We start from the raw sequence: 56,124 nt of genomic DNA, 5'->3' as shown, positions 1-56,124 counted from the left end.
CCGTACACGCGCCGGCCCGCCCCGCCGTTTACGACGTCGACCCTCCAGCAGGAAGCCGGCCGCAAGCTGCGCTTCTCCTCGAAGTCGACCATGTCGACCGCCCAGCGGCTGTACGAAAACGGTTACATCACCTATATGCGTACCGACTCCTCCTCGCTGAGCGACGAGGCCGTCAACGCGGCCCGCCGGCAGGCCTCCGAGCTGTACGGCCCCGAGTTCATCCCCGCCGCCAAGCGCGTCTACGCGAACAAGAGCTCCAACGCGCAGGAGGCCCACGAGGCCATCCGCCCCGCCGGTGACTCCTTCCGCACCCCGGCCCAGGTGGCCAGCGCCCTCCGCGGCGACGAATTCAAGCTCTACGAGCTGATCTGGAAGCGCACCGTCGCCTCCCAGATGGCCGACGCCAAGGGCTCGACGGCGACCATCAAGTTGGGTGCCGTCGCCGCCGACGGCCAGGATGCCGAGTTCTCGGCCTCCGGTACCGTCATCACCTTCCGCGGCTTCCTGGCCGCCTACGAGGAAGGCCGCGACGAATCCCGCAACGATTCCGACGATTCGGACCGCCGCCTGCCCAACGTCAAGGAAGCCGACGTCCTGACGGCGGCCGATGTCACGGCCAGCGGCCACGAGACGTCTCCGCCGCCGCGCTTCACGGAAGCGTCGCTGACGAAGGAAATGGAAGAGCGCGACATTGGCCGCCCGTCCACCTACGCGTCCACGCTGTCCACCATCATGGACCGCGGCTACGTGCGCAAGCAGGGTTCGGCCCTGGTGCCCAGCTGGGTTGCGTTCTCCGTGATCCGCCTGCTGGAGCAGCACTTCACCGACTACGTGGACTACAAGTTCACGGCCGGCATGGAAACCGGGCTGGACAGGATCGCCAACGGCCAGGAGCAGGGCTCCGACTGGCTCAAGCGCTTCTACTTTGGTGACGACGAGGATGCCGGCCTGTTGAGCATCGTCAACAACCTTGGCGAAATCGACGCCCGCGACATCAACTCCATGCCCATCACCGACACCCTGGTGCTGCGCGTGGGCAAGTTTGGCCCGTACCTGGAAAGCACCGTTCCCACCCTCGACCCCAAGACCGGTGAAATCATCGAGGCCGCCCGTGCCAACGTCCCCGAGGACCTGGCCCCCGACGAGCTCACGCCCGCCAAGGCCCAGGAACTCATGGAGACCGCGGCGCCGGAGGAGCGCGTGCTCGGCGTCGATCCCGCCAGCGGGCACACCGTGGTGGCCAAGAACGGCCGCTACGGCGCGTACGTGACCGAGGTGATCCCGGAGATGACCGAAGAGGAAATCGCCAACCAGCCGGTCGAGTACTACAAGAATGGCAAGCCGAAGCCGCCGAAGAAGCCCGTCAAGGCCAAACCGCGCACCGGCTCGCTGTTCAAGACCATGACCGTCGACTCCGTCACGTTGGATGAGGCCCTGGCCATCATGAGCCTGCCGCGCGTGTTGGGCACCGATGCCGAGGGCACCGAGATCACCGTGCAAAACGGCCGGTTTGGTCCGTACCTGAAGAAGGGCTCCGATTCGCGCTCCATCGGCAGCGAGGAGGAGATCTTCACGATCACCCTCGAGGCCGCCCTGGAGATCTACTCCCAGCCCAAGCAGCGTGGCGCCCGCACCGCCGTGCCGCCGCTGGCCGAATTTGGCGACGACCCCGTCTCCGGCAAGAAGATCGTGGTGAAGGAGGGCCGCTTCGGCCCGTACATCACCGACGGCGTCACCAACATCACGGTGCCCCGCGGCACCGATGTCGAGGAATTGACCCGTGAGATCGCGATTGGCCTGCTGGCCGACAAGCGCGAACGCGGACCGGTCAAGCGCACGGCCAAGGCGCCGGCCAAGAAGCCCCCCGCCAAGAAGAAGGTCGCCGCAAAGAAGTAGCGCCGTTTGGAAACAGGCGTGAGAAGGCCCCGCAACCGCTATGGTTGCGGGGCCCTTTTGCATTCCGCGGGGTGTTTGTTCTTGTGCCCTTATGTCATTTGCTATCCGTAACATTGGCTCCTTCGGACCTTCCCGAACATAGGATGAACCCAGCACGCCCATGGTGTGGTTCACGTCACTCTTCCTGGTGGCACCCTTGGGCGGTTTTCACCACCATTCGCATCGTTCGAGCCTCATGGGGAGATATGAACAATCGCCATCGATTCGGGCACAAGGCGGTGGTTGCGGCGTTGACCGCCGCGGCCATGGCCCTAGCCTCCACCGCAGCCGCCCTTCCGGGAGCCTCCGCGGCCCCGGCCCCCGCGGTCCTTGCGCCCGCCGTCGTGGCGGTTGCCGCGCCGTCGGGCACCGTCCCGCTGACGCCCGCCGGGGCGCCGCAAACCATTCCCGGCCTCTCCAACTGGACCCCGGCCACCGGCGCCTTCACGCTCGGTGCCGGTGCCAGGGTGGTTGGCGCCGACGCCACGCTCACGGGGGACCTTGCCACGCAACTTGGCTCCGTGCTGGGCCGCACCGTGGCTACCGGAACCTCGGCCGCCGTCGTCGGCGACATCGAGATCGCCGTGGACCCCTCCCGCAGCGCAGAGCTGGGCAAGGAAGGCTATGAGCTGAAGTCCGGGACCACGCTGAAGGTCACCGGTGCCACCGACGCCGGCGCCTTCTACGGCGCCCAGACCATTGTGCAGCTGCTGACGCAGGGCAATGTGGTCAACGCCGGCACCTCGACCGACGTGCCCCGCTACCAGGAGCGCGGCGTGGGCCTGTGTGCTTGCCAGGTCACCATTTCGCTGGAGTCGCTGGAACGGACCATGAAGGACATGGCGTACAACAAGCTCAACCAGCTCTGGCTGGAAACGAAGCTGAAGTCCGACGCCTACCCGAAGGCCAATTTTTGGGCCTACTACACGAAGGCCGAGGCCGCGCAGATCACCGCGTGGGCCAAGAAATACCACATCCAACTGGTCCTGGAAGTGAACTCACCCGGGCACATGCGGCCGTGGCTGTACGACTACCCTGAGCTGCAACTCGTCAACAAGGACGGGGTGAAGAAGGAGGAACAGCTGGACATCACCGCGCCCGAGGCCTTCACCATGGTCACCAAGCTCGCCGACGAATACGCCGCCGCCTTCCCCGGACAGCCCTACTGGCACATGGGCGGGGACGAGTACATGATGGGCGACAGCTACGCCAACTACCCCCAGTTCCAGGCCTTCGTGACCGCCCATCCGGAGATCTTCCCGGCCAATTCCGGCCCGGGCGACGTCTTTGTCTGGTTCATGAACAAGGTCAACGCCTACGTGAAGTCCAAGGGCAAGACCCTGCGCATCTGGAACGACGGCGTCCCCTCCTCCAGCAAGCTCGCCCTGGACAAGGACATCGTGGTGGAACACTGGCTCAACTCCGGCCCACGCCCCAGGCCCTGCTCGACGCCGGCCATGACGTGGAAAACTCCTCGCAGTCGCTGTACTTCAACCGCCCCGGCAACTACACGGTGCAGTTGCAGAGCCTGTGGACCTCCGGCTGGACCCCCAGCAAGTTCGACGGCGGCAGCACCGTCACGGAGACGCCCGGCAAGGGCAAGGTCCTTGGCGCGAAACTCTCCGCCTGGCCCGACAACACCCCCGCCGCCACGGAATCCCAGGTGGAGGAGCAGCTCTTTGGCACCGAACGGTTCCTGGCGCAGGCCACCTGGGGTGGACCCAAGCCGACGGCCGACTACGCCGGATTTACCGCCTTGACCACCAAGCTGGGCCGCGCGCCCGGTTACGACAGCTACAACCGCACCCCGGTGGGCGACGGCGGCTACTCGCTCAAGACGGCCGGCAAAGCGGTGAACCCCAACGGTGCCGCAGTCTCCGTGTCTACCGATCCCGCCACCACGTGGCAGCTGACGGCCACGGACGACCACTACTACCAGCTCAAGGCGTCCACGGGGCAGTGCCTGGGCATGTCCGGCGGCGTGCTGTGGCTGCAGGCACCCATGCAGCAGGACCTTGCGCCGTCGCTGGCGGCCTGCGCAACAGCGAACGGCAACGCCAGGAACCTGCAGAAGTGGGAGATCCTCAAGGACTCCACCGGTTTGCGGATCCGCAACGCGATCACCCAGCTGCCGCTGAGCGTCAACGCCTCCGGTGCCCTGACCCAGCAGGCCGGCGATGTTCGCACCGCGGCCGTCTTCGCCCTGTCCGGTGAGGTGTCAACCTCCGTCAAGGCCCCCGCCCGCGTCGTGGCCGGAGCTCCGGCGACCGTCACGGTCACGGTGGACAACCGCACCGAAAACGCCATGACCGGCACCGTGGTCACCGCCAAGGTCCCGGCCGGTTGGGTGCTGGCCCCGGCGTCCGCCACGGTGGGAACCCTTGCCGCGGGTGTATCGAAGGACGTCACGTTTACCGTGACGCCGGGAAGGGATGCCGCCTACGGGAACTTCACGGTGTCCGCGACGACGGCGTACACGGCCAGCGGCGCGTCGCTGACCAGCACCAGTGCCGACGCCACGGGCCTGCTCAGCTGCTCGCTGGCACCGGTTCGCCCCGTGTCCGCCGTGGTGGACAGCTTCAACAACGGCCAGGGCGAGATCACCCCGGGCAGCAACGCGATCGACGGGGACCCGAACTCGTTCTGGGGTACCGCCTGGACGCCCGCGGACGTGCCCCTGCCGCACACCATCACGGTGGACCTGGGCGCGGAACTGAACGTGTGCGCAGTGAACGCGCTGCCCCGCCAAGGCAGCAGCTCCGGTGCCGTCAACGGCCGGATCAAGGGCTACGAGATCTACCTCAGCTCCAGCCCGGCATCCCTGGGCGCCAAGGTGGCCGAGGGCTCGTTCCCGAACGTCAACACGATGCAAAACGTGGTCCTGGCGACCCCCGCCACGGGTCGCTACCTGACCCTGAAGGCCCTCTCCGAGCAGGCGAACAAGCCGTGGACCACGTTGGCCGAACTCACGGTCGACGGCACCGTGCCGCAGGGACCAACGACGACGCCGACCGCCACGGCTACCGCTTCCGCGACGGCCACGGCTTCCGCGACGGCCACGGCGACGACGGACCCCACGGTTGCGCCGACCGTCGACCCGACCGTCGACCCGACCATTGAGCCCACGGTCGACTCGACCATTGAGCCCACCGTTGATCCGACGTCGTCGAACTCGGCGATGCCCACGGCCGAACCCACGGTGGACCCGACAGTCGAGCCGACGTCGTCGAACTCGGCAGAGCCCACGACGGCGGCCACCACCCCGGCTACGACTGCTCCGGCAACCACGGCCCCGGCCACCGCCGCGGCGCCGCACGGCACGGTTTCGGTGCACCCGGCCTCGGGCAACGCCGTCGTCCAGGGCCAGACGGTCACGTTCACGGGCACCGGATTCGCGCCCGGCGAGTCCGTGACCGGCACCGTCCACAGCCAGGCCGTCAGCCTGGGAACTGCTGTAGCCGACGCGCAGGGCAACGTTTCCTTCACCTGGACCGTCCCGGCCGGATTCGCCCCGGGCGAGCACACCGTGACGCTTCGCGGCGAAACCTCCAAGCGCGCCGTCCAGGCCACGTTCACCGTGGTGGCGGCACCGGCGCAGGACGGACTGGCCAGCACGGGCGCCTCGACTGCGGGACTGTGGGGCGGCTCGCTGCTCCTGGTGCTGCTGGGCGCCGGCGTCGTCCTGGGCAACCGTCGACGTGCGGGACTGCACAAGTAGCAGCACCCGCGCGGTAAACCAGGCCGCCCCGTGGCGAGGCAACGTAATTGTTGCCCGGCACGGGGCGGCTTTGGTGTTCGGAGGCCGGCGACGCGCAATAATGGGCACATGAGATTAGGCGTGCTCGACATCGGCTCCAACACGGTCCACCTGCTGCTGGTGGATGCCCGGCCCGGCGCGAAACCGGTGCCCTACGCATCGCACAAACGGCCGCTGAGCCTGGTGCAGTACCTGGACGGCGACGGCAACATCACCGACGAGGGCCAAACCGAACTCATCGAATTCATCCTCGAGGCGTGGGAGTTCGCGGCCAAGCACCGGGCCAAGGACCTGCTGGCGTTTTGTACCTCCGCGATCCGCGAATCCACCAACGGCGCCGCCGTGCTGGACCGGGTGCAGCATGAGACCACCGTCCGGCTGACCGAGCTGACGGGTGCCGAGGAATCGGCCATGACATTCTTTGCCGTCCGCCGCTGGCATGGTTGGGGTGCGGGCACCATCTTGAACCTCGACATTGGCGGTGGTTCCTTCGAAATGGCGCAGGGCGGCAACGAGCTGCCCGATCTGGCCCACTCGGTGCCGTTGGGCGCCGGCCGGCTCACCCGCGACTGGCTCACGGAGGACCCGCCCACGGCCAAGAGCGTCAAGGAGGTGCGCAAGCACATCAAGGCGACGCTGAAGGAGCCGGTGGCCGAGCTCGCCAAGCTGGGCGTGCCCAACATCGTCACGGGCTCCTCCAAGTCATTCCGGGCGCTGGCGCGCATCACGGGGGCGGCGCCGTCGTCCATGGGGCCGTACGTCAAGCGCGAACTTCACCTCTCCGACCTCGGCCTCTGGTCCCAGCGGCTCTCCGCCATGTCCTCGGCTGACCGCCTGCACCTGCCCGGCGTGTCCGTGGCGCGCGCCAAGCAGATGCTGGCCGGGGCGCTGGTGGCCCAGACGGCGCTGGAGATGTTCAAGGTCCAGTCCATGCAAATCAGCCCGTGGGCGCTGCGCGAGGGCCTGATCCTGCGCCGCCTGGACCAGCTGGTCTTTGACGGCCCGCTGGATCCGCCCGCCCACGTGGGCAAATTGAAGAACGCCGCGAGGAACTAGGCCGCCATGACACGCTCAGCAGGGGATTCCGCCGACGCCGGTACGACGACGCCCGAGGACCAGGTGCGCGGGCGGCACATTCCCGTGGCCCTGTCCACGGCCTCGGTGTACCCGTTGAGCGTGCACGACGGCTTCGCGATCGCCGCGGACCTCGGGTACGACGGCGTCGAGGTGCTGGTGACCCACAACGGTGACAGCCAGGATGCCCGGGCGCTGAACGCGCTGGCCGAACGGTACGAGCAGCCGATCCTGGCCATCCACGCCCCCACGCTGCTGCTCACCCAGCAGGTGTGGGGCAAGGCCTGGACCAAGATCCAGCGTTCGGCGCAGATGGCCGTGGACGTGGGCGCCGACGTCGTGGTGGTGCACCCGCCGTTCCGCTGGCAAAACGACTACGCGGAAACCTTCGCCCACGGCGTGCGCGACATTTCCGACGCCTTCGGCATCCGGATTGCGGTGGAGAACATGTACCCGTGGCGGGTCCGCGGGCGTGAGGCGCTGGCGTACCTGCCGCATTGGGATCCCGTGCCGCAGGACTACCGGGACGTCACCTGGGACTTCTCGCACGCGGCCACGGCCGACGCGTCAAGCCTCGACGCCGTGATTGCGCTCGGTGACCGGCTGCGGCACATCCACCTGACCGATGGCACCTCGCCGTCCACGAAGGACCAGCACCTGATTCCCGGGCACGGGACCCAGCAGTGCGTGGAGGTGCTCCGGCACGTGGCGAACAACGGCTTCGACGGGGCCGTGGTGGCCGAGATCTCCACCCGTAAGGCGAAGGGTGCCGGGCAGCGCGAGGAATGGTTGGCCGAAACCCTCGAATTCGCCCGCGTGCACCTGGGGCAAACGCTTCCGTAGGGCCGGGCCGTTGGCCCTTTTATGGTGTGGATACATGACCGGCCAACAGGGCGGCGCGGTGAAGTGTCGTTAAAGTGAAATCGCCGGAGAACATTGTGCCAGTGGATGGGGGGAAACACTGGCGAGTTCTCCGGCGATTTGACTGGTCTTCAGGACAGGACCAGTCCGATCATCACTCGCACCCTTATGAGGTAGTTAAAACATTAGGTCCCGTGTTTGAGAATAACCGGGGCGAAAGCTGTGTGTTTGCCATTAAACGATTTATTACGTGAAGTGGGCTGTTTCCGCCGGTTTTCAGCGTTTCTTGGAATCCTTTTAACGTGAGAAACGCCGGAAGCAATGCTAGGTCTTGGGGGACACCTAGCCGCTTCCGGCGCTTTGGGCCATTCGTTGAAAACAACGTATGGCCCGTCATCACTCGCACCTTTATGAGGTAGTTATGACTCTAAAAGGCTTGTCTGTGCAAACACCCGTATGGTGCTGGGAAAAGACTGGCAGTTGGGTTTTCCCGATCCCTGGCCCGCGTGCAGGTGGGCGTTTGTTGCGCCCGTTGCCTTAGCCAAGAATGATGGGGGCATGAGTAAAAAGATTGTGTTTCTAGGCTGCGGTTCCATGGGCGAGGCAATTTTGACGGGTCTGTTGGCCGCGGGGACCAGCCCGCAGTCCGTCACGGTGACGGTGCGTCGCCCGGACCGGGCGGAGGAACTGGCGCAACGGCACGGTGTCACGGCCTTGGCCTCCAACGAGGAGTCCGACGCCAACGTGCAGGCCGTGGCCGGGGCCGGCGTCGTTATTCTCGGCGTGAAGCCGGTGGGTATTGCGGAACTGTGCCGGGAAATCGCGGGGCACCTGCAATCGGACGCGGTGGTGATCAGCGTCGCGGCGGCCGTGTCCTTGGAACAGTTGGAGGGCGCCCTGACCGCCGGACAGCCCGTGGTGCGGTCCATGCCCAACACGCCGTTGAAGGTTGGCCGCGGCGTGGTGGCCCTGTCCGCGGGGACAAACGTTGACGAACACCACCTGGCCGCCGCGCACGAGATCTTTGACGGCTCGGGCGTGGTCCTGGACATTCCCGAGGACCAGCAGGACGCGGTGTCGGCCATCAGCGGCTCCGGCCCGGCCTATGCGTTCTACCTGGCCGAGGCCATGGCGGCCGCGGCGGAGGACTTTGGCTTGAACGCCGATGTCGCCCGGGTGCTGGCCCGGGAGACGGTGGCCGGGGCGGGCCTGATGCTCGCGGAGCCCGGCGCCGACGCGGCCACGCTGCGTCGCGGAGTGACGAGCCCCAACGGCACCACGGAACAGGCCATCGCGACCTTCGACCGCCTGGGCCTGCCCGGCATCGTTGCCGACGGCGCGAAGGCGGCCGCAGCCCGCGCCGCCCAAATCACGGAAGAGCTCGCCGCCAAATAACGCGGTATCACCTTTGGCGCCCTTTTCCCGGATCCGGTATCACTTTTGGCACGTTTTTTGGGAACGAGGTATCACCTTTGGAACGTCATTTCGGAACGCGGTATCACTAGACCCTCGAGCATCCGAGCTGGTATGTGGGAAGTGATACCGCGTTCCTGGAAACCCGACCAAAGGTGATACCGCGTCGGCTGAAACGCAACCAAAGGTGATACCGCGTCGGCTGAAACGCAACCAAAAGTGATACGGCGTCTGGGGGGGTGGGGCTATTCCGATTCGAGGGCCAGCAGGAGCGCCTTTGCGTCCGCGCCGCCCAGGTAGGCGCCTTGGCTGCCGTCCGACCGGATGACGCGGTGGCACGGCACCACCAGCGGCAGCGGATTGCGTGCGCACGCCGTCCCCACCGCCCGCACGGCCCGCGGGCTCGACGTCAACGCGGCCACGGCGGCATAGCTGGCAGTGTGCCCGTAGCCAATCTCCGGCAGATGCGCCATGACCTCGCGCCGGAAGCCCTTGGCCAGCCGAAAATCCAGCGCCAAGTTAAAGCTGTGGCGCCGCCGGGCAAAGTATTCATCCAGTTCGCGCGCCGCCGAATCCAGCCGTGCCGGCGCCCGGAGCAGGCGCGGGCTGATGGCGGTGGCGAGCTGTTCCAGCACGGCATCGTGGCCCTCCCGGGCAAACGCCACCCGCACCAGGCCGGCATCGGTTCCGGCCAACAGCAGCGGACCCACGGGGGAGTCCATGACGCGGTACGCCACATCGAGCAACCCGTCCGCGGCGGCCGCGGATGCCAGTTTGCCGTGCAGTCGGGCCAGCGCGTCGGACTCGTCCGCGGCCACTGCGGCAAATTCCGCCGGCAATTCAGAATCCTGTTGGCCAAAGCCATGCTGTTCGAAGCCCTGAAGTTCAACGTCTGTGTTCATTGCCCGCTCCTCGTCGGTTCCAGCAAAAGTGCCCGCAGTGCCTTCATCCCGTCGGCGGCGGCCCGGCGCGCGGCGGCCTCCGAGTTGCCCAGCAGCGCCGCCACTTCCGCATACCGCAGCCCGGCGAGATGGTGGTAGACCACAGCCTCGCGCTGCTTGGGCGGCAACGCGGCCAGCGCGGACCACACGAGCGCCGCCTCCTGCCCGGCCTCCGCGGCACGTTCGACGCCGTCCCGTTCACTGCCGCTGTCAACGGCCGAACGAGCGCCGGTCCCAACCCCGCCGGAGACGCCGGCCCCGCCGAATTCCCCGGGGAAGTCGTCGGCCGGGATGGGCAGCCGGCCGGCCTTGCGGTGGTGGTCAATCGCCTTGTTGCGGGCAATCGCCACGAGCCAGGCCTCGCGGTTGCGGACATCGCCGGAACCCGGGTACGCGCGCAGGGCGGCCATGAAGGTCTCCTGCCAGACGTCGTCGGCCTCCTGGACGCCCACCAGGGCCCGGCAGACCCGCAGCACCACCGCTCCGTGCTCCGCCACCAGCACCTCGAACGGTGCCAGTGCCACGGTCACGGGAGGGCCGCCGTTGGGAGGGCCACCTAGAACAACGCCTCGGTGTGGGTCCGTTGCGGGTTTTCCAGTTCCAGCAGGAATTGTTTGCGGTCCAGCCCGCCTGCGTAGCCCACCAGGGAACCGTCGGCACCCACCACACGGTGGCAGGGGACGATGATGCTGATGGGGTTGCGGCCGTTCGCGGCGCCCACGGCCTGGGCCATGGACCGGTCACCTAGCATTGCGGCCAGGTCGCCGTAGCTGCGCAGCTCTCCGTACGGGATCTCGCGCAGGGCGGCCCAGACGCGGTGCTGGAACGGGTTCCCGGCCGGCGCCAGCGGCAGCGAAAACTCCGTGCGGGTGCCGGCAAAGTACTCGCCCAGTTGGGCCACGGTCGCGGCCAGCACGGGTGAGTCCTCCACAGCCACCCGTTCACCCAGATCGGCCCAGTCGGGACGGCGCTTGTGCTCGGCCATGTACACGGCGGCCAGCCCGTCGTCGTTCGCCACGGCCGTCAAAGGGCCCAGGGGCGAGTCAAAAACAGTGTGCTTGAGCATCAGTTTTACCTCCATGACAGGTAGACGCGCACCAGCCCAAAAACGTGAGCTTAGGGGCGGGCGGCGAAGCGTTCCAGCAGGTCGACGTAGCCGGAGACGATCAGCATGTCCCGGCTCGTGACCCGGGTGCTGGGCTGCGCGTAGGTGAAGTCCTCGCCCGGCGACTTCACGCCCACCACGGTCACCCCGTACTTGGAGCGGACCTTGGACTCCTCCAGCGTGAAGCCCTGGGTCTCCTTCGGCGGGTACATCTTCACGATCGCGAAGTCGTCGTCGAACTCGATGAAGTCAAGCATGCGCCCGCCCACCAGGTGCGCGGCGCGGACGCCGGCGTCGGCCTCGGGATAGATGACGTGGTTGGCGCCAATCCGGGTCAGGATCTTCCCGTGCGACTGCGTGATCGCCTTGACCCACAGGTGGTCGATGCCCAAATCCACCAGGTTCACCGTGATGAGCACGCTGGATTCGATGGACGTGCCCACGCCGACGACGGCGGAGCTGAAGTCCTGCGCGCCGAGCTGGCGGAGCGCGTCGATGTTGGTGGCGTCGGCCTCCACGACGTGGGTGAGGACGCCGGACCACTTTTGCACCAGGGCGGGGTCCCGCTCGATGGCCAGGACCTCCCGGCCCTGCTTGACCAACTGGTGGGCCGTGGCCGCACCAAAGCGGCCCAGGCCGATCACCAGGACCGGTGCGTTGTGCGGCGGGCGGGCGTTGGAGCTCATTTTGTCAGCCAATGATCGGCCTTTCTTCCGGGTAGTGGAAAAGTTGACGGCGTTGCCGCAGCGCCAGGGCGGCGGCAAGCGTGATGGAACCGACGCGGCCAAAGAACATCATGGCGCACAAGACATATACGCCCGACGGCGGCAGCTCGGCGCTCAGCCCCGTACTCAGGCCCACCGTGGCAAAGGCGGAGATCGTCTCGAACAGCACGCGGTCCAGGCTTTGGCCCGAGATCGCCAGCAGCAGGCCCGTGGCGATCATGACGAACGTGGCGCCCATCATGATCACGGAGATGGCCACGCGCATGGTGCCCTGGGGGATGGTGCGTCCGTAGACCTTCACGTCGTTGTCGCCGCGGGCCTCGGCCACGATCGCCAGGAACATCACGGCCAAGGTGGTGACCTTGATACCGCCGGCCGTTGACGCGGAACCACCGCCCACGAACATCAAGGCATCCGTCAGGAGCATGGTGGAGGAGTGCATGTGGTTCATGTCCACCAGGTTGAAGCCCAGCGAACGGGTCATGACGGAGGCAAAGATCGAGTGCGTGATCTTGTCGCCAAAGCTCATATTGCCGATGGTGGCCGGGTTGGTCCACTCCATGGCACCCCACAGCACGGCACCGGCCCCCAGCAACATCAGGGACACCTGGACGGTGAGCTTGGCGTGCAACGTCCACTTCTTGAAGCGGAAACCCGTCACGAGCACCACCATCATGACCGGGAAGCCGAGGCTGCCGATGAACCCGCCGATCATGAGCGGCACCAGGATCCACAGGTCGGCCTCGTAGGGCACCACGCCGTCGGAATGCGGCGTGAATCCGGCGTTGTTGAAGGCGGAGATGGAGTAGAAGACGGCGTGCCACACGGCCTGCGGGAGCGATTCGCCAAGGATCAGGAACCGGGGAGCCATGGCCAGGGCAAGGACCACCTCGACGGCCACCGAGGTGCTGATGACGATCCGCAGCAGCGTACCGACCTCGCCGAGGCGGCCGGCATTCATGGCCTCCTGGGCGATCAGCTTTCCGCGGACGCCCAGGCGCTTGCTGACCATCAGGGACATGAGCGAGGCCAGGGTCAGGATGCCCAAACCGCCCACGAAGATGCCGATCAGGATCACCAACTGGCCAAAGAAGGACCAGTGAAGGGCCGTGGAGACCGTGGTCAGGCCCGTCACGCAGACGGCGGACACGGCCGTGAACAAGGCGTCGTGGAAGGCGGTCGGCTGGCCGTTGCGGGAGGCCGCGGGCAGGCACAGGACCAGGGTGAAGGCCATGATGACCAGGGCGAACACGATCAACGCGAGCCTGGCGGGGGAGCTGTTTGCCACCCGGTCCGCGAAGTCACGGACACTGACCACTATGGCAAGGAACCAGTTGTGGGGTTTGGCGGGCTGGATGTTTTTAGCGGCCAACTTCTGTGTTGCCCTCCTGCCCGTGATAAGCCGGACAACCGTCCGGCGCCTTCTTCGAATACGGCAAAGCCGTCCGGAGTTCGGTAGCCTGTGATGGATGTCATCATTTGCCAGCTTTGGGCCAGCGGCCGTCCCGACAAGCATAGTCTGCGATCCGGCGATGTCCGCCTACAATTTTGGCCCCAACCACCCCATGTCGCCAAAGCGGCTTGAACTGACGGCCCGGCTGGCCCGCGAGCTGGGCATTTTTGACCTCCCCCAGGTGCGGGTGCTCGAATCCTTCGTGGCCGACGACGACGCACTGGCCACCGTCCACAGCCGCGCCTACATTGCCGCGGTGCGCCGGGTGGGGGCCGACCCCACGCTCAGCGATCCCGGGCGCGGACTGGGCACCGAGGACGATCCGGCGTTTGCCGGCATGCACGAGGCCGGCGCCCGCCTGGCCGGGGCCTCCCTGATCGCCGCCGACACACTGATTTCCGGGGCGGCGGTCCGGGCCGTGAACTTTGGCGGCGGCATGCACCACGCCAGCCGCGAAAAGGCCAGCGGATTTTGCATCTACAACGACGTCGCCATGGCCGTCATGCGCCTGCTCGACTCCGGAGTCTCACGGATCGCCTACATCGACATCGACGCCCACCACGGCGACGGCACGCAGAACGCCTTTTGGGACGACCCCCGGGTGCTCACGATTTCCCTGCACGAATCCGGGCTGACCCTGTTCCCCGGAACCGGCTTCGCCAACGAGATCGGCGGGCCCGGCGCCGAAGGCTCCGCCGTGAACGTGGCCCTTCCCGCCGGGACGTCCGACGCCGGCTGGTTGCGTGCCTTCCACGCCATCGTTCCGCCGCTGGTCAAGGCCTTCGGCCCCGAGGTGATCGTCAGCCAACACGGTTGCGATTCGCACCGGGAGGACGAGCTCACGCACCTGAACACCAGCGTCGACGCCCAACGCGAGGCGGCCCTGAGCGTCGCCACGCTCGCCGACGCGGTCTGCGACGGCCGGTGGATCGCCCTAGGCGGCGGCGGCTACAGCATCGTCAACGTGGTGCCCCGCGTCTGGTCGCACCTGATGGCCATTGCGGCGGGGAAGCCCGTGCCGCTGCGCACCGCCGTCCCGCCCAGCTGGCGCGACCACGTCAGGGAACACTACGGCCGCGAGGCACCGCTGTTCATGGGGGAGGACGCCGACACCTGGTGGCGGTCCTGGGAGGTCGGCTACAACCCGGCCGACGCCGTCGACAGGTCCGTCATGGCAACGCGCAAGGCGGTGTTTCCGCTCTACGGGCTCGACCCCTGGTTCGACTGATCCCCAGCTCCTCCCCAATAAATCGCTGGCGCGATTTCTTGGGGCCCGCGGAGCTGTGGGCCCAACACTTCGCGCTTACGATATTGCCTGAAGATGCCGTATTTGGCATATGTCGCTAGGGTAGTGGGATGGTCGTAGAAGAAGTATTCGCTGTCATCGCCGAAGGCACCCGTCGAGACATCCTTGAGGCGCTTGCCACCGAGCACAAGGCAGTGGGCCAGCTTGTTGAAGAATTGGGCGTTTCCCAGCCCACCGTTTCCAAGCATTTGCGCGTACTGCGTGAAGCCGGCGTCGTGACCATGCGGGCCCAGGGCCAGAAGCGTTTCTACAGCATCAACACCGAGCCGCTGGTCCTCGTGTCGGAATGGCTCGACGGACTTGGCGCCGGATTTGTCCGCGCTCCCCGCGAGGTGAGTCGGGTTGTCGGCGCCGGCCGCACCCCGGCAAGCTCCACAGCGTCAGCCGGCTCCGCTGCGGCCGCCACCTCTACAGCCCCAGCCGGCGTTTCCGCGCAGGCCCGGGCCGCCGGCGTCGAGCCCGCAACAACACCCAAGGCGGCCAAGTCAAACGGTGCAAACCCGCTGGTCGGCGTGCCCGCAGCTGCGGCGGCACAGCCCCGCGTGCCCGCGGTGGCGCACCTGCCCGCCGTGGCGCACATCCCGGACGGAACGGTCCCGCTTGATAGTGAAAGCTCGGTGCAGGCGCAAATTACCCGCAGCGTTGGGCGTGCGGCCAACAAGGCCGCCGATCTCCTGGCGAACCTGCCCGCCTTCCGACGCCGCAAGGACTAGCTAGCGGCACCGCACGCGGTCATCAGGGGCGGCCGGCGGAAGCGAAAATTAGGGCCAAGTCCCGCCAAAACACCTCCTGCTCGGGCCTTATATGCATGATCTTGCACCCTGTCTCAAACTCCAAGAAAAATTGGCTTAAGTCGCCACGTGACTGGAAAATTGGATCCAAGAATACTTATGCGCCAAATTCCGGCGCCCGCCTTCTGTAGGAGACTCATGGATACCAGGCTCGAAGCCATCCGGGAGCAGGTTTTGGCCCGCAACCCAGGGGAAAAGGAATTTCACCAGGCAGTGCTCGAGGTCTTTGAAAGCCTCGGTCCGGTTTTGGATAAACATCCAGAATTCGTTGATGCCGCCGTCCTGCAGCGCCTGTGCGAGCCGGAACGCCAGATCATCTTCCGCGTGCCGTGGATGGACGATGCTGGCCGTGTCCAGATCAACCGCGGCTTCCGTGTCGAGTTCAACTCCGCACTTGGCCCGTACAAGGGCGGCCTGCGCTTCCACCCCTCGGTGTACCTGGGCATCGTGAAGTTCCTCGGCTTCGAGCAGATCTTCAAGAATGCCCTGACCGGCATGCCCATCGGCGGCGGCAAGGGCGGCTCCGACTTTGACCCGCGCGGCAAGTCCGACGCCGAAGTCATGCGCTTCTGCCAGTCCTTCATGACCGAGCTGTACCGCCACATCGGCGAGTACACGGACGTCCCTGCCGGCGACATCGGCGTTGGCGGCCGTGAGATCGGCTACCTGTTCGGCCAGTACAAGCGCATCACCAACCGCTACGAGTCCGGCGTCCTGACCGGCAAGGGTGTTGGTTGGGGCGGCTCGCTGGTTCGTCCGGAAGCCACCGGCTACGGAACGGTCCTGTTCGCGAACGAGATGCTCAAGACCCGCGGCGCAACCTTCGACGGCCAGCGCGTGGTTGTCTCCGGCTCCGGAAACGTTGCGACCTTCGCCATCGCGAAGGCACAGCAGCTCGGCGCCAACGTTGTCTCCTGCTCCGACTCCTCCGGTTACATCGTGGACGAAGCCGGCATCGACGTCGCCCTTCTGCGCCAGATCAAGGAAGTTGAGCGCGGACGCCTGAAGGAATACGCGGTTCGCCGCGGCGCATCCGTCAGCTACGTCGAGGGCGGTTCCGTCTGGGACGTCAACGCCACCGTCGCGCTGCCGTGTGCAACTCAGAACGAACTCAACACCGAGGCCGCCACCAAGCTGGTCAAGAACGGCCTCATCGCCGTCGCCGAAGGCGCCAACATGCCTTCGACCTCCGGCGCCGTTGCCGTCTTCCAAGAATCCGGCACGTTGTTCGGCCCGGGCAAGGCAGCCAACGCCGGCGGTGTGGCCACCTCCGCGCTGGAGATGCAACAGAACGCCAGCCGTGACGCCTGGACGTTCGAGCACACCGAAGCACGCCTCACGCAGATCATGGTCGGCATCCACGACCGCTGCGCCGAGACCGCGGAGACCTACGGCTCCCCGGGCAACTACGTGGTGGGCGCCAACATCGCCGGCTTCGTCAAGGTTGCCGACGCCATGCTCGCGCAGGGCCTCATCTAAGTTCCACAACACACCGCAAGGCACTCCTGGTTCCAGGGGTGCCTTGCGGCATTTGTGCGCCTAACGCGAATAACGGCGCTTTCTCCGCTTTTAGGGGATCCGGAAACCCCCTAAAAGCGGCGAAAGCGCGTTTATGCGAAGAAAGCGCCGATTTGGTGCAACGGCCCGCACCGGTTTAGTCTGTGATCATGACAAACCGTTGGTATGCGTATTTTTCGTTGGCTCTGGAGGGGCCCGCGTCTAACTGACACGCATCCAATCACCTTCAGAGCCAACAGGACAGAGAAACTTTCTCTGTCCTTCGCCATTTCCGGCGGGTTTCTGAAAAGGGGCTCGCTTCCAGCCCACCAAAGGAATCCCCACCGTGACCACCACAGCAGTCGAAACGTCATCCAGCACCGCGAACCTCCGGGTCAGCCGCTTCACCGCGCTCCCGTCGCCGGCCGAGCTCTCCGCCGAACTTCCGCTTGACGCACACACGAGCAACGTCGTCGAACGCGGCCGCGACCAGGTCCGGGCCGTCATGGACGGCGTGGACGACCGCCTGCTGGTGGTGGTGGGCCCGTGCTCCATCCACGACCCCAAGGCCGGACTGGAATACGCCCGCCGCCTGGCCGCGGCCGCCAAGGACCACGAGGAAGACCTGCTGATCGTGATGCGCGCCTACTTCGAAAAGCCGCGCACCACCGTGGGCTGGAAGGGCCTGATCAACGATCCCAACCTGGACGGCAGCCACGACGTGGCCAAGGGGCTGGAAATGGCGCGCGAGTTCCTGCTCGAGGTGGCCCGCCTGGGCCTGCCCACGGGCACCGAATTCCTTGAACCGATCAGCCCCCAGTACACGGCCGATTTGATCTCCTGGGGGGCCATTGGGGCCCGCACCACCGAAAGCCAGATCCACCGCCAGCTCTCCTCCGGGCTGTCCATGCCCATCGGCTTCAAGAACGGCACCGACGGGGACCTCCAGGTGGCCCTGGATGCGTGCAGCGCCGCCAGCGCCGCGCAGTCGTTCCTGGGCATCGACGGCGACGGACGGGCGTCCCTGGTCAGCACGGCCGGCAACCAGGACACCCACATGATCCTGCGCGGCGGGCGCAAGGGCCCCAACTACTCCGCGGCCGACGTTGCCGCCGCTGCGGCCGCTGCGGAGGGCGCCGGCATCAACCCGCGCCTGATTGTGGACGCCAGCCATGCCAACTCCGGCAAGAGCCACCACCGCCAGGCGGAGGTGGCCCTGGAGATCGGCGCCCAGTTGGAGGCCGGCGGTGCGTCCGCGGACGCCATTGCCGGGGTCATGCTGGAAAGTTTCCTGGTGGGCGGGGCGCAGAAGCTCGACGTCGACGAGGTTGCCGCGGGTGCCGCGAACCTCACGTACGGGCAAAGCGTCACCGACGCGTGCATGGAGTGGGACGTCACGGCCGACGTGCTGTCCAAGCTGGCCGACGCCTCCCGCGTGCGCCGTACCCGCACGTCCGGAAACTAACGTCCGTCACGACTTTCACATTGGCCCCGTCAGCCTCTAGAGTTAGCGCTAGAGGTTGACGGGCGCCGGTGCCCGCACCAGCATTTTTTGACGGGAACGGATACCAAGGGACCATGGCGCAGGAGCAGAATTTCTCCAATGTGAACTTCCTGACCGTCCAGGAAGTGGCCGAACTCATGCGCGTGTCCAAGATGACCGTTTACCGCATGGTGCACGCCGGGGAACTGCCCGCGGTCCGCTTTGGCAGGTCCTACCGGGTGCCGCAGAACGCCGTTGAGGCAATTCTGAAGACGGCCGTGGTTGACGGCCAGGCCGGCAATGGAGCCTCCGGTTCGGCGCATACCGGCTAAAGGCGGTACCCTAGGAAAGATCCATTTTCGGCTTTGACCGATTCCTGCGATCGGTCAACCTAATCGTTTACGGCCTCATCCGAGGCCAACTATGTAGTTTGTGAGGACTTCCATGGGTTCAGTTATTAAGAAGCGCCGCAAGCGGATGGCAAAGAAGAAGCACCGTAAGCTTCTTCGCAAGACTCGCCACCAGCGTCGCAACAAGAAGTAAGTCTTCTTTTCGCGAAAGCGCCCGCCCGCCGATTTCGGTGCGCGGGCGCTTTGCTTTTAAGCGACGACGCTCGACGCCGGCCAGCGGCCCGGGCGGTCACGGCACCTTACTTGCGCCGCATGGACGCGATGCCCTTCCACAACCCGTACACGATGCCCACGCCCGTGGCGGCCTGCAGGCCCAGGGTTGCCGCGCGGCGCCCGGCCCGGTAGTCGTAGATGGGCCAGTTGTGTTCGCGTGCGTGCCGGCGCAGCTTGCTGTCCGGGTTGATGGCCACGGGATTGCCCACTGCGGTCAGCAGCGGGATGTCGTTGTAGGAGTCGCTGTACGCCCAGCAGCGGGTCAGGTCCAGGCCCTGCTCCTCGGCAAGCTCACGCACCGCGCGGCCCTTGGCGGGTCCGTGCAGGATCTCGCCCTCCAGCCGACCCGTATAGACGCCATCCTCAATCTCCGCCACGGTGCCCAGGGCCCCCGTGAGGTGGAGGCGGGTGGCGATCACGCCGGCCACTTCCACGGGCGTGGCCGTCACGAGCCACACCTGGCGCCCGGACTTGAGGTGCTCCTGGGTCAGGGCGCGGGTGCCGGGCCAAATCTTGGAGACGATCATCTCGTCATAGACTTCCTCGCCCAGCTGGCGGATGAAGTCCGCGCTGATGCCGGCGGCAAGTTTTTGCGCCGAGTCCTGGACGGAATGGACGTCGTTCATGTTTTCCCCGCGCAGGATGAACTTGGCCTGCTTCCAGGCGAATCCGGCGACGTCACGGAGCGTGAAGGCCTTTTTCTGGTACATCTTCCGGGCCACATGGAACAAGCTGGCGCCCTTCATGAGCGTGTTGTCCACGTCAAAGAAAGCGGCCTCGCCCTGGTGTTGCACAGTAGTCGAGGCGGCCTCGGCACTGTTGGTAGTCACGTCGGGCATAAAAAGAGTCTAGTCAATACTGCCCCGCCATGCCCGCCGGGGCGGATTTGGCGTGGTTAACAGTGGTCGAATTCTCCCGGCCGGGTGCGCCGGACGCCGTCGTTGTGCTTGTGGGCGCCGGAGTGCGTACCGTTAAAGGCATGGATTCCACACCTTCGGGCACCCGCCGCCCCCTGCTTGAATTGATCACGAGGTCCGGCTGCCACCTGTGCGCCGACGCACGGACGGTGGTCTCCGAGGCGGCCGTGGAACTGGGTTTGGAATGGACCGAAATCAGCCTTGACGGCGACGCCGCACTGACGGCCAGGTACGGCGAGGAGATCCCCGTGGTGCTGGTGGACGGGGTCCAGCGCGACTTCTGGCACATTGATCCCGTCCGGCTGCGCACGGTCCTGGCCCGTGCCATGGCCGCACCCCAGCCCTAAGGGCGAGGCCACAAAAGGACCCGGCTTGGGCAATGCCGCGGCCACGACTTACAGTGGATAAAGGCCGACGGCGGAGCGGGGCACCACAGCTTCCCCGCCCGGGTTTGGCCGTTGTTGGAGAACTTGGAGCATTGTCTTGACCCCAGCGCAGACGCCGGAAGAACCGGCCGCCGAGGCGGCCCGGCAATTGCCCCCTGCCACGGTGTCGCGTCTGACTCTCTACCTGCGCACGCTCAACGCCCTGCTGGCCGAGGGAATCGAACGGGTCTCCTCCGAATCCCTGGCCGAATCGGCCGGTGTGGGTTCGGCGAACGTCCGCAAGGACCTGTCCTACCTGGGGTCCTACGGCACCCGGGGAGTGGGCTACGAGGTGGCCCACCTGAGCCGGAAGATCGCCCAGGCGCTGGGCCTGACACACGAATGGCGCGTGGCCATCGTGGGTGCCGGTAACCTGGGCCGGGCCCTGGCCCGGTATGCGGGCTTCGAATCACGCGGCTTTGACGTGGTGGCGTTGTTTGACGCCGACCAGATGGTGGTGGGATCCGAGATCGGCTGGCTGCGCGTCAGCGACGTGACGGAGCTGGAAACGGTGCTGGAAAAGACCCGGGCCAACATGGTGGTCCTGGCCCTGCCGGCCGGCGTGGCGCAGGCCGTGTGCGACCGCGTGGTCGACGCCGGCGTGCACAGCATCCTCAGCTTCGCCCCCGTGGCCCTGTCGGTGCCCGAGCATGTAAACCTGCGCAAGGTGGACATGGCCACCGAACTGCAGATCCTGGCCTACCACGCCCAACGCCTGCAGACGCCGGGCCTGGCCGAGGACCGGCCCAGCGCCTGACGCCCGCTAGTACCCGTGCGGGCCGCGGTTGGGCTTGAGGAATTACTGCTTGGCCGGGCCGCGGAACAACAGAAGAACGGCCACGAGCCCCACCACGATCCGTGCGGCGGTGTAGTAGGAGTACGACGCACCCTCGGGCACCAGCACGATCGAGACAATTGCAAGCACCAGGGACATGGTGCGGGCCCAGCGCTTGCCCTTGCGCACGGCCGCAGCCATCCAAAAGTAGATGATCGTAGAGGCGAGCTGCACCACTGCCAGCATGCCGCCCACCAGGTTCACCATGGTCTGCACCGAGATGCCTGCCGCGGCTTGCGGGTTGCTCGCGATTGCCTGCTCCACGAGCGGCCGGATGACGTCTTGGCCGGACTGCGTGGTCATGGCGACCACCCACACGACCAGGGCCAGGGCCTGGATGACGCCCGCCGCCATGATGAGCCGGCTGGCCAGCACCACCTGCTTGGGGCGGCAAAGTGCGTTCCGGGCGGAACGGGTCCGGCGCCGCGGTGGGGCAGTGCGGGCCCGGGGGCCGTGCCGCCGCCAAAACCGGGGTAGGAGGAGGCTGGGGGAGGGCTCCGTCGTCGTTCTTCCCGGGAGCATCGGAGGACGCGTTCGGCGGCTGCCAGCCGGCCGGCGCGTACTGCCCGTAGCGGGGGACGCCCGGGGCGATTTCGCCGTAGTGGCCGGGCTGGGGACCGGTGGCGGGCCGCTCTTCTGGCTGGTCGTCAGGAGTGGTCATGGGGTGGTCCCTTTCATTGCACGGTGCCGCCGCGGCGAATCCCCTTCGGGCATGGGGAGAGGTCGCGTCGGGTTTGTGTTTAACCCTACGCGACCTCTCGAAACGGAACTAGCCGTGAAATCTAGGCGGGGGCGCCCTTGCTGCGCGACTCGAGCCAGGCCGAGGACTCCGGCAGCCACATCAGGATGGTGGCCACGATGCCCAGCAGGCCGCCGCCGGCGCCGAAGAACACCATGACAATGCTCAGGACGGCGATGGCCGAAAGCACCATCCGGGCCCACTGCATGCCTTCCTTGAGCTTCATGAGGCTTACCAGCAGCACCGCGATCAGCACAAGGGAAATGATCGAGGTGATGATTCCCTTGACGCCGCCGGCGCGGATGGCCGCCCCGCTGCCGGGAATGGCGATGCCAAAGACGGAGTCGTCGCTCGCGCCCAGGGCGAACAGGGATGCGATGAAGACGATGATCGTGCCGAGCAGCCAAATGCCTGCCGTCACGAGCCAGATGATGTAGGAGATTTTCAGCAGCTGCGGCAGGCCGGCCACCTTGAACAGGCCGGCGAATCCGCCTGCCGGCATGACCGCGTGCATGTCCTTGGGCCAGTCGTTGGGCATCTCAAAGGACGAATGGGCCGCGGGAGCAGGCTGCTGCTGGTAGCCGGGAGGCGGTGCCTGGTAGCCGGGAGGCGGTGCCTGGTAGCCGGGAGGCGGTGCCTGGTAGCCGGGAGGCGGTGCCTGGTAGCCGGGCGGGGGCGCCTGATATCCGGGATTGGGTTGTTGTGGAGCAGGGGAAGCCGGCTGGGAACCAGAGCCGTCGGGAGACGGTTGCGAGCCGGATTGCTCGGGACCTGGGTACTCATTAGGGGTGCTCATAGCAGTCACCCTAGCCCGGGAACAGACCCTTGCATAGATACCGGAAAGTAAATGCAAAGTGCCGGTTTGCCCACAGGGGCAAACCGGCACTTTGACGTGTTGGGCTATGGGGTTATGCGGCCTTCACGAAGGCGACATCCAAGGCGATGGTGACCTTGTCCGAAACCAGCACGCCGCCGGCTTCCAGGGCTGCGTTCCAGGTCAGGCCGAATTCCTTGCGGCTGATGACGGTCTTGGCCTCGAAGCCTGCGCGGGTGGCGCCGAACGGGTCAACGGCCACGCCGTTGAACTCGCCCGTGAAGGTGACGGTCTTGGAGATGCCGCGGATGGTCAGCTCGCCGGTCAGTTCAAAGTCGTCTTCGGTGCCGGATACGGCGGAGGAGACAAAGGTCAGCGTCGGGAACGTCTCGACGTCGAAGAAGTCGGCGCTGCGGACGTGGCCGTCGCGGTTTGCGTCGCCGGAGTTGAAGCTGGCGGCCTGGATCGTGGCGGTCACGGCGGAGTCGGCGAGGGTTTCGCCGAGGGTCAGTGCGCCTTCGAGCTCGGTGAACTGGCCGCGGACCTTGGAGATGCCGGCGTGGCGGACGGTGAAGCCCACGGTGCTGTGGGAAGCGTCGATGGTCCAGGTGCCCTGGCTCAGGCCTACGGTTTCAACGGTGATTGCAGTCATGGTGCTCTCCTTGGAAGGTGGTGTAAAGGGTGGCAGAAGCGCCTGTCGTGGCGATCCTTCACCGGGTATAAGCATGCGTTTGCATCTAATATTCCCGGTTCGGGGAAAATTTCCGTAGAAACTTTTTTCACTGTGCCCGCGGAGTCTGGGAGTTCCCTGATTAACGCCTTGTTGCGTAACTTTGAGAAACTTGCTTACATGCCCCGAGTCACTGTTCATCTTCTGCGCCATGGTGAGGTATTTAACCCCGATGGCGTGCTGTACGGGCGGTTGCCTGAATTCCATCTTTCCGAGCGCGGCCGCGCCATGGCCGACATGGTCGCCGAGCACTTTGGTGTCCTGGCGAACGACGGCGCCGCACCCGTTTACCTTGTTGCCTCGCCCCTGACCCGGGCACAGGAGACGGCGCAGCCCACCGCCGCGGTGCTTGGCCTGGACATTGTCACCGACCCGCGCATCATCGAGGCCGAGAACCACTTTGAGGGCATGAAGGTCAACAAGGCCGAACTGCTCAAGCCCCGGCACTGGCGTTACTTCCTGAACCCCCTGCGCCCCTCCTGGGGCGAGGCCTACTCGGGCCAGGCCGCACGCATGCTCGAAGCAGCACGCGACGCCCGCCGTCGAGCCTTTGAACTGGGCGGAGACGGCGCCTCGGCCATCATGGTCAGCCACCAGCTGCCCATCTGGTCCGCCCGGCGCAGCGCCGAGGGCAAACGCCTTTGGCATGATCCCCGCAACCGCGAATGCACCCTGGCCTCCTTGACCACGCTGACCTTCGACGGCGACGATATTGTTGACGTGGCCTACAGCGAGCCGGCCGCGGCACTGCTGCCCGGCGCCGCCACCACGCCCGGCGCCTAAGGCGCACTAGGCGAAACGCCCGTTTTCGACGTAATGTAGAAATCCAATGTAAGAAAACAGTCAGTGTCCCGCCACTGGATTCATACAAGCTGAAAGACATTTCTTGTGACTTCCTCCCTGAGCCGTAGATCCCTGCTGGCTGCCAGCGGCGCCGTCCTGGCAGTTGCACTTGCCGCCTGCACCGCCAAGGACCCCCTGGCAGTGCAGGCCAACGCAGGCGACAACAAGAACTACATCGCCGGCGACGGTTCGGTCTCGGAATTCGGTGTCTCGAGCCGGTCCAAGCCCGTGGAGTTCACCGGAAAGCTCTTTGACGGCAGCACTGTCAACGCCAGCACCTTCCCGGGACACGTGACCATCCTCAACTTCTGGTACGCCGCCTGCGCGCCCTGCCGCAAGGAAGCCCCGGATCTGCAGGCCCTGCACGCTGAGTATGAGGCTGCAGGTGTGAAGTTTTATGGCGTGAACGTGCGCGACGAAAAAGCCACCGCCGAGGCATTTGAACGCAACTTTGGCCTGAGCTACCAGAGCGTGGCCGACAAGGATGGCGGCGTGCTGCTGTCCATGACCAAGTTTGTTCCCCCCAACGCCGTCCCCACCACCCTGGTGCTGGACAAGCAGGGCCGGGTGGCCGCCAGGATTCTTGGCGAAGCCGACAAGAGCACCCTGAAGTCGCTCATCGAATCCGCCTTGGCCGAGAAGTAACGGCTGCCAAGGAACGTGAACAACCCCTTCGCCGAAGCTGTCGCCAGTGGCTCAATGCTGCTGGCCATGCCGGTCGCCCTGCTGGCCGGACTTGTGTCCTTCGCCTCACCCTGCGTGCTGCCCCTGGTACCCGGATACCTCGGTTACGTCAGCGGACTGAGCGGAGTTGACCTTGAGCAGCAGCGCCGCGGCCGGATGTTCGCCGGAATCGGACTGTTCGTACTCGGCTTTTCCGTGGTCTTCATGCTCATCGGGGCCGTGTTTGGCCAGCTGGGTGCCTGGCTCAAGGGCCCCGATGCCGCCTGGGTCACCCAGGTCCTCGGCGTCGTGGTGATCCTGCTGGGCATCGTGTTCCTGGGTGGCCTGAGCTGGTTCCAAAGCGAGGCCAAGGTCCATGCGAAGCCGCCGGCAGGGCTGTGGGGCGCACCTGTCCTGGGCATCACCTTTGGCCTGGGCTGGGCGCCGTGTACCGGACCCACCCTGGGGGCCGTGCAAATGCTGGCCTTCAGCGACGGGTCCAGCGCTGCCAAGGGCGCCATCTTAACGTTTGTGTATTGCCTGGGGTTGGGTGTGCCGTTCCTGCTCATCGCCCTGGGCGTTCGTCGCGGACTGGGCGCGCTTGCGTTCTTCCGCAAGCACCGCCGCGGACTGCAATGGTTTGGCGGCGGAATGCTGATTGTCCTTGGCCTGCTGATGGCCACGGGGCAATGGGGCACCTGGATCAACCAGCTCCAGTTTTGGTTTGCCAATGAAGTGAGATTGCCGATCTGATGGAAAATAACACGGTGAAAGAACCATCCACGAAGAAGGGTGCAGCGAAGGACGACGTCGTGCTGCCCAAACTCGGTTTCCTCGGCATGCTCCGTTGGGCCTGGCGGCAGCTGACCAGCATGCGCACGGCCCTGCTGCTTCTGCTGCTGTTGGCCGTTGGCGCCGTTCCGGGATCATTGTTCCCGCAGCGGGCGTCGAACCCTGCCAACGTGACCCAGTACCTGACCGACCACCCCACCTCCGGTCCCATCCTTGACTGGTTCAAACTTTTCGACGTGTACTCCTCGCCGTGGTTTGCCGCGATTTACCTGCTGCTCTTCACGTCCCTGGTGGGTTGCGTGCTGCCGCGCGCCAAGATTCACTGGAAGGCCATGCGCTCGGTGCCGCCGCGCACCCCCAAGCGGCTGTCCAGGCTCTCCGAATACGGCACCGTGGAGATTCCGGCGGGCAGCGGCATCGACGCCGAAACCGCCATCAAGGATGCCGCCGCAGTCCTGAAGAAGCGCCGCTACCGCGTCGACGTGCGCGACCTTGGCACCGATCGACCCTCCGTTGGTGCGGAAGTCGGCTTCCTGAAGGAAGTTGGAAACCTGGTTTTCCACACCTCCCTCATTGGGGTCCTGGCCGCCGTCGCGATCAGCGGGCTCTTTGGGTACAGCGGCCAGCGCGTCCTTGTGGAGGGCGAAACGTTCGTCAACACGCTCGTCGGCTACGACACCTTCACCCCCGGCGCCTACTTCAACGAGGACCGGCTGTCCCCCTACTCCGTGCAGCTGGACAAACTTGAGGTCAAGTACGACCGTGAATCGCCCGGGCACTACGGCCAGCCGCTGGACTTCAACGCCACGCTGACCACCAAGGATGCCCCCGGCGCCGCCGCGAAGCAACAAACGCTGAAGGTTAACGATCCGGTGGCCCTGGGCGGCACCGACATCTACCTGGTCGGCAACGGTTACGCACCCGTGGTCACGGTCAAGGACGGCAAGGGCAACATCGCCTTCCAGGGCCCCGTCATCACCATCCCCACGGACGGCGCCTACACCTCGCTGCTGGTCATCAAGGTCCCGGACGCCAAGCCTAACCAGCTCGGCTTTGTCGGCTTCTTCCTGCCCACGGCGCTCGTTGACGACAAGGGTGTGGCCTACGGCTCGGACCCCGACCCGTTCAACCCGCAACTGAACCTCAACGCCTACACGGGCGATCTGGGCCTCGACAGCGGCGTCCCGCGCAATGTCTACACGTTGGATACCTCCAAGCTGAAGCAGATCAACGGCCGCGACCTGAAGGCCGGCGGCATCGTGCTGGGACCGAGCCAGACCTACACACTGCCCGGCGGTAACGGCAGCATCAGTTTCGACGGCATCAAGCGTTTCGCCGCCCTGGACGTCCGCCACGATCCCGGGCAGGTCTACGTGCTGATCTTCTCGGTGCTGGCCCTGGGCGGCCTCATCGCGTCCCTGTTCATGAACCGCCGCCGCGTATGGGTCCGTACGGGCAACCATCCGGACGGGCGTACCATGGTGGAGTTTGGCCTGCTGGCCCGCGGTGAGGACCACCGCCTGGCGGCGGAGTCGGCGGCCATCAGCAAGGCTTTGCATGCCAAATGGGTGGTGCCGCTGGAAGCGGCAGTGCAAAATGGTGAACAGGGCAATCGTCCCGAAGGGGACCAGCAAGAAAATTCCGACGCCGAATCCGGCGTCACCATGGCTAGTAAGGACCAGTAATGCCTGGAATCAATGAAGGGTTCGCCCTGCTCAGTGAGCAGTTCATGCTCATGGCCGGCTTTGCGTATGTCGTGGCGTTTTGCGCGTATACCTGGGACTTGTTCTCGTTCAGCAAGGTCGCCAAGGCGGGACTTGCCACCGAGACTCGAGGCGAGGCGCTTGTAGGTGCAGGCGTCAGCAGGTCCGGTGGCAAGATGATTGGCCAGGACCTTGGCGCGGGACCGCTTGACCGCGGAGTTCGGCCCAGCAGCAAGACCCACGACGGCGCCGACGGCATCACCGCCGGCGACACCATGCGCTACGGCAAGGTCAAGCGTCGTGCTGCGCGAGTGGCCGTGGCACTGACCGTCGTGGCCGCAACCGTCCACGGCCTGGCAGTGCTGTTCCGCGGACTGGCCGCAGGCCGCGTGCCGTGGGGAAACATGTACGAATTCTGCACCACCGGCGGTTTCGCTGTCGCCTTGGTGTTTCTCATTGTGCTGACCCGACGTGACCTGCGCTTCCTGGGCACGTTCGTCATTGGCCTGGTGCTAGTGATGATCTTCGCTGCCTCCAGCGCCTTCTGGACCCCTGCGGGCCACCTGGTGCCGGCGCTGCAAAGCTACTGGCTGGTCATCCACGTCTCCATCGCCGTGCTGACCTCGGCGTTGTTTACCCTGACGTTCGCCATGTCCGTGCTGCAACTGATCCAATCGCGCCGGGAAGCCGCCGTTGCGGGCGGCAAGCCGGACAAGCTGCGCGTCATGCGCCTGGTGCCCAATGCGCTGAGCCTGGAAAACATGTCCTACCGGATCAACGGCATCGCGTTCGTTGGCTGGACGTTGACGCTCATGTTTGGCTCCATCTGGGCCGAGAAGGCGTGGGGGCGCTTCTGGGGCTGGGACACCAAGGAAGTATGGACATTCGTCATCTGGGTGGTCTACGCCGGCTACCTGCACGCCCGCGCCACCCGCGGCTGGACGGGTACCCGTGCCGCCTGGCTGTCCATTGTTGGCTACCTGTGCGTGGTCTTCAACTTCACGATCGTAAACCTGTATTTCTCCGGCCTGCACTCCTACGCAGGCGTGGGCAGCTAACTCTCCACGGAGCGTTGGTCCGGTCGCTTTGCCGACCACCAGCCCTTCGAATGCGCAGATAGGGTGACTCCCAAACGGTGGGAGTCACCCTATCTGCGCATTCGGCCGTTAACGGAAGTCCGCGCGCGTGCCGAGGGAGCCGCGGAGCAAGCGATCGGCCAGCTTATCCGGGTCGGACCAGCCTCCACGAACCAGGGTGCGGGCAATCTTGGTGACCACCGCTTCGCTGCCGGCCTTCAGGTCCTCGTTGTTGAGCAGCACCTGGTGCCAGCCCAACTGGGCTGTGATGAAGTCCCTGTCGTGGTCCCGAGCCAGTTGTTCGGCAGTGCGGTGGTGGGCGCCGTCATACTCGATGCACGTTGAGAATTCCTCGCAGGCCAGGTCGGGGCTGATGAGGGAACGCCCGGTGGCATCACGTAGTTCGCAGCCCGGCTCGAAGGTGGGCAGCGTCGAACGGGCAATCATCAGCCGGATAGTTGTCTCCGGTGGGGAGTCGGCGCCGACGCGCACCAAGTCCAGTGCGGCACGCAGCTTGGCCAGCCCGCGAAGGCCGTGACGGGTGCTGATGCAGGCCTTGAGGACGTCCAACGGGACCATGGGGATGGTGGCAGGCCGGTAGTCGCGTTCATGGAAGCAGACAATCTGATCGCCAACCACCACGAGGTCATCCAGTGCAAGTAGTTGGGCCAGGTCCAACAACGTCCGCTGGATGGAAGTGACCGGAACACCGCGAATGCGGACCACGTCTTCCGGCGCGAGATGCAGGCGGTGGCCGATCACATTCTTTCTGCGGGGCTCGGCCCGTCCTCCGGTAGTTGTCAGCTCCAGGCTTTGACGGTCGGCGCACCAATGCGGCAGGTAGAGCCCGTGGATCCTGGCCGCCGTCAGGTGGCTGCCAACGCCGGAACCCGTCAGCTCGGTGTACGGCCGGCAGCGGTCGACAAGGTCGACGTCGGCGCCCTTAGGTACCCGGATGCCGCGGCTTGGGTTCCAGAGGTCAGCTGCGCGTGTCCGGCTGCGGGGAATCGCGGCAGCCCGGGATTCGTCCAGGGTGAAGGGTCGGCCGGCCAGGTGCGGGGGAAGGGGATCGGGGTGCTTCATGCATCCATTAGCGCCGACCGTTGGTCCGTTCAGGGCGGCTTGCGGACCTGAACGACGAATCTGTGGACAACGAGTGGCCGCTTCGGCGGATACGGGCCAGAATTCCGGCCGGGCGGGACCCGACCCGGGCGGGCCCATTGCGCAGAAAAGGTGACCCCCGTGGTGTGGGAGTCACCTTAAGTGCGCACTCGGCTGAGGCGGGTTCTAGTGCTTCGTCTCGTCGTTGGGGTGTTCCTCGCGGTGCTTGTCCGCCCGGAGCTTTTCCTCGCGGGCCTCGTCGGCACGGATCTTGGCTTCGCGGGCATCGAGTTCGGCCTTGAGTTTGCGCAGCCGCTCCGCCTCGGCCTTCTGTGCCTGGGACAGCTGGAGGTTGCGCAGGAACTCGGGGTCGTCGTCGGGGGCCACATATTGGTTGGGACGACCCGAATACGAGGGGCCGCGGGGGCCCGCACCGGCCCGGCCGGACATCGGTGAGGCCGCGGCGTTCGAGTAGCGGGGGCGGCCAAAGAAGAACCACAGGATGACGCCGACCAGCGGCAACAGCAAAATCACCAGGATCCAGGCGGGTTTGGGAATGCTGCGAACATCCGCGGGGTCGCTGCGAAGGCAGTCGATGAGCCCGTAAATGAAGAGAACAACACCGAAGATCACTGGGATATAGCGCATGCCTCATTCTACCGTCGCGGGCCAAATTGACGCTCGGGGCGGACGTCCAGCTTCAACGGCTAAACTAAGCGCCGTGGCTTTCTTCAAATACTCCCTGATTCGCGGCGTGCTCTTTGTGGCGTTCTTCCTCATCGCCAAGCTTGCGCTGAACTTCACCCCCATGACCGCGGCCCTGATTGCGGCCCTCTGCGCCTTTGTGGTGAGCTTCTTCTTCCTGCGCAAGCAGCGCGACGGGGCCACGGCCGTGATCGCCGACCGCTTTGCCCCGAACGCCGACACCACCCAGTCGGCAAGCGCCCTGGCCGACGCCGACGCCGAGGACTCCCTGATCGACGCCAACCCGGATGTCTGGATTGACGCCGACCGCAAACCCAAGGTCCGCCCGGCCGAATAATCCGGCCGCACAGCGCTGCCGAACAGCGGAGCAGCGCAACCGGCCCACAAGGCGCCGCCAAGACCCCCGAAATCAGTGTGGAAGGATCCGCGCATGCGGTGGATGGATACGGAACGGCAGGCCCTCGTGGCAACCTTCAACGCGACGGATCCGGAGGCGCCCACCCTGTGTGAGGGGTGGAATGCACGCAGGCTCCTGGGGCACCTGGTGCAACGCGAGCACACGCCCTTTGCACGGCTGAAGGACGAGACCGCCAAGGCCCCGCCCGGCCAGGAGAAGCACCTGGGCCAACTCGTGGCCACGGCAGTAACCCCCGAAGGCTACAAGGCGTTGGTGGCCAGGTTCGCCGCCGGCACGGGCCCGTTGAACCCCATGACGTGGTTTGGCGACGCCGTGCAGCTGCTCGAATACGTCATCCACCATGAGGACCTCCGCCGTGGCGCCGGGCCTGTGGAGCCGCGGGAATTGCCGGCCGCCCAGCTGGATGCGCTGTGGAAGCGCATGCCGCTCATGGCCCGGTTGAGCTACCGCTCAAGCCCCGTGGGGGTGAGCCTTGCCTGGCCTGGGAAGGAATCCGCCGTGGTCCGCAAGGGCGTGGACGGCGTCGTGATTGCCGGCAGCCCGGTGGAACTGGCCCTGTATCTGGGCGGCCGCCGTGCGGCGGCCGCCGTCGACATCACGGGCAAGCCCGAGGCCGTGGCGTCCTTCGAAAAGTGGATCACCCGCAAGGACTGACTTATCTGCGAAGCGGTGGGGCTCAGAGGTGGGTCAGCACCATTGCGGCGGAGAACAGCACGCTGAAGCCCAGGTTGAGCAGGCCCGTCTGCTTCAGGACCGGGATCAGGCTCTTGCGCTTCTTGCCCTTGAGCATGATCCAGCTGGGCATAAGCATGAATGGGATGAGCAGCAGCACCAGCAGCAGCCACGGTTTCGCGGGCACCAGGAACATCATGATGGCCACCGACAGCGCCAGCATCACCACGTAGCTCAGCCGTGCATTCCTGTCCCCGAGCCGCACCGCGAGCGTCCGCTTGCCCACCTCACTGTCCGTGGGGATGTCGCGGACGTTGTTCGCCATTAGAAGTGCGACGGCGATCAGTCCGGTCGCGATGGAGCCCAGGACTGCCGCCGTGCTCACCGAGCCGGCCTGGGTGAACGTGGTGCCGAGCGTGGCGACCGGGCCAAAGAAGAAGAACACGAAAACGTCGCCCAGGCCCATGTAGCCGTAGGGGTTCTTGCCGCCTGTGTAGCCCCAGGCGGCCAGTACGGCGCCGGCACCCACCAGCAGCAGCCACCAGGCCTGGGACAGGAACACCAGCGCCAGGCCGGCCACCATGGCCAGGCCCAGGGCGGTGAACGCGGCCATTTTCACGTGCTGCGGCTTGGCCACCCCGGATCCCACCAGGCGCAGCGGGCCCACGCGGACCTCGTCGGTGCCGCGGATGCCGTCGGAGTAGTCGTTGGCGTAGTTCACGCCGATCTGCAGCAGCAACGCCACGAGGGCGGCCAGTACGGCCCGGCCCCAATGCAGGGCATCGAGGTCGTAGGCGGCCGCGGTGCCGATGATCACCGGTGCCACCGCCATCGGAAGCGTCCGCAACCGGGCACCTTGAATCCATTGACCAACAGTGGCCACAGCACTACTCCTTCGCGGGAACTACAAAAATGACAGGGAAAATCGAGGTCGGCGCGCTTCGCAACCGTGCCGCGAAGACCCGCCTGCTTCCATTGTGCCGGGTGGGCCCTAGGATCCGGTGGTCGCGGCGTCCGCCAACAGGGCCAAAATGGCGTTCCTGTCGGGTTTTCCGGTCGATAGCACGGGCAGCTCGGAGACGAACACCACAGTCTTGGGTACCAGGTGTGGCTCCAGGACGGCGGCGGCGCCGGCCAGCAGCTCGTCGGCGGAGCAGGAGCCCACTACGAGCGCGGCCACCTGCTGGCCCCACTCCGCGGAGTCCACGGGGCCCACGAATGCCTCGCGCACGCCCTGCACCCGGTGCAGCCCGTCGGTGACCGCCGCCGCGGAGATCTTCAGGCCGCCACTGATGATGACGTCGTCCACCCGGCCCAGGACGCGCAAACGCCCCTCCGCGTCGAGTTCGCCCAGGTCGCCGGTTTGGTACCAGCGCACGGTTTCGCCGTCGAGCTCTTCGTCGAAGAAGGCGCCGGCGGTCAACGTGTCGTCGCCCAGGTAGCCCTCGGCCAGCACCTCGCCACCCAGCCAGACCCGGCCGTCGCGGATGGCGACCTCCACGCCTTCCAGGGGGACACCGTCGTACACGCAACCGCCGCAGGTTTCGCTCATGCCGTAGGTTGTGATGACGTTGATGCCGGCGCCGCGGGCCGCCTCCAGCAGCACCGGGCTGGCCGGGGCGCCGCCCAGCAGGATCCCGTTGAAGCGGCGCAGCACCGTGAGCGTTTCGGCAGACGGGTTGGTGAGCAGGCGGGTCAGTTGCGTGGGCACCAGCGAGGTGAAGCGCAACTTGTCGGTCAATTCCTCCGCCGCGGCCGTGAAGGCCTCGGGCGTGAAGCCGCCGGAGAGGTCCATGACCCAGGGGCGGGTGCCCGCGAACAGGGACCTGACCAGCACCTGCAGCCCGGCCACATAGTGCATGGGCAGGGCCAGCAGCCATTGCCCCTCGCCGCGCAACGCCATGGCCGTGCCCACCGACGACGCCGCCAGGGCATCGACGCTGAGCATGGTCCGCTTGGGCTGGCCCGTGCTGCCGGAGGTGAGGACGACGGCGGCGATTTCGGTGTCGCTGCCCGCCGGCAGTCCGAGCTGGTCCTGCGGGATCAAGGTGAATTCGGCGGCCTCACCGGGAGTTGCGGGGGCCGTGATTTGCACGGCAGGGCCCTCGCCGTGCAGGGCGTCGGAGAGGGCTTTGAGCAGGGGTTCAATGGTCATGTGGGGTGCCTATTAGAAGTAGTAAGGGAAGGAGGACCAGTCGGGGTCGCGCTTTTGCAAGAACGCCTCCTTACCCTCCACGGCCTCGTCGGTCATGTACGCCAGGCGGGTGGCCTCCCCGGCGAAGACCTGCTGGCCGGCGAGGCCGTCATCGGCCAGGTTGAACGCAAACTTGAGCATGCGGATGGCCTGCGGGGACTGCCGGGCAATGTCCGCGGCGTATTCCAGCGCCGTGTTTTCCAGCTCCGCGTGGTCCACGGCCTCATTGACGGCCCCCATGCGGACCATGTCCTCGGCGGAATACTCGCGGGCAAGGAAGAAGATTTCCCGGGCAGCCTTTTGGCCGATCTGGCGGGCCAGCAGCGCGGAACCGTAGCCGGCGTCGAACGAGCCCACCGTCGCGTCGGTCTGTTTGAACTTCCCGTGCTGGCGGGAGGCGATGGAAAGGTCGGCCACCACGTGCAGGGAGTGCCCGCCGCCCGCGGCCCAGCCGTTGACGACGGCGATCACCACCTTGGGCATGGTGCGCATGAGCCGCTGGACCTCCAGGATGTGCAGGCGGCCGGCGCGGGCGGGGTCGATGGTTTCTTTCGTGTCCCCGTCGGCATACTTGTAGCCGTCGCGGCCCCGGATGCGCTGGTCCCCGCCCGAGCAGAAGCTGTGGCCGCCGTCCTTGGGGGAGGGTCCGTTGCCCGTCAGCAGCACGGTGGCCACATCCGGGGTCATGCGGGCGTGGTCCATGGCGCGGTACAGTTCGTCCACGGTGCCGGGGCGGAAGGCGTTGCGCACCTCGGGACGGTTGAAGGCGATGCGGACCGTGGGCAGGTCTCTTGTGATGGCACCGCTCGAATCCCGTTCCACCTGGCGGTGGTACGTCATGTCCGTGAAGTCGAAGCCCTCCACCACACGCCATCGGGTGGGGTCGAAGATGTCGGAAACCTGCTCGGGAAGATTATCTGCGCTCACCCTAGTGATTCTAGCGGCCGGGCCCGGCCCAGCTTTGCCCGCTCAGCCGATGCAGAATTCATTGCCTTCGGGGTCGGCCATGGTGATCCAGGAATACGGCCCCTGGCTGGCCTCCCACAGGAACGTTGCGCCGCGCTCCTCGAGGCGGGCCCGGACGGCCGCCTTGTCCTCGCCGTCCAGCCGCACGTCCCAGTGCACGCGGTTCTTCCCCTGCTTGGCGTCGGTGCCGAGCTGGAACAGGATCCGCGGCTGCCCGGTTCCGGCCGTCTGTCCGGCCGTGATGGCCTGCCCCACGGCCCAGACCAGCTTGCCGTTGTGGTGCGTGGTCTGGTCCTCGGTGGCGTGGCCCTGTTCCACCATGATGCGGATGAACGCTTCGTCGGAGGGCTCCACCTCCCAACCCATGGTTTCGGCCCACCAATCGGCCAGCGCGTGCGGATGGGGGCTGTCAACGACTATTTGCAGGGAATATGCCATGATCAAAGTTTGCTGGGCTGCGTGCCGGACGTCCAGTGTTTATGCGTGCGATGAGTTTGCCGCGAACCACGCGCCACTTTGAAAGTGGCGCGTGGTTAACAACAAACTCGACGCAGAAGTAATGGCGCGCGGCGTCGACTAGGGTTTTTCCTATGACAGCCATTGAGCCCATCACCCTCCGCGGAAAATACGTTACTCTCGAGCCGTTGAACGAGGACCACCACGACGGTCTGGTCGAGGCGGCGTCCGATGGCGAGCTGTGGAACCTTTGGTACACCCACGTGCCGCGGCCCGAGGGCATGCGCGCTGAGATCCAGAAACGCCTGGCCGCCCGGGACGCGGGGACCGAACTGTCCTTCACAACACGATTGAATGATCCCGTGACCGGGGAGCCCGGCCGCATCATCGGACTGACCAGCTACTACGCCATAGACCTTTCGGTCCCGCGGCTTGCCATTGGCGCAACGTGGAATGCCGCCAGTTCGCAGGGAACCGGGACCAACCCCGACAGCAAGCGGCTGCTGCTTGCGCATGCCTTTGACTCGCTGGGTTGCGCGGCGGTGGATTTCCACACGCACTGGATGAATTCCCAGTCCCGTGAGGCCATTGCCCGCCTGGGCGCCAAGCAGGACGGCGTGCTCCGGGCCCATCGCCGCATGCCGGACGGCTCACTGCGGGACACCGTGGTCTTCTCCATCATCGCCTCCGAGTGGCCGCAGGTCCGCAGCGGACTCGACTTCCGCCTGGCCAAGCAGCGCTGAGCATGCACGAGCCCCAGTGGGAGGGTGCCGTCAACGCCCGCCGGCTGGCCGGCGACATCTACCGGATGGGCCGCAGCGAATGGCTCACCGAGCGCGGCTGGGCGCAGGTGTACGACGACGGCGTCCGCACCGTGATCGACCTGCGGAATCCGGGGGAGCGCAAGCGCCGGCCCACCGACCCTGTGGTGGGAGAGGAGGCGATGGCCGGGTTCGACGTCGTCAACTCGCCCACGGAAAACCCCGACGATGCCCGGTACCCGGAACTGTTCCACCCCTATATGAACCATCCGAGGCTCTATGCAGACATCCTGCGCCTGTTTCCGGACCGCGTGGCCGACGTATTCAAGGAATTGGCCGTGGCGCGGGGAGCCGTGGTGATCCATTGTTCGGCCGGGCGGGACCGGACGGGACTCATTGCCACGATGCTGCTGGCCCTGGCCGGGCAATCGGAGGAGATTGGGCGCCAGGATGAACTTGCCGCCCGCGGCATCAATGAATGGCACCTGATATCCCCCGTGAAACACCCTTACGAGCACTATCTGGCGGATGCGGAACTGGCCGGTGTGGTGGCGGACCGCGGTCACGCCGTGGCGGGATTTGCCGGCGGCCTCGACGTACGGGCCTTCCTGCTGGCCAACGGAGTCACGGCTGGGCAGATCGACGCCGTCGTGGCCCGCTGCCGGCCCTGACCTTGGGGCGCGGGATCCGCAGGTCAACGCCGCCGAGTGTCGGAGCCCGCGGCTAGGGTTCAGTGCAATCGAAGGATCGTGATTCTGGAGGCGCACAGTGACTGAAATCGGAGCCTGGACCGAAGAAACGGAAATTCCCGTGTGCGTACCGCCCCGGCGGCCGCGGAAGTCGCAGGACGTGGTTGTCACCGTCTGGCCGACGTACCTGGACTCCTTTGAAAGGGATTGGACCCATGCCGAGACTGTCCAGGTGCTGGAGCTCTATGACCAGGGAGTGGATCTGTACAGCCTTGAAGAGATCTGCGGCCTTGAGGTGGAGCAGATCGTCACCCGGCTGATCCGCTTGATCTTTGGCATCCAAGGGAGTTTGGGCGACGAGAATGCCGTAGCGAATTCCGGGAAGCCCTATTCCCCGCAGGGCCAGGAGATGTTGCGGACCGGGTGGCGGAACGGTGAAAGTCTGGACGTGCTGGCGGCCAGGCTTGGCCGGACACCCTTGGGGGCCGGCTGGAAAATGCTGGCCCTGGGGATTCCCGCCGTATCAGCGGAGCTGCGCAGCGAGTATTTCCTGACCTGACCGGAACGGCTAGCGGCCGGGGCCGACGAGGGCGACGTCGTCGGAGGTGTCCAGCACGTCGGCGAGCTCCTCGGTGAAAACAAAGTACCGGTAGGCCAGGAATCGGAAGATGGTGCCAAGGATCAAGCCGATCACGCCGCCGGAGATGAAATCGGCGCTAAAGGAGGTGTAGCCCAGAACATAGCGGGAGACCACCTGGCAGGCCAGGACGATTCCCAGTCCCAGCACGTTCATGACCACAAAGAGTGAGAATTCCCGCCAGACCCGCTCGGAACGGCGGTGCCGGAACGTCCAATAACGGTTGGCGAACCAGGCGAACAGCGTGGCGACAACCGTGGATACCACGCGGGCTTTGATGGTGCTTTCGGACATGGGGCCGTGCCAGAGAATCGTATAGATACCGTTGTCGATCACCCAGCCCAGGCCGCCCACTGCGCCGAACTTGAGGACTTCGCGCCACAACAGAACAATCAGGTTCCGCAGCTTGTCAATAATTTCCATGGGGCCTTCCGGAGAGCAGCATTCCGATGCTCGATGACCATCGGCCGGGCATCGAGGAGGGTTCGCTGTCCTATGCTTACGTTAGCTGATCCGGCTGTGAAGTTTTAGAATGTGCGTAAACGAGCCGTTATTGTGTCAATTGTGACTTAGCTCATAGTTGAGCCTTACGCGGCCGGGTCGATCACGTGGCGGCTATTTCCGACAACCCCGGGCTGATGAAGCAATGCGAACTTTCCCTGAAGAGACTCCCACCCCACCATCAAGGAACGGTGGCCGCCCGCGGCTGGCGAAGAAGTTCCGCAACTGGCTCATGAACGCCCCCGGTGTCGCCGCAACGGATCGCCTCGATGCCGTGGTGGACCGGGCTGTTGCGCGCGCACTGGCGCCGGACTTGGCCGCAGTGGAGGGGTTGCTGGATGCGCTGCGGGCCGCGCCCCGGGACGCCAAGGCCCCGTGGCCGGAGACAGCCATCGAGGATTACCTGGTCTGCGCCCGGGCCGTTGTGTTCCGGACGCTGGGCCTGACGCTCTTTGACACCCAGATGCTCGCGGCCGCCAACATGCTCCGCGGCACCGTGGTGGAGATGGCCACGGGCGAAGGCAAGACACTGGTGGGCGCCCTTGTGGCCGGGGCGCAGGCACTGTCCGGGAGCCGCGTCCACGTCCTGACGGTCAACGATTACCTGGCCCGGCGCGACGCCGCCTGGATGGGTCCGTATTTTGAGGCCATCGGGGTCAGTGCCGCCTCCGTGACGGCCACCATGGGTCCGGCGGCCCGCCGCACGGCGTACCTGGCCGACGTTGTCTACGTTTCGGTCAGCGAACTTGGCTTTGACGTGCTCCGCGACCGCACCGTGACCGACCCGGCCGAAACCGTGTTGCAACCGCTGGACGCCTGCATCGTCGATGAGATTGATTCGGTGCTGGTCGACGAGGCCACGGTGCCGCTGGTCCTGGCCGGCCGGGCCCGCACCGAGCTGCAGTCCGTGGACGTGGCTGACTTTGTCAAAAGTTTGCGGGCCGACGTCGAATTCACGGTGGAAGCCGACAAGCGCAATGTCTCACTCACGGATGCCGGGATCGACCGTGCCGAGGCCCGCTGGCCCGGCGTCGAACTGTATTCGGCGGCCGGCACACCCCTGTTCTCCTCCATCAACGTGGCCCTGCACGCCCAGGTGCTCCTGCAGCGCGACGTTGACTACATCGTCAGGGACGGCCAGGCCCAGATCATCTCCGATTCGCGCGGCCGGGTGGCCTCCCTGCAACGCTGGCCCGATGGCCTGCAGGCCGCCGTCGAAACCAAGGAAGGGCTGGCCACCACCGAACATGGCGAAGTCCTGGACCAGCTGCTGGTGCGCGACCTCATCAGATCGTTCGCGACCGTTACGGGCATGAGCGGCACCGCCGTGGCCGTCGCGGAGTACCTGCGCACCAACTACACACTCGACGCCGGCCCGATCCCGCCGCACAAACCCTGCATCCGCAAGGACCTGCCCGAGCTCATTTATGCCACATCCGCGCAGCGGGATGCGGCGGTCGTCGCGGCGGTGCTGGCAGCCCACGCCACGGGGCAGCCCGTGCTGATCGGCACCCATGACGTGGCCACCTCCGAACGCTTCGCCGCGCTGTTGCGGGACAAGAAGGTCGACGCCGCGGTCCTGAACGCCCGCAACGACGGCGTGGAAGCGGAGATCATCGCCCAGGCCGGCCGGAAGGGCGCCGTCACCGTGTCCACCCAGATGGCCGGCCGCGGCACCGACATCCTGCTCGGGGGCACGGATGCCACGGCGGCCGGCCACCGGGAAGTTGCCGCACTGGGTGGCCTGCTGGTGATGGTGGTGGGCCGTTTTTACTCTCCGCGCCTTGACGCCCAGCTCAAAGGCCGGGCCGGGCGGCAGGGGGACCCGGGCGCCGGTGTCATCTACTCCAGCGTCGAGGACCCGGCAGCCAACGGCCAGGAAAGCCACGGCCTCGAACTGAGCGGATCCGTGGAAGGGGAGACGGACGACGCCGGACTGGTGACCCGGGCGGGCGTGTCCAAGCTGCTGGACCGGGCCCAACGGCTGGCAGAGCAGGAGCGGTTCACCACCCAGGAAAACTCCTGGAAATACAACGAACTGATTGCCTACCAGCGCCGCGTGGTGCTGTCCGAACGATCCGACGTCCTGACCCGGGATGCGGCCGCACTGGAACCCTTCGAAGGCGAGGCGCACCTGGCGGAGCTGCGCGCAGAACTGGGGGAGGCCGGCGTCGTCCATGTCTGCCGGCAAGTCCTGCTCTTCGCCCTTGATTCCTTGTGGAGCGACCACCTGGCGCTGCTGTCGGAGCAGCGGGCGGCCATCCACCTGCGCGCCCTGGGCCGGCAAAACCCGCTCGATGAGTACCGCAAGGAAACCATCCTCGCGTTCGAGGGCCTTCTTGAGCGCGCCAATGACAGCGCCCGGGACATGCTCGCCGCCCTGCACCCCGTCAATGGGTCCGTTGACCTGGAGGCCGCGGGGCTGCGGCGGGCATCGTCCACCTGGACCTACGTGGTCAACGAGGACCCTTTCGGCAGCCAGTCGGACCAAATCGTGAAATGGCTGCTGAAAAAGATGGGCAGGTAGCTGTTCCGCCAGCCGTCCAGGGCGAATACTGGGGCTAGGGATTCACCGACCGCGAGGGGATGATCGTCCATGGCCAAGCTCATCTACGGGGCCATCACGTCGTTGGACGGCTATGTGGCCGATGCCGACGGCAGCTTTGACTGGAGCATGCCCGACGACGAAGTCCACGCCTTCGTCAACGATTTGGAACGGCACACCGGCACCTACCTGTACGGGCGGCGCATGTATGAGGTCATGCGGGCATGGGAAACCATGTACGGAGTACCCGATATGCCCCGGGTGGCGCGGGACTACGCCAACATCTGGCACCAGGCGCACAAGTATGTGTACTCCACCACCCTTGCGGAGGCCAGCACGGAAAACACCCGGATTGAGCCCAGCTTCGACCCCGACGCCATCCGCGAGCTCAAGGCCGGCGCCACCTCCACCATCTCCATCGGCGGTGCCCAACTGGCCGGCCAGGCGCTCGCGGCCGGGCTGGTGGACGAGGTCCACCTGTTCCTCTCGCCCATCATCGTGGGCGGCGGAAAACGGGCACTTCCCGACGGCGCCCGGCTGGTGCTTGAGCTGCGGGACGAGCACCGCTTTCACAACGGCGTGGTCCATCTCCACTACGACGTCAAAAACTCGCCGTAAGGAACTAGCGGCCCAACAGTCCCCACAGCAGCCACGCCGAGATCGCCGCCGAACCGGCCACGACCACGGCGAATCCCGTGAGCCAGACGCCGGACGGCACACCCGTGGAGCGGGCCAGGATGTAGGCGTCGGAGCTGGCAAGATGCTCGCGGCGGCGGGTGTGGACGGCTGCCACCTTGAACCAGTCGCGCACCGAACCGACGCCGAGCGCAATCCCCAGCGCCAGGACGGCGTAGCTGACGGTGCGGGGGTCGGCGAACATCACGAGGGCTTGCGCGGCGGCGGCGCTGGCCAGGGCCACCACAATGCCGGTGAAGTTGCGCAGGAACAGCAACGCCAGCAGCAATATGAGCGCGCCAATGGATGCCGCAGCCCCTGCCCAGCCTGCCGTGACGGACCACACGAGGACGGTGCCCACGACGGCCGGTGCCGGGTAGCCCCAAAATCCCGACCACACGGCGCTGAAGCCGCGGCGGCCGCTGCTGACAAGCTGGCCGGAATGGTCAAGGCCGATCTTCAAGCCGTGGACCACTCGGCCGGTCATGAGCGCGGCAAAGGCGTGGCCGAGCTCGTGGACGAACGTCACGTACAGGCCAAACCAGCGCCAGGTGGCGCGCGGGATGCTCAGCACCACGGCCGCCGCAACGATGCCCAGCAGGATCGGTGCCGGGATCGCGGGTGCGCCGGTGCGGACAAATCCTGCCAGTACGGCCTGCCACCACGTGGCCACTGCGTTGCTTGGTTCCATAATCATCACGCAGGAAGCCTATGCGAAAAGCCTGTGTGGGCCGGTGCTGCTGCGCTCGCCGTGAAACCACTTGCCCCGGGCGTGCGCAAGGGGTTGGCTGGAGCGCATGGCACATATCTTGATTCTTGGCGGCACCGCCTGGCTGGGACGCACCGTCGCCGCGCAGGCGCTCGCGGCCGGGCACCACGTCACGGCCCTGGCCCGCGGCGAATCCGGCGACTTCCCGGAAGGGGCGTCCGCCGTCACGGCTGACAGGGATGAGCCCGGCGCCTACCACGGCGTCTCCGTGCGGGACTGGGACCTGGTGGTGGAGCTGGCCAGGCGGCCGGCCCACGCCGGCGCCGCGGCGGCCGTCATCCGCTCGCGGAACTGGGTTTTCGTGTCATCGTGCTCGGTTTATGCGGATCATTCCGAGCCGGGCGCCCGGGAGGATGCGGCATTGCTGGCCCCGCTGGACGCCGGCGCGGAATGCACCCCCGAGCTCTATGGCGAGGCGAAGTCCGGGTGTGAACAGTTGATTGGCGAGGCCCGTGGCGGACGGGCGCTGATGGTCCGTCCGGGCCTGATTGGCGGCCCCGGGGATCCCAGCGGCCGCAGCAGCTACTGGCCGTTGCGTGTGGCGGATCCGCGCGAGCCCCTGCTGGTGCCGGAGGACGACGGTGCGGCCTACCCGCAACATGTGCAGCTCATCGACGTTCGCGACCTGACCGCGTTCATCCTCACCGCCGGGCTTGCCGGGCGCACGGGGGCCGTCAACGCCGTCGGCCGGTCCGTGCCGCTGCTGGATGCCCTGATTGCGGCGCGGGAGGCCGCCCACACGAACCCCCAGCTGGCCCTCTACCCGCTGTCCCGGATGGCCGACGACGGTGTTGCGCCCTGGAGCGGGCCCCGTTCGCTGCCGCTGGTGCTGCCGTTGGAGGACGACTATGCCGGCTTCGCCCGCCGTTCCGACGCGTTGGCACTGGACTGGGGGATGGTGCGCCGGCCCCTGGCGGATACCTTCGGGGACATCATTGTGGCCGAGGAGCCGTGGGCCGGGCGGCAGCTCGCCTCCGGGCTCTGCGCGGAGGATGAGGCCGCGCTGCTGGCGTCCTGACCATGGCCGGGACCCGGTGACGGTTGACAGCACCGCCCCGGCCCGTGCCACACTGAAAGTGTTCTGTTCCCTCCGTAAGGATCGTTCGTTGAAGATTCTGCTCGCCTTCGCCTAATCCGCGTCGCAGCGACGTGCGCCCGCCCGCTTTGCGGCCGCGTACGGCTCCCGGCGCCTTTCGCATCCGAGGAGAACCATGCAGAACACCCATCCCATTTCGCTGTCCCACGTAACCTTTTCGTGGCCGGACGGCACCGGCGTTTTCACCGACCTCACCACGAACTTCACCGCGGGTCGAACCGGGCTGGTGGGGCCCAACGGTACCGGCAAGACGGCCCTGCTGCGCTTGATTGCCGGTGAACTGGCGCCCGGCAGCGGCACCCTGGTCACGGCGTCGGACGTTTCCTATCTGCCGCAAAAACTGACCCTGCACACGGGGCAAAGCGTCACGGATTTATTGGGGCTCGGCGCCAAGCGGCGTGCCCTGGCGGCCGTGCTCTCCGGGAACGGCGAGGCCGGGCATTTCGAGGAGATCGGCGACGATTGGGACATTGAGGAACGCGCCACGGCCCTGCTCGCGGGGTACGGCCTGCCGATTCGGGGGCCGGAGTTTTTGGACCGCACGGTGGGCACGTTGTCCGGCGGCGAGGCCATGATCACCGCCCTGGCCGGCCTGGAGCTGGCAGGCCGGCCCATCACCTTGCTCGATGAGCCCACCAACAATCTGGACCGGGCGGCCCGGGCCCGGCTGTACGCCGCGGTGGAGAAGTGGCGCGGAACCCTCGTGGTGGCCAGCCACGACAAGGCGCTGTTGGAGCGTGTCGACGCCATTGCCGAGCTCCGCCCGGTCCGCAGCCGGGCGTACGCGGGAGTTCGGGTGGAACTGGTGCGGCATGGCGGCAACTGGGACAGCTATGTTGCCGGGCGCGAAGCCGAACGCGAGAGCGCCGAACGCTTGGTGCGCGACGCCGGGGCCCGGCTTGCGGCCGAGAAACGCCAGCGCATCGAGGCGGAAACCAAGATCGCCCGCCGCGCCAAGCAAGGCCGCAAGGCGGCGGACAGCCTGCCGAAGATCCTGGCCAACGAGTTGCGCAAGCGCGCGGAGGAATCGGCCGGCAAAATGCGCGGCACCATGGCCGGGCGGGAGGGCGATGCCGCTACAGCACTTTCCGACGCCCGCGACGCCGTACCGTCCGATGACCACATTCGGATCGAGCTGCCCGGCACTGCCGTTCCCTCCGGCCGGACGGTGCTTGATGTCCAAGCCAAATTAGTCCCCTTGGGTGTGTTGTACGACGGCGGCACCCCGTCGGCCGCCGATTCCCGCCTGGTGCTGCGCGGCCCCGAAACAGTGGTGCTGTCGGGGCCGAACGGCGTGGGCAAGACGTCCCTGCTCAACGCTCTTCGGCCCCTGGCTGCCGTTCCGGTGGGTTACCTTCGCCAGCGGATTGGTGCGGAGGGCGAATCCTGGGAGGGGCTCGATGAAGGTGCATCCGTCATCGACAACGTCCGGGCTGCCGCACCGGACGCGCCGGCGACGTCGGTGCACGAGCAGTTGGCCCGCTTCCACTTTCGCGGCGACCTGGTCAACCAGTCCGTGGCCGAGCTGTCCGGCGGAGAACGGTTCAGGGTGGCCCTGGCCAGGATCCTGCTGGCCCAACCCGCCCCGCAGTTGTTGTTGCTGGATGAGCCCACCAACAACCTGGACCTGGCATCAACGGAACAGCTGGTCTCCGCGCTGGGCGACTACCAGGGTGCGTTGATTGTCTCCAGTCATGATGACGGCTTCCTGGCAGCGTTGGCGCCGCAACGGGTTTGGGAGCTGCGGCGGTGACGAGCCGCGTCCCGGTAGGCTGGCACCCGTGACCAACCCCCAAACAACTCCGCCCCGCTTTGAACTGACCCTGCGCAAACCGTGGCTTGGCTGGTTTCCCAAACCGACCGTCGTCGTCAACGGCCTGGCCCAGCCCACCCAGTGGGGGACCCGGAACTGGAAGGTCCCCGGCGAGGGCGCTGCCACCGTGCGGATCTTCCTGTTCAACCGGCTCTGGAAGTTTGGCGAGGTGGCCTTCGAGGTGGAGCCCGGCGCCACGGCACCACTGGTCTATTCCGCGCCGTGGCTGCCGTTCGGCCCGGGCAGCATCCGACCGGCAGTGCGGTGAGCTCGGAAACGCTGCCTGTCCAGGTCTGCTTTCTCGGCGACTCCTTCGTTGCCGGCATTGGGGATGAGACGGTGCTGGGATGGACAGGCCGGCTGGCGGCCCGGGCGGCGGCAACGGGAAACCCCGTCACCGCGTACAACCTGGGCATCCGGGGCAACACCTCTGCCGACATCGCTGCCAGGTGTGCCAACGAAGTCGGCTCGCGCCGTTCCCCGGCCCGACAGACACGCGTTGTCCTCTCCATGGGCGTCAACGACACCGTTGAACTGGGCGGAGCGCCGCGGGTCCCGTTTGAGGAATCCTGCGCGAACCTGGAGCTCATCCTGGATTCCTTCGCGGGCGACCCCGTCCTGGTGGTGGGCCCGCCCGCCATTGTCGACGACGGCCAGAACTTCCAGATTGGCCGGCTCTCCGCCCGCTTCGACCAACTATGCCGCGAGCGTGGCATCCCCTACGTTGACGTCTTCCCCGCCCTGGAAAAGGATCCCGTATGGCGCAGGCAGGTCTTCGAGGGCGACGGCGCCCATCCGCGGTCCGAGGGCTACGCGGCACTGATTGAGCTCGTGCTACCGGCATGGGACCGCTGGATGGGCGCAACGGCGTAAGATCTCACCGCCCGGGGGTCCGGTGATCGAGCTTGTCGAGATCAAGGGGTCTCGACAAGCTCGACCACCGGATGGGGCGCCGCCCGGGGGTCTCGACAAGCTCGACCACCGGCTGGGGATTACCGGACGGCGAGGAGCTCACCGAGGAGTTCGCCGTCGTCGACCTCCAGGCCGCGGGCGGTGAACCAGGCGCACATGTTCCTGCAGTCCCGGGCCAGGAGGTCCGCCGCCTGCAGGTTGCCGGCCAGGTCCACCAGCTGGGGCAGGTCGATGATCACGAGCCGATCGCCCGCGGCCAGCACGTTGTACGGCGACAAATCACCGTGCGCAAACCCCATCCGGGTGAACGCCGTCATGGCATCCACCAGCTGCTCCCAATAGCTGCGAAGGCGTTCGGAATCCGGATGGACGCCCTGCAACCGGGGTGCGGCGCTGCCGGGATTGTCGGGGTCCTCGATGAACTCCATCATGATCTCGGTGCCGGAGATCTGCACCGGATATGGCACGGGTATGCCATTTTCAAACGCCATGCGCAGGTACGTCCACTCGGCGTCGGCCCAGCGGGCGGCCTCCACCTCACGGCCGTAGCTGCTGCCGTTCTTGACGGCGCGGGCATCGCGGGAACGGCGCACGGATCGGCCTTCCGTATAGGCCGAGGACCTGTGGAACAGGCGCTGGTCCGCTGAACGGTAGCGCTTGGCCGCCAGGAGTGCGCTGCGGGATTCGGTGGCGCGCTCCACCAGGAACACGTCCGCCTCCTTGCCCGTTTTTAGGACGCCGAGCTCGGTGTCAATGGCCCCGGCGTCCTCGATGACGAAATCCGGATATGGTTGCGGGCCGCGCATGAGCTTTTCCAGGTCCGGCCACGTGGACCAGCGCTGGTTATCGGCCAGCGAATCATCGAGGATGTTCCAATCGGCGGAGCTGTCGAGGCGCGGCTTCTTGCCTCGCTTGCGAGGGGAGGAATTGCTGAAGGATACTTCGAAGTGTTGAAGGTCAGGCGAATACTTCATGGGTGAATCGACTCCTGTGGGAGGAAAAAATGATGTTTTGGGCGCGAACAGCTGAACGAACAATCATTGGATCCTCCTTAGGGTCGATGCCGAACAATTCATGCCAATCCCACCACGCCCGCCGCGACGGTGTCAACGGTTCCGTGGCAAGGATCGGCGCAATACACGGAGGACTTCTAGGACCCCGACCGCTGAGGATCCGCCCGTAGTGCGCCCCAGCGGCTCCAGCCGTAAAGGGCAAGTGCGCCCTGGGCGAGGTAGAGGAAGATCAGCACGGACCCCTGGGCCGTCAGCGCCGTGCCAATCAGGGCCGCAATGGCCGCGGGCACCATCAACAGCCACGCCCAGCGGGATCGTTGCGCCAGCCCCACGAGCGCGGCAACCAGCAGCCCCTCCATGAGCCCGCCGAGGAAGACCTGCCCCAGCGGGAAGGAAACGCTCAGGCTGGATCCATAGGCGCCCGGCGTCGCCGACAGGCCCGGCATTGCGGCTCCCACAATGAGCACGGGCAACATGGTTGCGGCCGCATAAACCACGGCAACAGCCAGCGGGGCCACCAGGTCGGCGCCATGGAAGGGCCGGCGCGAAATGTCCCGGACCAGGGCGTCCGAGGCGGGGGCCCGCCTGAACCAGGCGAGCCCATAGATGCAGGCGGCCAGGCCCAGAAGCGGCGGGATCCAGGAGCCCACCATATACAGGGCAAGGTAGGTCCCCGACGGCAGGAAGATGAACGGTAAGTTGAACAGCCCCGACAGGATGGTCAGGGCGAAGGACGCCGCCGCCAGCAGCCAACCCAGGTCGCTGCGCCGGGCGATAAACACCAGGCCGAAGCACAGGATCAGCCCGCCCAGGATCCGCAACAGCAGGTACGTGGCCTGCGCGGCACTGCCGATAGGGCCAAATAAGATGTCGCCGAGTCCGTCCATGGGCTCAACCTTAGATGGGATCCGCCACCCGGCGTGAGGTGGGTCTAAGGGTGGCGTGATTCCCGCCCCTATTTGACCCGCAAGCGGTCACGGCGTGTTTGGATGGGATGAGACGCTCGAAAGGCAGGTCTGACCATGACTCGTGGAATATATGTCAGCGCCACCACGCCCGGTTCCGGGAAAACGTTGGTGTCATTGGGCCTGGCCGATGTCCTGCACCGGCACGCCGACAAGATCGGATTCTTCCGGCCCATCACCTCCGGCCCCGACGCGGAGCAGGACCCCACGGTGGTCATGCTCCGGCGCATGTACCAGCTTGACCCGGACGTGTGCCGGGCAGGCATGAGCGGCGCCGAGGCCCGGGCCCTGCTCGCTGCCGGCAAGCGCGAGGAAATCGACGCACGGTGCGTGGAAATCTACAGCGAGATCGCCAAGAAGTGCGACGTCGTCATCGTGGAGGGCACGGACCTGACGGGCCAGGACGCGGCCGTCGAATTCGACCTCAACGCCCGCCTCGCCAACAACCTCGGACTGCCGGTCCTGGCCGTCATCGGTGCCCGCGGCCTCACCGCGGAGGAATCGGCCGACGCCGTCGACGTGGCACGCAAGGAACTCGTGGCGGCGAACTGCTCGCTGCTGGCCATGATGGTCAACCGGGCCGATCCCGAAACCGTGGACGCGATCCGGGCCGCCGTCCGCCCGGGGGCCAGCCACCGGCCCGTCTACGTGATCCCCGAGATTGCCGAAATTTCCCGGCCCACCACGGGCGAGGTCGCCAAGACCATGAACCTGCAGCAAATTGCCGGCAGTCCCGAGCTGGAACGCGACGTCCACGCCATCAAGGTGGCCGCCATGACGGTGGGCAACTTCCTGCACCTGCTGGACGCCAACGATCTGGTGATCGTTCCCGGCGACCGGGCCGACGTCATGGTGGCCTCGTTGGCCTCCGCGTTTTCCCCCGAGTTCCCCGTGCCCAGCGGCATGATCCTGACCGGCGGCCTGGCCCCGGACCCGAACGTGCTGCCCATCCTGGCCCACGCCCCGTTCCCGATCTTCAGGCACGACGACGACACGTTCAGCACCGCCCGCGCCGTCATTGAGGTGCGCAGCGAGATCCACTCCGGCCAGCGCAGAAAGATTGCTGCCGCCATGGGCGCCTGGGCGCGCAGCGTGGATGAGGCCGAACTCCTGGAAAGAATGGCGCTGCCGCGCCCGGCCACCATGACGCCGCTGCGCTTCCTGCACGAGCTGATTGAACGGGCCCGCAGCGAACGCAAAAGGATTGTCCTGCCCGAAGGCAACGATGTGCGCGTGTTGCAGGCCGCGGAAATCCTGCACCGCCGTGACGTATGCGAGCTGACCGTGCTGGGGGACCCGAACACCGTCGCCGAACTGGCTGCAGCCCACGGGGTGGTCCTGGACGGCGTGGACATCGTGGACCCGGCCACCTCCCCGTTGCGTGAGACGTTCGCCGTGGAATACCAAAAACTGCGCGCCCACAAGGGCGTGGACCTGGCCCGGGCCCGCGAAGTCATGGCGGACGGATCCTACTTTGGCACCATGATGGTCCAGCTGGGCTACGTGGACGGCATGGTCTCCGGCGCCGCCCACACCACCGCCAACACGATCCGCCCGGCCCTGGAATTCGTGAAAACCCGCGACGGTGTCCGGCTGGTCTCCTCCGTATTCCTGATGCTGCTCGCCGACCGGGTGCTGGTGTACGGAGACTGCGCCGTCAACCCCGAGCCCAACGAGGAACAGCTGGCCGACATCGCCATCGCCTCGGCGGAAACCGCAGCCCAGTTTGGGGTGGAACCGCGCGTCGCCATGCTCTCCTACTCCACCGGCGGCTCCGGGTCCGGCACCGCCGTGGACGCGGTGCGCCGGGCCACCGAACTGGCCCGCGCCGCCCGGCCCGACCTCGCCATCGAGGGCCCCATCCAGTACGACGCCGCCGTTGACGCCGCGATTGCCGCCTCGAAACTGCCCGCGTCCGACGTCGCCGGGCAGGCCACCGTGTTCATCTTCCCGGACCTGAACACCGGCAACAACACGTACAAGGCCGTGCAGCAATCCTCCGGCGCGGTGGCCGTGGGCCCGGTACTGCAGGGCCTGCGCAAACCCATCAACGACCTCTCCCGCGGCTGCACCGTGGAGGACATTGTCAACACCGTGGCCATCACCGCCATCCAGGCCCAGACGCCGGTGGTCGAGCTTGTCGAGACCCGCGGGGTTTCGGCAAGCTCAACCACCGAGGCCCCCGCGGTTTCGACAAGCTCAACCACCGAGACCCACGGGGTTTCGACAACCTCAACCACCGCCCCCGAATCGAAGGAATCCTAATGCGCGTGCTCGTCATCAATTCCGGTTCGTCGTCGCTGAAGTACCAGGTGCGGGACACCGTCACCCAGGAGGTCGAGGCGAACGGGCAGATTGAACGCATCGGCGAAGGCGCGGGCGGGCCGGCGGACCACGGCGAGGCCATGGAATTGGTCGCGGCCGCGCTGGAACGTGAGCTGGCCGGGAAGCCGCTGGACGCCGTCGGGCATCGCGTGGTGCACGGCGGGGAGCGCTTTGGCGAGCCGGAGCTGATCAACAACGAGATCACCCGGTCCATCGAGCGGTTGAACCCGCTGGCCCCGTTGCACAATCCGGCGAACGTGCTGGGCATCCGGGCCATCACGGCGAAGTGGCCGGCGCTGCCGCAGGTGGCCGTTTTTGACACCGCCTTCCACCGCACGCTGCCCGAGCACGCGTGGCGGTACGCGGTGCCGGATCCGCTGTACCGGCAGTACGGGATCCGGCGCTACGGCTTCCACGGAACCTCGCACGAGTTCGTCACGGGCCGGGCCGCGGAGCTTTTGGGCATCCCGCTAAAGGAGTTCAACGCCGTGGTGGCGCACCTGGGCAACGGCGTCTCGCTGACGGCGATCCAGGGCGGGGCCAGCGTGGACACGTCCATGGGGTTCACGCCATTGGAGGGCCTGGTCATGGGCACCCGCAGCGGCGACCTCGACCCGTCAATCCTCATCTACCTCCAGCGCCAGGGCCTGTCCGCGGACGACATCGACGCCATGCTCAACCGTGAATCCGGGCTCAAGGCACTCGCCGGCGACAACGACATGCGGGCCATCGTGGACGCGGCCGAGGCCGGGGACGGCCGGGCCCGGACTGCGTTGGCCGTGGCCTCATACCGGCTGGCGAAGTACATTGGCGGCTACCATGTGGCCGTTGGCGGGGCTCAAGCTTTGGTGTTCACGGCCGGGATTGGCGAGAATTCCGCCGCCTTCCGTGCTCTGGTCGCGGACCGGCTGGGGGCGCTGGGCATCAAGCTCGACGCCGCCGCCAACCTTGAGCGCTCATCGGCGCCCCGGGTGATCAGCGCCGCCGATTCGGCCATCCCCGTCTTGGTGGTGCCCACGGACGAGGAGCGGGCCATCGCGGACGCGACCGCCGCCGTCGTGCTTCAGGCCCGGGCCGGGTAGCGGCCGCCTACTTCACGCACGGGATGGTGCCGCCCTGCAACGCCCCCGTCCAGTCCGAATAGGTGGTCACCGTAGGGGCCTTGGACGCCTTGGCTGAAGCCTTGGCGGTTGCGCTGGACGCTGCCGTGGGCGGTGCCGACGGCGCGGCGCTCGCGGACGTTTTCGCGGTGGAAGTGGGGTGCGTGGACGGTTTGGGTGCGGCGGGCGGCGCCAGCAGGGTCTTCACGGTGGCCTGGACCTGGGGCACGTCCACGGTGTTGATGGATTCACCGTTAGGCGCCGTGGAGAATCCCGTGATGGGCAACGTGCTGAAGGAGATGTTCCCGTTGGTGACGGACGTGGCCTCCTGGAGCAGATCGATCAGGTTCAACCCCTTGTCGACCACAATGTTGGAGCTGACATCGTTGAGGATTGTCTCCATCTTGGGGATGTTCGTCAGGGTGCCAAGCTGCTTGAGCTCGTGGAGGACATCAACGATGAACGCCTGCTGGCGGCGTTCACGGTCCAGATCGGAAAACGCGTAGTCGGGGTTGGACGTGTCGCGGCGCTGGCGTACGTAGGCCATGGCCTGCTTGGCATCGATCTGCTGCAGGCCCGCCTTGAAGTTCGCGCCGGAATACGTGTCCTGGGTGGCCTGGAGGACGCACACGGTGATGGGGGCGACGGCCTCGGACACCTCATAGAACCCCGCCATGGTGACTTCCACGAAATGGTCGATGTGGACGTCCCCCAGGAAAGTGGTCACGGTGGAGATCTCGGCGGCCCGGCCGGCGTCCCTGGCCAGCTGGTAGGTTGCCTGGTCGTTGGGTTTCCCCTCGGCCAGCAGCTGGGTTTGCGCCGCCGCAAGGCCGTCCCCGTAGGCTTCCTTGATTTTGCCGTAGACGGACTCGCCGGGGATCCCGGTGATCTGGACGTAGTCGTCGCGGGGGATGGAAATCGCCGTGGCCCTGGACCCGTTCGCCGGTATGTGGATCAGCATCAGGACGTTGGCGTTGTAGCCGCCAATGCTCTGGTCGCCGGCGTCGAGCGCGTCATACAGCGCGGGGGAGAGCGGGTTGCCTTGTTCGTCCACGCGGGAGTCGAGCCCCATGACCAGGATGTTGGTGTCCGCGGTGAGCTTGGGAACCGACGCGACATGGTCGAGCGCGCTGGAGCGGATGATGTTGTTGTTGACCTTGGCGGCGGTGAAAGCCACGAAACCGGCCGCTGCCAGCACCACGGCCAGCAATCCGGCCAGCGAGCTCAGAACAATCCTTCGCCGAAGGCTCCACCGGCGGACGCGCCGCAGGTGATGGGCCGCGGTGGTCATTGCGGCGCCTTTGGACTGCTCGTTTCCACCCGCATTGACGTGCTCCTCGCAGTCCCGGGACACACCGGCACGCCGGCTTCCGGCAATGAAACCTTCGCCGGCTAGACAATCGTGGCACGGCCGGGCGCCCATGGAGCCGGAATCCGTGCAACTCTGGGGGAACTCCCGGCCGGCGCCCAGCGTCAGGGCCCGCCGCGGTTACCTTGCGGACATGAATCGTCCTAGGGTGTAGCCATGGTTGAAATCCCCTTTCCCCTGACCACCGAGCGCCTGGTGCTGCGACGGTTCTCCACGGACGACCTGGACGACTACTACGCCTACCAGAAGCTCCCGGAAACCGCCCGCTACCAGCTGGGTCCGGAACGCAGTTACGCCCAGTGCATGGGCAAGATCGCGCAATTCATGGGCGGCACCTTTGACGGACCGGGTGATTGGGCCTCCTTTGCCCTTTCCCTCAAGGGCCAAACCGCGCTGATCGGTGAGATCGCGCTGAAATGGAGCGACGGCGGCAAGCCCGAAGATAGTGGGGTGCCGGAAGACGGCGGCGTACCGGAACGGGTGGGCGAGATCGGTTGGACCCTTTCGCCGGCCGCACAGGGCCGCGGCTATGCCACGGAGGCGGCCCGCGCCGTGCTGGAGCTGGCGTTTGGGCAGCTGAATTTCTACCGGATGGAGGCCCGGCTGGACGCCCGCAACGACGCCTCCTCCGCCCTGTGTGAACGGCTTGGCATGCACCGCGAAGGCGTACTCGTCAACAATATGTACCTCAAGGGCGAGTGGACCTCGGAAGCCATTTACGCGACGTTCCGGGAGCCGCTAGAGTAAGACAAATTTTTGTCACGACTCGAACCAGAATTGATCGACCGGGGGGACATAAGCATGCCAAGAAGCTCGATGACGGGAAAATACCACCTGCCGCACCGGGTTGTATCTGCTTTGCGTTGGTTGTTTAGCGCTGCCGTTTGGGCTTGCCTGGGCGGCTTGCTGGTTATCGGCATGCTGAATGCGGGGTTGGATGTGCCGCCGCCCATTCTCATGGTGCTGGCAGCGGCCATTTACTGGCTGGCGGCGACGATTTACAACCGGGTTGTGCCACGCATCGGCCCGGCGCGGTTGGTTCGGGGAGTTCAAAAGCGGCGGCCGGATGACTTTGTTTTTGGCGTCGCGGCCGCCACCTTTTTGCAAATGGCCGATCTGCCCCCTGCCGGCACCGCACTCGACCACCCGCCCGGTAGGATGCGTCTGGGATTCGCGGTATCCGTCGACGGGCAAGGCATGACGTGTTGGGCGCGGATCCCGCAACCCACTCCCGTCTTTCATCTGCCATGGGCAGAGGTCGGACCCGGCACCGTGGAGCTTCATCGCATTCCGCGCCGGGGGCGCCGTCGAGGGGTGGAGGTGCCGTTGATCTGCTTTCCCGTCCACAACTCGCAAGGGGAGGGTTCGCCCATGTTTTGCGTAGCCGACAACTGGCGTCGCCCAACGTCAGCGAACTGTGAGCAAATGGCGGAGCTTTTGGCGCGCATGCAATCGGAGCGTGCCGGTTGGTCCGACATGCAGCACTTCACAGTTTAGCCGGGACCATTTGGTCCCGGCGCCCGCCACCCCCCATGAGAATTGCCGCCGCTCGCGCGTTTCGCCGCAGCTGTAGCCGTGGCTTTGGCGAAACGCGCGAACGGCGGCACTTCCCGAGATCGGGAGGGCCTTACCGGAGGTCGGTGGCCCCGATCGCGTCGGCCAGGAATGCGTAGTCCCAGGCCCGGGTCTTCCAACCCTCGTAGCGGCCGGACGCGCCGCCGTGGCCCCCGTCCATCTCGATCTTGAGCACGATCGGCTCGGATCCCGTGGAGACTTCGCGCAGCTCCTGCACCCATTTGGCCGGCTCCACGTACAGCACGCGGGTGTCGTTGAAGCTCGTCACCGCCGCAATCTTCGGGTACTTCACGGCGCGCACGTTCTCGTACGGCGTGTACTCCTTCATGTACGTGTACACGGCCGGGTCGGTGATGGGGTTGCCCCATTCCTCCCACTCCAGCGCGGACAGTGGCAGGTCCGGGTCAAGGATGGTGGTCAGGGCATCGACGAACGGCACCTGCGCCACGATTGCCGCATACTTTTCCGGTGCCAGGTTGGCCACGGCACCCATCAACAGGCCGCCGGCCGATCCGCCCATGGCCGCAATCCGGGACGGGTCCACCCAGCCGGACTGTGCCAGCCAGTCGGTGGCCGCGACGAAGTCGGTGAAGGTGTTCTTCTTGTTCAGCTTCTTGCCGTCCTCGTACCAGTGCCGGCCCATTTCGCCGCCGCCGCGCACGTGCGCGATCACGAACACCACGCCGCGGTCCAGCAGCGACAACCGGGGCACGCCAAAGCCGGGGTCCATGCTCACCTCGTAGGAGCCGTAGCCGTACACGACGCCCGCGTTCGCGCCATCCCGGGGCAGGTCCGCCCGGCGCAGCACGGACAGCGGAACCCGGGTGCCGTCGTCGGCCACGGCCCACTCGCGGGTGGCCACGTAGTCCTCGGAACGATAGCCGCCCAAGACCGGCGTCTCCTTGCGCAACAGCAGCTCGCCGTCGGGCAGGGCAGCAGTGGGCAGCACGTAGTCGTAAACACGCGGCGGCGTGAAATCCGAGGTGTAGACCAGCCGGATCACGGGCGATTCAAACTCGGTTCCGCCCATCGACGCCGTGTAGAGCTCCTCATCAAAGGCGGGCTCGACGCCGGCCGCCTGCGCCGCGGTGCCCAGGCCTTCCAGCGCAGTGACCTGAATGCGCTCGATCGTGTCCTTGCGCAGGGACACCACCATGTGGGTGGCCGTGACGGTGGCGCCGTTGATGCGCACGGCGTCGTCGTGGGCGATCACGGTGGCCCAGGACTGCTCGGCCACGGGCTTGGCGAACTCCTCCCGGTCCACCAGCGAGATCATGGAGTTCACGGCGTCCCGGTCATGGGTGAGCAGCACCTTTTCGGCGCCCTCCCACAGGAACGGTTCGGCGTCGTAGAGGATGTGCTCGCCGCGCGGGATGAGCACCTGCAGGCCCTTCTCGGGTGCGGCAAAGTCAAGCAGCCGGGTCTCGCTGAACTCGGAGCAGCCAACGCTCACGGCCAGCTGGCGGCGGTCCGCCGTGAGGCCGATCCCCGTCCACATGGCGACGTCGTCCTCCTGGTAGATCACCGCATCCTCCGAAACGGGCATGCCCAGGACGTGGGTCTTCACCTGGTACGGGCGCCAGGAATCATCGGCCAGCATGTAGTACAAGGTGGTGCCGTCGGGGGAGAATGTGAGGCCGTAGAACACGTTTTCAATGACGTCCTCGAGCAGTTCGCCGGTGCGCAGGTCCTTGATGCGCACCGTGTGCAGCTCGTCGCCGGCGTTGTCCACGGCGTAGGCGTACAGGTTCCCGTCGCGGGTCACGGCGGCGCCGCCCAGCGAGAAGAACGGCTGGCCCTCGGCCTCGGCGTTGCCATCGAGCAGGACCTGTTCGCCCGGGACGTCCACGCCGGGCTCAACCACCGGGGGAGTCCAGTCCTCGACGTTGCTGCCGTCGCCGTCGGCCTTCACGCGGCACTGGATGGAGTAGGCGCTGCCCTCCACCATGCGGGCGTAGTACCACCAGCCGTCCTTTCGGCTGGGCACCGACAGGTCGGTTTCCTGGGTGCGGTTCTTGATCTCGTTGAAGATGTCCGTGCGCAGCTGCTCCTGGCCGGCCGTGACGGCGTCCGTGTAGGCCTGTTCGGCGTTCAGGTGCGCCATGACTTCGGGGTTTTCCTTCTCCCGCAGCCATTCGTAGTTGTCCGTGAACGTGTCGCCGTGGTGCGTGCGGGCAACTGGCGCCTTCCTGGCCACGGGCGGTCCGGCGGGCGTGGCGGCGGAGGCTGCGGTGGCGGTGGACGGGGAGACTGCGGAGTCGGGAGTCGTCATGGAATCCACTGTAGCCAGCCCCGCCGCTTGCGGACCTACGAGTATGCCGACAGCGGAGCGCGCGGCGCACCGTTTTGGACGGGTGGTTGACCGT

Annotated in this window: 55 protein-coding genes (1 of these 55 running past the window's edge); 34 read left to right on the top strand and 21 right to left on the bottom strand. The window is 66.3% G+C overall.

What is annotated here, in order from left to right:
• From topA to proC, 6 genes are all read left to right on the top strand, one after another.
• Positions 1 to 1,896: the 3' portion of a type I DNA topoisomerase gene (gene topA / locus AL755_RS20025; protein ID WP_054012516.1), read on the top strand. The gene continues 858 nt to the left of window position 1, outside the view; the window shows 1,896 of its 2,754 coding nt (coding positions 859-2,754); the start codon falls outside the window, past its left edge; it ends in the stop codon at positions 1,894 to 1,896.
• A 245-nt stretch (positions 1,897 to 2,141) separates the two neighbouring features.
• On the top strand, positions 2,142 to 3,695 hold the full coding sequence (locus AL755_RS23780) for a beta-N-acetylhexosaminidase (protein ID WP_150117189.1): 1,554 nt from the start codon (positions 2,142 to 2,144) through the stop codon (positions 3,693 to 3,695).
• A gap of 209 nt (positions 3,696 to 3,904) precedes the next feature.
• The gene (locus AL755_RS23775; protein WP_337589602.1) at positions 3,905 to 5,653 is read left to right on the top strand and encodes a discoidin domain-containing protein; all 1,749 of its coding nucleotides are present in this window, start codon (positions 3,905 to 3,907) and stop codon (positions 5,651 to 5,653) included.
• Positions 5,654 to 5,761: 108 nt separating this feature from the next.
• Positions 5,762 to 6,748: a Ppx/GppA phosphatase family protein gene (locus AL755_RS20010; RefSeq protein WP_054012513.1), complete on the top strand. Its 987-nt coding sequence runs from the start codon at positions 5,762 to 5,764 to the stop codon at positions 6,746 to 6,748.
• A 6-nt stretch (positions 6,749 to 6,754) separates the two neighbouring features.
• A complete protein-coding gene (locus AL755_RS20005; RefSeq protein ID WP_054012512.1) occupies positions 6,755 to 7,609 on the top strand; it encodes a sugar phosphate isomerase/epimerase family protein in 855 nt (284 codons plus the stop codon).
• Between the two features lie 576 nt (positions 7,610 to 8,185).
• Complete coding sequence (proC, locus tag AL755_RS20000; RefSeq protein ID WP_054012511.1) at positions 8,186 to 9,022, top strand: pyrroline-5-carboxylate reductase; 837 nt, start codon at positions 8,186 to 8,188, stop codon at positions 9,020 to 9,022.
• A 263-nt stretch (positions 9,023 to 9,285) separates the two neighbouring features.
• Here the strand turns inward: proC and AL755_RS19995 are convergent, their stop codons facing one another.
• From AL755_RS19995 to AL755_RS19975, 5 genes are read right to left on the bottom strand one after another with little or no spacing between them, the layout of a single operon-like run.
• Complete coding sequence (locus tag AL755_RS19995; RefSeq protein ID WP_082369444.1) at positions 9,286 to 9,942, bottom strand: methylated-DNA--[protein]-cysteine S-methyltransferase; 657 nt, start codon at positions 9,940 to 9,942, stop codon at positions 9,286 to 9,288.
• A complete protein-coding gene (locus AL755_RS19990; RefSeq protein WP_237762561.1) occupies positions 9,939 to 10,511 on the bottom strand; it encodes an RNA polymerase sigma factor in 573 nt (190 codons plus the stop codon). The genes AL755_RS19995 and AL755_RS19990 overlap by 4 nt, the downstream gene beginning before the upstream one ends.
• Before the next feature lie 26 nt (positions 10,512 to 10,537).
• Positions 10,538 to 11,047: a methylated-DNA--[protein]-cysteine S-methyltransferase gene (locus tag AL755_RS19985; protein ID WP_054012510.1), complete on the bottom strand. Its 510-nt coding sequence runs from the start codon at positions 11,045 to 11,047 to the stop codon at positions 10,538 to 10,540.
• Between the two features lie 50 nt (positions 11,048 to 11,097).
• Positions 11,098 to 11,772: a potassium channel family protein gene (locus AL755_RS19980; protein ID WP_054012509.1), complete on the bottom strand. Its 675-nt coding sequence runs from the start codon at positions 11,770 to 11,772 to the stop codon at positions 11,098 to 11,100.
• A 4-nt stretch (positions 11,773 to 11,776) separates the two neighbouring features.
• Positions 11,777 to 13,168 carry a TrkH family potassium uptake protein gene (locus AL755_RS19975; protein ID WP_237762746.1) on the bottom strand — a complete coding sequence of 464 codons (1,392 nt, stop codon included), beginning with the start codon at positions 13,166 to 13,168 and terminating at the stop codon, positions 11,777 to 11,779.
• 175 nt (positions 13,169 to 13,343) lie between these two features.
• Between AL755_RS19975 and AL755_RS19970 the strand changes: the two genes are divergently transcribed.
• From AL755_RS19970 to AL755_RS22665, 6 genes are all read left to right on the top strand, one after another.
• On the top strand, positions 13,344 to 14,492 hold the full coding sequence (locus tag AL755_RS19970; RefSeq protein ID WP_107503895.1) for an acetoin utilization protein AcuC: 1,149 nt from the start codon (positions 13,344 to 13,346) through the stop codon (positions 14,490 to 14,492).
• Positions 14,493 to 14,620: 128 nt separating this feature from the next.
• Complete coding sequence (locus tag AL755_RS19965) at positions 14,621 to 15,283, top strand: ArsR/SmtB family transcription factor (protein WP_054012506.1); 663 nt, start codon at positions 14,621 to 14,623, stop codon at positions 15,281 to 15,283.
• 216 nt (positions 15,284 to 15,499) lie between these two features.
• Complete coding sequence (gene gdhA, locus AL755_RS19960; protein ID WP_054012505.1) at positions 15,500 to 16,840, top strand: NADP-specific glutamate dehydrogenase; 1,341 nt, start codon at positions 15,500 to 15,502, stop codon at positions 16,838 to 16,840.
• Between the two features lie 364 nt (positions 16,841 to 17,204).
• A complete protein-coding gene (locus AL755_RS19955) occupies positions 17,205 to 18,323 on the top strand; it encodes a 3-deoxy-7-phosphoheptulonate synthase (RefSeq protein ID WP_192841642.1) in 1,119 nt (372 codons plus the stop codon).
• A 113-nt stretch (positions 18,324 to 18,436) separates the two neighbouring features.
• A complete protein-coding gene (locus AL755_RS19950; protein WP_054012503.1) occupies positions 18,437 to 18,673 on the top strand; it encodes a helix-turn-helix domain-containing protein in 237 nt (78 codons plus the stop codon).
• 112 nt (positions 18,674 to 18,785) lie between these two features.
• Positions 18,786 to 18,884 carry a 30S ribosomal protein bS22 gene (locus AL755_RS22665; protein WP_003792170.1) on the top strand — a complete coding sequence of 33 codons (99 nt, stop codon included), beginning with the start codon at positions 18,786 to 18,788 and terminating at the stop codon, positions 18,882 to 18,884.
• A gap of 106 nt (positions 18,885 to 18,990) precedes the next feature.
• Here the strand turns inward: AL755_RS22665 and AL755_RS19945 are convergent, their stop codons facing one another.
• A complete protein-coding gene (locus AL755_RS19945) occupies positions 18,991 to 19,803 on the bottom strand; it encodes an HAD family hydrolase (RefSeq protein ID WP_054012502.1) in 813 nt (270 codons plus the stop codon).
• Positions 19,804 to 19,943: 140 nt separating this feature from the next.
• Between AL755_RS19945 and AL755_RS19940 the strand changes: the two genes are divergently transcribed.
• Both AL755_RS19940 and AL755_RS19935 read left to right on the top strand, forming a co-directional pair.
• Positions 19,944 to 20,228: a glutaredoxin family protein gene (locus AL755_RS19940; RefSeq protein WP_054013213.1), complete on the top strand. Its 285-nt coding sequence runs from the start codon at positions 19,944 to 19,946 to the stop codon at positions 20,226 to 20,228.
• A 136-nt stretch (positions 20,229 to 20,364) separates the two neighbouring features.
• The gene (locus AL755_RS19935) at positions 20,365 to 21,063 is read left to right on the top strand and encodes a redox-sensing transcriptional repressor Rex (protein WP_237762560.1); all 699 of its coding nucleotides are present in this window, start codon (positions 20,365 to 20,367) and stop codon (positions 21,061 to 21,063) included.
• A 42-nt stretch (positions 21,064 to 21,105) separates the two neighbouring features.
• Here AL755_RS19935 and AL755_RS19930 read toward each other — a convergent pair whose 3' ends face one another.
• The 3 genes from AL755_RS19930 to AL755_RS19920 form a co-directional block, all read right to left on the bottom strand.
• Positions 21,106 to 21,519: a hypothetical protein gene (locus tag AL755_RS19930; protein WP_054012500.1), complete on the bottom strand. Its 414-nt coding sequence runs from the start codon at positions 21,517 to 21,519 to the stop codon at positions 21,106 to 21,108.
• A 404-nt stretch (positions 21,520 to 21,923) separates the two neighbouring features.
• On the bottom strand, positions 21,924 to 22,676 hold the full coding sequence (locus tag AL755_RS23650; protein WP_082369443.1) for a hypothetical protein: 753 nt from the start codon (positions 22,674 to 22,676) through the stop codon (positions 21,924 to 21,926).
• Positions 22,677 to 22,788: 112 nt separating this feature from the next.
• Entirely contained in the window at positions 22,789 to 23,346 is a 558-nt protein-coding gene (locus AL755_RS19920) for a YceI family protein (RefSeq protein ID WP_054012498.1), read from the bottom strand.
• A 198-nt stretch (positions 23,347 to 23,544) separates the two neighbouring features.
• Between AL755_RS19920 and AL755_RS19915 the strand changes: the two genes are divergently transcribed.
• From AL755_RS19915 to ccsB, 5 genes are all read left to right on the top strand, one after another.
• The gene (locus AL755_RS19915; protein ID WP_054012497.1) at positions 23,545 to 24,207 is read left to right on the top strand and encodes a histidine phosphatase family protein; all 663 of its coding nucleotides are present in this window, start codon (positions 23,545 to 23,547) and stop codon (positions 24,205 to 24,207) included.
• Between the two features lie 105 nt (positions 24,208 to 24,312).
• Positions 24,313 to 24,912, top strand: a complete 600-nt coding sequence (locus AL755_RS19910; protein ID WP_054012496.1) for a TlpA family protein disulfide reductase — start codon at positions 24,313 to 24,315, stop codon at positions 24,910 to 24,912.
• A 15-nt stretch (positions 24,913 to 24,927) separates the two neighbouring features.
• A complete protein-coding gene (locus AL755_RS19905) occupies positions 24,928 to 25,683 on the top strand; it encodes a cytochrome c biogenesis CcdA family protein (RefSeq protein ID WP_054012495.1) in 756 nt (251 codons plus the stop codon).
• Entirely contained in the window at positions 25,683 to 27,407 is a 1,725-nt protein-coding gene (resB, locus tag AL755_RS19900) for a cytochrome c biogenesis protein ResB (protein ID WP_054012494.1), read from the top strand. Before AL755_RS19905 ends, resB begins: the two co-directional genes overlap by 1 nt.
• Positions 27,407 to 28,483: a c-type cytochrome biogenesis protein CcsB gene (gene ccsB / locus AL755_RS19895; protein ID WP_054012493.1), complete on the top strand. Its 1,077-nt coding sequence runs from the start codon at positions 27,407 to 27,409 to the stop codon at positions 28,481 to 28,483. The genes resB and ccsB overlap by 1 nt, the downstream gene beginning before the upstream one ends.
• A 108-nt stretch (positions 28,484 to 28,591) precedes the next feature.
• Here the strand turns inward: ccsB and AL755_RS22660 are convergent, their stop codons facing one another.
• Together AL755_RS22660 and AL755_RS19885 are read right to left on the bottom strand one after the other, a co-directional pair.
• Complete coding sequence (locus tag AL755_RS22660) at positions 28,592 to 29,584, bottom strand: endonuclease domain-containing protein (protein ID WP_082369442.1); 993 nt, start codon at positions 29,582 to 29,584, stop codon at positions 28,592 to 28,594.
• A 204-nt stretch (positions 29,585 to 29,788) separates the two neighbouring features.
• Positions 29,789 to 30,250 (bottom strand): cell envelope integrity protein TolA, encoded by a 462-nt coding sequence (locus AL755_RS19885; protein ID WP_082369441.1) that lies wholly within the window; start codon positions 30,248 to 30,250, stop codon positions 29,789 to 29,791.
• Between the two features lie 73 nt (positions 30,251 to 30,323).
• Here AL755_RS19885 and AL755_RS19880 point away from each other — a divergent pair, with 73 nt between their 5' ends.
• The gene (locus AL755_RS19880) at positions 30,324 to 30,644 is read left to right on the top strand and encodes a DUF4229 domain-containing protein (protein ID WP_054012492.1); all 321 of its coding nucleotides are present in this window, start codon (positions 30,324 to 30,326) and stop codon (positions 30,642 to 30,644) included.
• A gap of 93 nt (positions 30,645 to 30,737) precedes the next feature.
• Positions 30,738 to 31,379, top strand: coding sequence for a TIGR03085 family metal-binding protein (locus AL755_RS19875; protein WP_054012491.1), 642 nt, complete (start codon positions 30,738 to 30,740; stop codon positions 31,377 to 31,379).
• A 22-nt stretch (positions 31,380 to 31,401) separates the two neighbouring features.
• Here the strand turns inward: AL755_RS19875 and AL755_RS19870 are convergent, their stop codons facing one another.
• From AL755_RS19870 to AL755_RS19855, 4 genes are all read right to left on the bottom strand, one after another.
• Positions 31,402 to 32,280, bottom strand: coding sequence for a 1,4-dihydroxy-2-naphthoate polyprenyltransferase (locus tag AL755_RS19870; protein WP_054012490.1), 879 nt, complete (start codon positions 32,278 to 32,280; stop codon positions 31,402 to 31,404).
• Positions 32,281 to 32,388: 108 nt separating this feature from the next.
• Positions 32,389 to 33,552, bottom strand: coding sequence for an AMP-binding protein (locus tag AL755_RS19865; protein ID WP_054012489.1), 1,164 nt, complete (start codon positions 33,550 to 33,552; stop codon positions 32,389 to 32,391).
• A 12-nt stretch (positions 33,553 to 33,564) separates the two neighbouring features.
• Positions 33,565 to 34,518 (bottom strand): 1,4-dihydroxy-2-naphthoyl-CoA synthase, encoded by a 954-nt coding sequence (locus AL755_RS19860; protein ID WP_054012488.1) that lies wholly within the window; start codon positions 34,516 to 34,518, stop codon positions 33,565 to 33,567.
• 42 nt (positions 34,519 to 34,560) lie between these two features.
• Entirely contained in the window at positions 34,561 to 34,995 is a 435-nt protein-coding gene (locus AL755_RS19855; RefSeq protein ID WP_054012487.1) for a VOC family protein, read from the bottom strand.
• Positions 34,996 to 35,147: 152 nt separating this feature from the next.
• Between AL755_RS19855 and AL755_RS19850 the strand changes: the two genes are divergently transcribed.
• From AL755_RS19850 to AL755_RS19840, 3 genes are all read left to right on the top strand, one after another.
• The gene (locus tag AL755_RS19850; protein WP_054012486.1) at positions 35,148 to 35,756 is read left to right on the top strand and encodes a GNAT family N-acetyltransferase; all 609 of its coding nucleotides are present in this window, start codon (positions 35,148 to 35,150) and stop codon (positions 35,754 to 35,756) included.
• 2 nt (positions 35,757 to 35,758) lie between these two features.
• Positions 35,759 to 36,445, top strand: a complete 687-nt coding sequence (locus AL755_RS19845) for a tyrosine-protein phosphatase (protein WP_054012485.1) — start codon at positions 35,759 to 35,761, stop codon at positions 36,443 to 36,445.
• 97 nt (positions 36,446 to 36,542) lie between these two features.
• A complete protein-coding gene (locus AL755_RS19840; protein WP_054012484.1) occupies positions 36,543 to 37,022 on the top strand; it encodes a hypothetical protein in 480 nt (159 codons plus the stop codon).
• Between the two features lie 9 nt (positions 37,023 to 37,031).
• Here AL755_RS19840 and AL755_RS19835 read toward each other — a convergent pair whose 3' ends face one another.
• Positions 37,032 to 37,523 (bottom strand): GtrA family protein, encoded by a 492-nt coding sequence (locus AL755_RS19835; RefSeq protein WP_054012483.1) that lies wholly within the window; start codon positions 37,521 to 37,523, stop codon positions 37,032 to 37,034.
• Between the two features lie 223 nt (positions 37,524 to 37,746).
• On the opposite strand from AL755_RS19835, the gene secA2 reads away from it, so the two are divergent.
• A complete protein-coding gene (gene secA2 / locus AL755_RS19830) occupies positions 37,747 to 40,128 on the top strand; it encodes an accessory Sec system translocase SecA2 (protein WP_082369440.1) in 2,382 nt (793 codons plus the stop codon).
• Between the two features lie 69 nt (positions 40,129 to 40,197).
• On the top strand, positions 40,198 to 40,764 hold the full coding sequence (locus tag AL755_RS19825; RefSeq protein ID WP_054012481.1) for a dihydrofolate reductase family protein: 567 nt from the start codon (positions 40,198 to 40,200) through the stop codon (positions 40,762 to 40,764).
• Positions 40,765 to 40,768: 4 nt separating this feature from the next.
• Here the strand turns inward: AL755_RS19825 and AL755_RS19820 are convergent, their stop codons facing one another.
• Complete coding sequence (locus AL755_RS19820; RefSeq protein WP_054012480.1) at positions 40,769 to 41,512, bottom strand: M50 family metallopeptidase; 744 nt, start codon at positions 41,510 to 41,512, stop codon at positions 40,769 to 40,771.
• Positions 41,513 to 41,618: 106 nt separating this feature from the next.
• Between AL755_RS19820 and AL755_RS19815 the strand changes: the two genes are divergently transcribed.
• The 4 genes from AL755_RS19815 (at position 41,619) to AL755_RS19800 (ending at position 45,372) form a co-directional block, all read left to right on the top strand.
• Positions 41,619 to 42,608 carry a hypothetical protein gene (locus AL755_RS19815; RefSeq protein ID WP_054012479.1) on the top strand — a complete coding sequence of 330 codons (990 nt, stop codon included), beginning with the start codon at positions 41,619 to 41,621 and terminating at the stop codon, positions 42,606 to 42,608.
• Positions 42,609 to 42,801: 193 nt separating this feature from the next.
• Positions 42,802 to 44,439 (top strand): ATP-binding cassette domain-containing protein, encoded by a 1,638-nt coding sequence (locus AL755_RS19810; protein ID WP_054012478.1) that lies wholly within the window; start codon positions 42,802 to 42,804, stop codon positions 44,437 to 44,439.
• A 28-nt stretch (positions 44,440 to 44,467) separates the two neighbouring features.
• Entirely contained in the window at positions 44,468 to 44,767 is a 300-nt protein-coding gene (locus AL755_RS19805; RefSeq protein ID WP_054012477.1) for a hypothetical protein, read from the top strand.
• Positions 44,764 to 45,372, top strand: a complete 609-nt coding sequence (locus tag AL755_RS19800; RefSeq protein WP_202813538.1) for a GDSL-type esterase/lipase family protein — start codon at positions 44,764 to 44,766, stop codon at positions 45,370 to 45,372. Before AL755_RS19805 ends, AL755_RS19800 begins: the two co-directional genes overlap by 4 nt.
• A 119-nt stretch (positions 45,373 to 45,491) precedes the next feature.
• On the opposite strand, the gene AL755_RS19795 is transcribed toward AL755_RS19800, so the two are convergent.
• Together AL755_RS19795 and AL755_RS19790 are read right to left on the bottom strand one after the other, a co-directional pair.
• A complete protein-coding gene (locus AL755_RS19795) occupies positions 45,492 to 46,385 on the bottom strand; it encodes a serine protein kinase RIO (protein ID WP_054012476.1) in 894 nt (297 codons plus the stop codon).
• 176 nt (positions 46,386 to 46,561) lie between these two features.
• Positions 46,562 to 47,311 (bottom strand): hypothetical protein, encoded by a 750-nt coding sequence (locus AL755_RS19790; protein WP_054012475.1) that lies wholly within the window; start codon positions 47,309 to 47,311, stop codon positions 46,562 to 46,564.
• Between the two features lie 135 nt (positions 47,312 to 47,446).
• Here AL755_RS19790 and pta point away from each other — a divergent pair, with 135 nt between their 5' ends.
• Both pta and AL755_RS19780 read left to right on the top strand, forming a co-directional pair.
• A complete protein-coding gene (pta, locus tag AL755_RS19785; protein ID WP_082369439.1) occupies positions 47,447 to 49,654 on the top strand; it encodes a phosphate acetyltransferase in 2,208 nt (735 codons plus the stop codon).
• Positions 49,654 to 50,796, top strand: a complete 1,143-nt coding sequence (locus AL755_RS19780; protein WP_054012474.1) for an acetate/propionate family kinase — start codon at positions 49,654 to 49,656, stop codon at positions 50,794 to 50,796. Before pta ends, AL755_RS19780 begins: the two co-directional genes overlap by 1 nt.
• 7 nt (positions 50,797 to 50,803) lie before the next feature.
• On the opposite strand, the gene AL755_RS19775 is transcribed toward AL755_RS19780, so the two are convergent.
• Positions 50,804 to 52,105: an LCP family protein gene (locus AL755_RS19775; protein ID WP_160318935.1), complete on the bottom strand. Its 1,302-nt coding sequence runs from the start codon at positions 52,103 to 52,105 to the stop codon at positions 50,804 to 50,806.
• A 234-nt stretch (positions 52,106 to 52,339) separates the two neighbouring features.
• Here AL755_RS19775 and AL755_RS19770 point away from each other — a divergent pair, with 234 nt between their 5' ends.
• Both AL755_RS19770 and AL755_RS19765 read left to right on the top strand, forming a co-directional pair.
• The gene (locus AL755_RS19770; protein ID WP_054012472.1) at positions 52,340 to 52,930 is read left to right on the top strand and encodes a GNAT family N-acetyltransferase; all 591 of its coding nucleotides are present in this window, start codon (positions 52,340 to 52,342) and stop codon (positions 52,928 to 52,930) included.
• Positions 52,931 to 52,999: 69 nt separating this feature from the next.
• Complete coding sequence (locus tag AL755_RS19765) at positions 53,000 to 53,680, top strand: hypothetical protein (protein ID WP_054012471.1); 681 nt, start codon at positions 53,000 to 53,002, stop codon at positions 53,678 to 53,680.
• 130 nt (positions 53,681 to 53,810) lie between these two features.
• Here AL755_RS19765 and AL755_RS19760 read toward each other — a convergent pair whose 3' ends face one another.
• Positions 53,811 to 56,030, bottom strand: a complete 2,220-nt coding sequence (locus tag AL755_RS19760) for a S9 family peptidase (protein ID WP_054012470.1) — start codon at positions 56,028 to 56,030, stop codon at positions 53,811 to 53,813.
• Between the last annotated feature and the right edge of the window lie 94 nt (positions 56,031 to 56,124).

It is taken from the genome of Arthrobacter sp. ERGS1:01 (genome assembly GCF_001281315.1).
Lineage (GTDB): Bacteria > Actinomycetota > Actinomycetes > Actinomycetales > Micrococcaceae > Specibacter.
This window is presented reverse-complemented; position numbering and strand designations above follow the sequence as displayed.

What these genes read in the sequence shown, in the direction of transcription:
- AL755_RS19770 (WP_054012472.1), top strand. Translation starts at nt 52,340, where the DNA reads ATGGTTGAAATCCCCTTTCCCCTGACCACCGAGCGCCTGGTGCTGCGA.
- AL755_RS19985 (WP_054012510.1), bottom strand. Translation starts at nt 11,047, where the DNA reads ATGCTCAAGCACACTGTTTTTGACTCGCCCCTGGGCCCTTTGACGGCC.
- resB (WP_054012494.1), top strand. Translation starts at nt 25,683, where the DNA reads ATGGAAAATAACACGGTGAAAGAACCATCCACGAAGAAGGGTGCAGCG.
- AL755_RS23775 (WP_337589602.1), top strand. Translation starts at nt 3,905, where the DNA reads ATGTCCGGCGGCGTGCTGTGGCTGCAGGCACCCATGCAGCAGGACCTT.
- AL755_RS20010 (WP_054012513.1), top strand. Translation starts at nt 5,762, where the DNA reads ATGAGATTAGGCGTGCTCGACATCGGCTCCAACACGGTCCACCTGCTG.
- ccsB (WP_054012493.1), top strand. Translation starts at nt 27,407, where the DNA reads ATGCCTGGAATCAATGAAGGGTTCGCCCTGCTCAGTGAGCAGTTCATG.
- AL755_RS20005 (WP_054012512.1), top strand. Translation starts at nt 6,755, where the DNA reads ATGACACGCTCAGCAGGGGATTCCGCCGACGCCGGTACGACGACGCCC.
- AL755_RS19810 (WP_054012478.1), top strand. Translation starts at nt 42,802, where the DNA reads ATGCAGAACACCCATCCCATTTCGCTGTCCCACGTAACCTTTTCGTGG.
- AL755_RS19980 (WP_054012509.1), bottom strand. Translation starts at nt 11,772, where the DNA reads ATGAGCTCCAACGCCCGCCCGCCGCACAACGCACCGGTCCTGGTGATC.
- AL755_RS19845 (WP_054012485.1), top strand. Translation starts at nt 35,759, where the DNA reads ATGCACGAGCCCCAGTGGGAGGGTGCCGTCAACGCCCGCCGGCTGGCC.
- AL755_RS19940 (WP_054013213.1), top strand. Translation starts at nt 19,944, where the DNA reads ATGGATTCCACACCTTCGGGCACCCGCCGCCCCCTGCTTGAATTGATC.
- AL755_RS23780 (WP_150117189.1), top strand. Translation starts at nt 2,142, where the DNA reads ATGAACAATCGCCATCGATTCGGGCACAAGGCGGTGGTTGCGGCGTTG.
- secA2 (WP_082369440.1), top strand. Translation starts at nt 37,747, where the DNA reads ATGCGAACTTTCCCTGAAGAGACTCCCACCCCACCATCAAGGAACGGT.
- proC (WP_054012511.1), top strand. Translation starts at nt 8,186, where the DNA reads ATGAGTAAAAAGATTGTGTTTCTAGGCTGCGGTTCCATGGGCGAGGCA.
- AL755_RS19835 (WP_054012483.1), bottom strand. Translation starts at nt 37,523, where the DNA reads ATGGAAATTATTGACAAGCTGCGGAACCTGATTGTTCTGTTGTGGCGC.
- pta (WP_082369439.1), top strand. Translation starts at nt 47,447, where the DNA reads ATGACTCGTGGAATATATGTCAGCGCCACCACGCCCGGTTCCGGGAAA.
- AL755_RS19855 (WP_054012487.1), bottom strand. Translation starts at nt 34,995, where the DNA reads ATGGCATATTCCCTGCAAATAGTCGTTGACAGCCCCCATCCGCACGCG.
- AL755_RS19760 (WP_054012470.1), bottom strand. Translation starts at nt 56,030, where the DNA reads ATGACGACTCCCGACTCCGCAGTCTCCCCGTCCACCGCCACCGCAGCC.
- AL755_RS19915 (WP_054012497.1), top strand. Translation starts at nt 23,545, where the DNA reads ATGCCCCGAGTCACTGTTCATCTTCTGCGCCATGGTGAGGTATTTAAC.
- AL755_RS19820 (WP_054012480.1), bottom strand. Translation starts at nt 41,512, where the DNA reads ATGGAACCAAGCAACGCAGTGGCCACGTGGTGGCAGGCCGTACTGGCA.
- AL755_RS23650 (WP_082369443.1), bottom strand. Translation starts at nt 22,676, where the DNA reads ATGAGCACCCCTAATGAGTACCCAGGTCCCGAGCAATCCGGCTCGCAA.
- AL755_RS19995 (WP_082369444.1), bottom strand. Translation starts at nt 9,942, where the DNA reads ATGAACACAGACGTTGAACTTCAGGGCTTCGAACAGCATGGCTTTGGC.
- AL755_RS19970 (WP_107503895.1), top strand. Translation starts at nt 13,344, where the DNA reads ATGTCCGCCTACAATTTTGGCCCCAACCACCCCATGTCGCCAAAGCGG.
- AL755_RS19945 (WP_054012502.1), bottom strand. Translation starts at nt 19,803, where the DNA reads ATGCCCGACGTGACTACCAACAGTGCCGAGGCCGCCTCGACTACTGTG.
- AL755_RS19920 (WP_054012498.1), bottom strand. Translation starts at nt 23,346, where the DNA reads ATGACTGCAATCACCGTTGAAACCGTAGGCCTGAGCCAGGGCACCTGG.
- AL755_RS19875 (WP_054012491.1), top strand. Translation starts at nt 30,738, where the DNA reads ATGCGGTGGATGGATACGGAACGGCAGGCCCTCGTGGCAACCTTCAAC.
- AL755_RS19950 (WP_054012503.1), top strand. Translation starts at nt 18,437, where the DNA reads ATGGCGCAGGAGCAGAATTTCTCCAATGTGAACTTCCTGACCGTCCAG.
- AL755_RS19790 (WP_054012475.1), bottom strand. Translation starts at nt 47,311, where the DNA reads ATGGACGGACTCGGCGACATCTTATTTGGCCCTATCGGCAGTGCCGCG.
- AL755_RS22665 (WP_003792170.1), top strand. Translation starts at nt 18,786, where the DNA reads ATGGGTTCAGTTATTAAGAAGCGCCGCAAGCGGATGGCAAAGAAGAAG.
- AL755_RS19795 (WP_054012476.1), bottom strand. Translation starts at nt 46,385, where the DNA reads ATGAAGTATTCGCCTGACCTTCAACACTTCGAAGTATCCTTCAGCAAT.
- AL755_RS19815 (WP_054012479.1), top strand. Translation starts at nt 41,619, where the DNA reads ATGGCACATATCTTGATTCTTGGCGGCACCGCCTGGCTGGGACGCACC.
- AL755_RS19865 (WP_054012489.1), bottom strand. Translation starts at nt 33,552, where the DNA reads ATGACCATTGAACCCCTGCTCAAAGCCCTCTCCGACGCCCTGCACGGC.
- AL755_RS19780 (WP_054012474.1), top strand. Translation starts at nt 49,654, where the DNA reads ATGCGCGTGCTCGTCATCAATTCCGGTTCGTCGTCGCTGAAGTACCAG.
- AL755_RS19965 (WP_054012506.1), top strand. Translation starts at nt 14,621, where the DNA reads ATGGTCGTAGAAGAAGTATTCGCTGTCATCGCCGAAGGCACCCGTCGA.
- AL755_RS19765 (WP_054012471.1), top strand. Translation starts at nt 53,000, where the DNA reads ATGACGGGAAAATACCACCTGCCGCACCGGGTTGTATCTGCTTTGCGT.
- AL755_RS19775 (WP_160318935.1), bottom strand. Translation starts at nt 52,105, where the DNA reads ATGACCACCGCGGCCCATCACCTGCGGCGCGTCCGCCGGTGGAGCCTT.
- AL755_RS19885 (WP_082369441.1), bottom strand. Translation starts at nt 30,250, where the DNA reads ATGCGCTATATCCCAGTGATCTTCGGTGTTGTTCTCTTCATTTACGGG.
- gdhA (WP_054012505.1), top strand. Translation starts at nt 15,500, where the DNA reads ATGGATACCAGGCTCGAAGCCATCCGGGAGCAGGTTTTGGCCCGCAAC.
- AL755_RS19850 (WP_054012486.1), top strand. Translation starts at nt 35,148, where the DNA reads ATGACAGCCATTGAGCCCATCACCCTCCGCGGAAAATACGTTACTCTC.
- AL755_RS22660 (WP_082369442.1), bottom strand. Translation starts at nt 29,584, where the DNA reads ATGAAGCACCCCGATCCCCTTCCCCCGCACCTGGCCGGCCGACCCTTC.
- AL755_RS19825 (WP_054012481.1), top strand. Translation starts at nt 40,198, where the DNA reads ATGGCCAAGCTCATCTACGGGGCCATCACGTCGTTGGACGGCTATGTG.